61 protein-coding genes, 5 tRNA genes and 4 pseudogenes (1 of these 70 running past the window's edge) are annotated in these 56243 nt (G+C 39.9%); 47 read left to right on the top strand and 23 right to left on the bottom strand.

What is annotated here, in order from left to right:
• Positions 1-145: the 3' end of an FMN-binding protein MioC gene (mioC, locus tag LIX50_RS08790; protein ID WP_048953319.1), read on the top strand. 296 nt of this gene lie to the left of the window's left edge; only the last 145 of its 441 coding nucleotides appear in the window; its start codon lies beyond the left edge, outside the window; the stop codon is at positions 143-145.
• Complete coding sequence (gene dtd, locus LIX50_RS08785; RefSeq protein ID WP_048953318.1) at positions 142-576, top strand: D-aminoacyl-tRNA deacylase; 435 nt, start codon at positions 142-144, stop codon at positions 574-576. Before mioC ends, dtd begins: the two co-directional genes overlap by 4 nt.
• Before the next feature lie 57 nt (positions 577-633).
• On the opposite strand, the gene purT is transcribed toward dtd, so the two are convergent.
• The 5 genes from purT to folD form a co-directional block, all read right to left on the bottom strand.
• Positions 634-1815, bottom strand: a complete 1182-nt coding sequence (gene purT / locus LIX50_RS08780; RefSeq protein WP_048953317.1) for a formate-dependent phosphoribosylglycinamide formyltransferase — start codon at positions 1813-1815, stop codon at positions 634-636.
• An 8-nt stretch (positions 1816-1823) separates the two neighbouring features.
• A complete protein-coding gene (gene luxS, locus LIX50_RS08775; RefSeq protein WP_048953316.1) occupies positions 1824-2327 on the bottom strand; it encodes an S-ribosylhomocysteine lyase in 504 nt (167 codons plus the stop codon).
• A gap of 339 nt (positions 2328-2666) precedes the next feature.
• Positions 2667-3140: a YqaA family protein gene (locus LIX50_RS08770; protein ID WP_048953332.1), complete on the bottom strand. Its 474-nt coding sequence runs from the start codon at positions 3138-3140 to the stop codon at positions 2667-2669.
• Positions 3140-3742, bottom strand: a complete 603-nt coding sequence (locus LIX50_RS08765; RefSeq protein ID WP_048953315.1) for a beta-phosphoglucomutase family hydrolase — start codon at positions 3740-3742, stop codon at positions 3140-3142. The genes LIX50_RS08770 and LIX50_RS08765 overlap by 1 nt, the downstream gene beginning before the upstream one ends.
• A gap of 294 nt (positions 3743-4036) precedes the next feature.
• On the bottom strand, positions 4037-4891 hold the full coding sequence (folD, locus tag LIX50_RS08760; protein WP_048953314.1) for a bifunctional methylenetetrahydrofolate dehydrogenase/methenyltetrahydrofolate cyclohydrolase FolD: 855 nt from the start codon (positions 4889-4891) through the stop codon (positions 4037-4039).
• 177 nt (positions 4892-5068) lie between these two features.
• Here folD and LIX50_RS08755 point away from each other — a divergent pair.
• The 6 genes from LIX50_RS08755 to LIX50_RS08730 all read left to right on the top strand — a co-directional run bounded on the left by LIX50_RS08755 (position 5069) and on the right by LIX50_RS08730 (position 10211).
• Positions 5069-5145 (top strand) — tRNA-Pro (locus tag LIX50_RS08755).
• Between the two features lie 48 nt (positions 5146-5193).
• Positions 5194-5270, top strand: a tRNA-Arg gene (locus LIX50_RS08750).
• Positions 5271-5390: 120 nt separating this feature from the next.
• Positions 5391-8162, top strand: a complete 2772-nt coding sequence (gene rapA / locus LIX50_RS08745) for an RNA polymerase-associated protein RapA (protein WP_048953313.1) — start codon at positions 5391-5393, stop codon at positions 8160-8162.
• Between the two features lie 2 nt (positions 8163-8164).
• Entirely contained in the window at positions 8165-8824 is a 660-nt protein-coding gene (rluA, locus tag LIX50_RS08740; protein ID WP_048953312.1) for a bifunctional tRNA pseudouridine(32) synthase/23S rRNA pseudouridine(746) synthase RluA, read from the top strand.
• A gap of 26 nt (positions 8825-8850) precedes the next feature.
• Positions 8851-9429, top strand: a complete 579-nt coding sequence (locus LIX50_RS08735; protein WP_048953311.1) for a rhomboid family intramembrane serine protease — start codon at positions 8851-8853, stop codon at positions 9427-9429.
• Between the two features lie 29 nt (positions 9430-9458).
• Positions 9459-10211, top strand: a complete 753-nt coding sequence (locus tag LIX50_RS08730; protein WP_048953310.1) for a DeoR/GlpR family transcriptional regulator — start codon at positions 9459-9461, stop codon at positions 10209-10211.
• 56 nt (positions 10212-10267) lie between these two features.
• Here LIX50_RS08730 and nusG read toward each other — a convergent pair whose 3' ends face one another.
• The 5 genes from nusG to tig all read right to left on the bottom strand — a co-directional run bounded on the left by nusG (position 10268) and on the right by tig (position 14639).
• On the bottom strand, positions 10268-10825 hold the full coding sequence (gene nusG, locus LIX50_RS08725; RefSeq protein ID WP_048953309.1) for a transcription termination/antitermination protein NusG: 558 nt from the start codon (positions 10823-10825) through the stop codon (positions 10268-10270).
• A 1-nt stretch (position 10826) separates the two neighbouring features.
• On the bottom strand, positions 10827-11243 hold the full coding sequence (secE, locus tag LIX50_RS08720; protein ID WP_048953308.1) for a preprotein translocase subunit SecE: 417 nt from the start codon (positions 11241-11243) through the stop codon (positions 10827-10829).
• A gap of 139 nt (positions 11244-11382) precedes the next feature.
• Positions 11383-12624, bottom strand: coding sequence for an ATP-dependent protease ATP-binding subunit ClpX (clpX, locus tag LIX50_RS08715; RefSeq protein WP_048953307.1), 1242 nt, complete (start codon positions 12622-12624; stop codon positions 11383-11385).
• Positions 12625-12632: 8 nt separating this feature from the next.
• Entirely contained in the window at positions 12633-13244 is a 612-nt protein-coding gene (gene clpP, locus LIX50_RS08710) for an ATP-dependent Clp endopeptidase proteolytic subunit ClpP (protein ID WP_258182720.1), read from the bottom strand.
• Positions 13245-13340: 96 nt separating this feature from the next.
• Complete coding sequence (gene tig, locus LIX50_RS08705; protein WP_048953306.1) at positions 13341-14639, bottom strand: trigger factor; 1299 nt, start codon at positions 14637-14639, stop codon at positions 13341-13343.
• A gap of 284 nt (positions 14640-14923) precedes the next feature.
• Here tig and LIX50_RS08700 point away from each other — a divergent pair, with 284 nt between their 5' ends.
• From LIX50_RS08700 to LIX50_RS08680, 5 genes are all read left to right on the top strand, one after another.
• Positions 14924-16069 carry a porin gene (locus LIX50_RS08700; protein ID WP_048953331.1) on the top strand — a complete coding sequence of 382 codons (1146 nt, stop codon included), beginning with the start codon at positions 14924-14926 and terminating at the stop codon, positions 16067-16069.
• A 123-nt stretch (positions 16070-16192) separates the two neighbouring features.
• The gene (locus LIX50_RS08695; protein ID WP_048953305.1) at positions 16193-16729 is read left to right on the top strand and encodes a type I DNA topoisomerase; all 537 of its coding nucleotides are present in this window, start codon (positions 16193-16195) and stop codon (positions 16727-16729) included.
• Between the two features lie 15 nt (positions 16730-16744).
• Positions 16745-17296: a Sua5/YciO/YrdC/YwlC family protein gene (locus tag LIX50_RS08690; RefSeq protein WP_048953304.1), complete on the top strand. Its 552-nt coding sequence runs from the start codon at positions 16745-16747 to the stop codon at positions 17294-17296.
• A 3-nt stretch (positions 17297-17299) separates the two neighbouring features.
• Positions 17300-18118, top strand: a complete 819-nt coding sequence (aroE, locus tag LIX50_RS08685; RefSeq protein ID WP_048953303.1) for a shikimate dehydrogenase — start codon at positions 17300-17302, stop codon at positions 18116-18118.
• Complete coding sequence (locus LIX50_RS08680; RefSeq protein WP_226385939.1) at positions 18115-18672, top strand: DNA-3-methyladenine glycosylase I; 558 nt, start codon at positions 18115-18117, stop codon at positions 18670-18672. Before aroE ends, LIX50_RS08680 begins: the two co-directional genes overlap by 4 nt.
• Here LIX50_RS08680 and LIX50_RS08675 read toward each other — a convergent pair.
• Positions 18669-19433, bottom strand: coding sequence for a glycosyltransferase family 2 protein (locus LIX50_RS08675; protein WP_046943006.1), 765 nt, complete (start codon positions 19431-19433; stop codon positions 18669-18671). The two genes, LIX50_RS08680 and LIX50_RS08675, sit on opposite strands and share 4 nt — an antisense overlap.
• A 62-nt stretch (positions 19434-19495) precedes the next feature.
• Here LIX50_RS08675 and waaA point away from each other — a divergent pair, with 62 nt between their 5' ends.
• From waaA to rep, 4 genes are read left to right on the top strand one after another with little or no spacing between them, the layout of a single operon-like run.
• Entirely contained in the window at positions 19496-20779 is a 1284-nt protein-coding gene (waaA, locus tag LIX50_RS08670; RefSeq protein WP_048953301.1) for a lipid IV(A) 3-deoxy-D-manno-octulosonic acid transferase, read from the top strand.
• Positions 20776-21246 (top strand): pantetheine-phosphate adenylyltransferase, encoded by a 471-nt coding sequence (coaD, locus tag LIX50_RS08665; protein WP_048953300.1) that lies wholly within the window; start codon positions 20776-20778, stop codon positions 21244-21246. Before waaA ends, coaD begins: the two co-directional genes overlap by 4 nt.
• Positions 21243-21455, top strand: a complete 213-nt coding sequence (locus tag LIX50_RS08660) for a YceK/YidQ family lipoprotein (RefSeq protein ID WP_048953299.1) — start codon at positions 21243-21245, stop codon at positions 21453-21455. Before coaD ends, LIX50_RS08660 begins: the two co-directional genes overlap by 4 nt.
• A 5-nt stretch (positions 21456-21460) precedes the next feature.
• A complete protein-coding gene (gene rep, locus LIX50_RS08655) occupies positions 21461-23476 on the top strand; it encodes a DNA helicase Rep (RefSeq protein ID WP_048953298.1) in 2016 nt (671 codons plus the stop codon).
• A gap of 112 nt (positions 23477-23588) precedes the next feature.
• On the opposite strand, the gene LIX50_RS08650 is transcribed toward rep, so the two are convergent.
• Positions 23589-24479 (bottom strand): LysR family transcriptional regulator, encoded by an 891-nt coding sequence (locus tag LIX50_RS08650; RefSeq protein ID WP_048953297.1) that lies wholly within the window; start codon positions 24477-24479, stop codon positions 23589-23591.
• A gap of 178 nt (positions 24480-24657) precedes the next feature.
• Between LIX50_RS08650 and LIX50_RS08645 the strand changes: the two genes are divergently transcribed.
• From LIX50_RS08645 to LIX50_RS09565, 4 genes and pseudogenes are all read left to right on the top strand, one after another.
• On the top strand, positions 24658-25236 hold the full coding sequence (locus tag LIX50_RS08645) for an NAD(P)H-dependent oxidoreductase (RefSeq protein ID WP_048953296.1): 579 nt from the start codon (positions 24658-24660) through the stop codon (positions 25234-25236).
• Positions 25236-25418 (top strand): hypothetical protein, encoded by a 183-nt coding sequence (locus tag LIX50_RS08640; protein ID WP_048953295.1) that lies wholly within the window; start codon positions 25236-25238, stop codon positions 25416-25418. The genes LIX50_RS08645 and LIX50_RS08640 overlap by 1 nt, the downstream gene beginning before the upstream one ends.
• A gap of 245 nt (positions 25419-25663) precedes the next feature.
• Entirely contained in the window at positions 25664-25999 is a 336-nt protein-coding gene (locus LIX50_RS08635; protein WP_048953294.1) for a thioredoxin family protein, read from the top strand.
• A gap of 193 nt (positions 26000-26192) precedes the next feature.
• Positions 26193-26539: pseudogene (locus LIX50_RS09565) on the top strand (NADH oxidase); the annotation flags it as partial.
• A gap of 426 nt (positions 26540-26965) precedes the next feature.
• Here LIX50_RS09565 and LIX50_RS08625 read toward each other — a convergent pair.
• Positions 26966-27853, bottom strand: a pseudogene (locus LIX50_RS08625) (LysR substrate-binding domain-containing protein).
• A 110-nt stretch (positions 27854-27963) separates the two neighbouring features.
• Here LIX50_RS08625 and LIX50_RS08620 point away from each other — a divergent pair.
• A complete protein-coding gene (locus tag LIX50_RS08620) occupies positions 27964-28542 on the top strand; it encodes an NAD(P)H-dependent oxidoreductase (RefSeq protein WP_048953293.1) in 579 nt (192 codons plus the stop codon).
• Positions 28543-28719: 177 nt separating this feature from the next.
• Here LIX50_RS08620 and LIX50_RS08615 read toward each other — a convergent pair whose 3' ends face one another.
• Complete coding sequence (locus LIX50_RS08615; RefSeq protein ID WP_048953292.1) at positions 28720-29673, bottom strand: GlxA family transcriptional regulator; 954 nt, start codon at positions 29671-29673, stop codon at positions 28720-28722.
• A 140-nt stretch (positions 29674-29813) separates the two neighbouring features.
• On the opposite strand from LIX50_RS08615, the gene LIX50_RS08610 reads away from it, so the two are divergent.
• The 11 genes and pseudogenes from LIX50_RS08610 (at position 29814) to LIX50_RS08560 (ending at position 37162) form a co-directional block, all read left to right on the top strand.
• The gene (locus LIX50_RS08610) at positions 29814-30686 is read left to right on the top strand and encodes an MBL fold metallo-hydrolase (protein WP_048953291.1); all 873 of its coding nucleotides are present in this window, start codon (positions 29814-29816) and stop codon (positions 30684-30686) included.
• Positions 30687-31018: 332 nt separating this feature from the next.
• A complete protein-coding gene (locus LIX50_RS08605) occupies positions 31019-31345 on the top strand; it encodes an IS3 family transposase (RefSeq protein ID WP_133253120.1) in 327 nt (108 codons plus the stop codon).
• Positions 31346-31738: 393 nt separating this feature from the next.
• The gene (locus tag LIX50_RS08600) at positions 31739-32755 is read left to right on the top strand and encodes a YeiH family protein (protein WP_065244871.1); all 1017 of its coding nucleotides are present in this window, start codon (positions 31739-31741) and stop codon (positions 32753-32755) included.
• 443 nt (positions 32756-33198) lie between these two features.
• Positions 33199-33459, top strand: coding sequence for an AzlD family protein (locus LIX50_RS08595; RefSeq protein ID WP_226385942.1), 261 nt, complete (start codon positions 33199-33201; stop codon positions 33457-33459).
• A 127-nt stretch (positions 33460-33586) separates the two neighbouring features.
• Positions 33587-33934 carry an RNA methyltransferase substrate-binding domain-containing protein gene (locus tag LIX50_RS09610; RefSeq protein ID WP_080351510.1) on the top strand — a complete coding sequence of 116 codons (348 nt, stop codon included), beginning with the start codon at positions 33587-33589 and terminating at the stop codon, positions 33932-33934.
• A gap of 125 nt (positions 33935-34059) precedes the next feature.
• Positions 34060-34590 carry a DUF302 domain-containing protein gene (locus LIX50_RS08585; protein WP_048952635.1) on the top strand — a complete coding sequence of 177 codons (531 nt, stop codon included), beginning with the start codon at positions 34060-34062 and terminating at the stop codon, positions 34588-34590.
• Between the two features lie 100 nt (positions 34591-34690).
• Positions 34691-34885 carry a helix-turn-helix domain-containing protein gene (locus LIX50_RS09605; RefSeq protein WP_204371006.1) on the top strand — a complete coding sequence of 65 codons (195 nt, stop codon included), beginning with the start codon at positions 34691-34693 and terminating at the stop codon, positions 34883-34885.
• A gap of 99 nt (positions 34886-34984) precedes the next feature.
• The gene (locus LIX50_RS09600; RefSeq protein WP_226385941.1) at positions 34985-35113 is read left to right on the top strand and encodes a helix-turn-helix domain-containing protein; all 129 of its coding nucleotides are present in this window, start codon (positions 34985-34987) and stop codon (positions 35111-35113) included.
• 304 nt (positions 35114-35417) lie between these two features.
• Positions 35418-35546, top strand: a pseudogene (locus LIX50_RS08570) (ABC transporter permease); the annotation flags it as partial.
• Positions 35546-36238 carry an ATP-binding cassette domain-containing protein gene (locus LIX50_RS08565; RefSeq protein WP_181153943.1) on the top strand — a complete coding sequence of 231 codons (693 nt, stop codon included), beginning with the start codon at positions 35546-35548 and terminating at the stop codon, positions 36236-36238. The pseudogene LIX50_RS08570 and the gene LIX50_RS08565, both read left to right, overlap by 1 nt.
• 309 nt (positions 36239-36547) lie before the next feature.
• Entirely contained in the window at positions 36548-37162 is a 615-nt protein-coding gene (locus LIX50_RS08560; RefSeq protein WP_003766668.1) for a CadD family cadmium resistance transporter, read from the top strand.
• A gap of 108 nt (positions 37163-37270) precedes the next feature.
• On the opposite strand, the gene LIX50_RS08555 is transcribed toward LIX50_RS08560, so the two are convergent.
• Positions 37271-37489 carry a hypothetical protein gene (locus tag LIX50_RS08555; protein ID WP_046943022.1) on the bottom strand — a complete coding sequence of 73 codons (219 nt, stop codon included), beginning with the start codon at positions 37487-37489 and terminating at the stop codon, positions 37271-37273.
• Between the two features lie 130 nt (positions 37490-37619).
• Here LIX50_RS08555 and LIX50_RS08550 point away from each other — a divergent pair.
• Positions 37620-38483: pseudogene (locus LIX50_RS08550) on the top strand (AraC family transcriptional regulator N-terminal domain-containing protein).
• Positions 38484-38599: 116 nt separating this feature from the next.
• Here LIX50_RS08550 and rimO read toward each other — a convergent pair.
• Complete coding sequence (gene rimO, locus LIX50_RS08545) at positions 38600-39937, bottom strand: 30S ribosomal protein S12 methylthiotransferase RimO (protein ID WP_048953347.1); 1338 nt, start codon at positions 39935-39937, stop codon at positions 38600-38602.
• A gap of 152 nt (positions 39938-40089) precedes the next feature.
• Between rimO and LIX50_RS08540 the strand changes: the two genes are divergently transcribed.
• From LIX50_RS08540 to LIX50_RS08510, 7 genes are all read left to right on the top strand, one after another.
• A complete protein-coding gene (locus LIX50_RS08540; RefSeq protein WP_048953346.1) occupies positions 40090-40806 on the top strand; it encodes an MgtC/SapB family protein in 717 nt (238 codons plus the stop codon).
• Positions 40807-40971: 165 nt separating this feature from the next.
• A complete protein-coding gene (asd, locus tag LIX50_RS08535) occupies positions 40972-42087 on the top strand; it encodes an aspartate-semialdehyde dehydrogenase (protein WP_048953345.1) in 1116 nt (371 codons plus the stop codon).
• A 78-nt stretch (positions 42088-42165) separates the two neighbouring features.
• Positions 42166-43110, top strand: a complete 945-nt coding sequence (locus tag LIX50_RS08530; protein WP_048953344.1) for an alpha/beta fold hydrolase — start codon at positions 42166-42168, stop codon at positions 43108-43110.
• Between the two features lie 115 nt (positions 43111-43225).
• Positions 43226-43320 (top strand) — tRNA-Ser (locus LIX50_RS08525).
• 20 nt (positions 43321-43340) lie between these two features.
• Positions 43341-43417 (top strand) — tRNA-Arg (locus LIX50_RS08520).
• A 56-nt stretch (positions 43418-43473) separates the two neighbouring features.
• Positions 43474-43550 (top strand) — tRNA-Arg (locus LIX50_RS08515).
• A gap of 96 nt (positions 43551-43646) precedes the next feature.
• Entirely contained in the window at positions 43647-43958 is a 312-nt protein-coding gene (locus LIX50_RS08510) for a DUF5389 family protein (RefSeq protein WP_080351552.1), read from the top strand.
• A 40-nt stretch (positions 43959-43998) separates the two neighbouring features.
• Here the strand turns inward: LIX50_RS08510 and glmU are convergent, their stop codons facing one another.
• The 5 genes from glmU to hflD all read right to left on the bottom strand — a co-directional run bounded on the left by glmU (position 43999) and on the right by hflD (position 48726).
• Positions 43999-45369: a bifunctional UDP-N-acetylglucosamine diphosphorylase/glucosamine-1-phosphate N-acetyltransferase GlmU gene (gene glmU / locus LIX50_RS08505; protein WP_048953343.1), complete on the bottom strand. Its 1371-nt coding sequence runs from the start codon at positions 45367-45369 to the stop codon at positions 43999-44001.
• Between the two features lie 157 nt (positions 45370-45526).
• Positions 45527-45898, bottom strand: a complete 372-nt coding sequence (rplL, locus tag LIX50_RS08500; RefSeq protein WP_005626607.1) for a 50S ribosomal protein L7/L12 — start codon at positions 45896-45898, stop codon at positions 45527-45529.
• Positions 45899-45952: 54 nt separating this feature from the next.
• Complete coding sequence (gene rplJ / locus LIX50_RS08495) at positions 45953-46444, bottom strand: 50S ribosomal protein L10 (protein WP_005626605.1); 492 nt, start codon at positions 46442-46444, stop codon at positions 45953-45955.
• A 271-nt stretch (positions 46445-46715) separates the two neighbouring features.
• Positions 46716-48086 carry an adenylosuccinate lyase gene (gene purB, locus LIX50_RS08490; RefSeq protein ID WP_048953342.1) on the bottom strand — a complete coding sequence of 457 codons (1371 nt, stop codon included), beginning with the start codon at positions 48084-48086 and terminating at the stop codon, positions 46716-46718.
• 22 nt (positions 48087-48108) lie between these two features.
• Positions 48109-48726, bottom strand: coding sequence for a high frequency lysogenization protein HflD (gene hflD, locus LIX50_RS08485; protein WP_005638526.1), 618 nt, complete (start codon positions 48724-48726; stop codon positions 48109-48111).
• Positions 48727-48854: 128 nt separating this feature from the next.
• Between hflD and trpS the strand changes: the two genes are divergently transcribed.
• Positions 48855-49859 carry a tryptophan--tRNA ligase gene (gene trpS, locus LIX50_RS08480; RefSeq protein ID WP_048953341.1) on the top strand — a complete coding sequence of 335 codons (1005 nt, stop codon included), beginning with the start codon at positions 48855-48857 and terminating at the stop codon, positions 49857-49859.
• 22 nt (positions 49860-49881) lie between these two features.
• Positions 49882-50172: a YfcZ/YiiS family protein gene (locus LIX50_RS08475; protein WP_048953340.1), complete on the top strand. Its 291-nt coding sequence runs from the start codon at positions 49882-49884 to the stop codon at positions 50170-50172.
• Between the two features lie 48 nt (positions 50173-50220).
• Here the strand turns inward: LIX50_RS08475 and dusA are convergent, their stop codons facing one another.
• Together dusA and LIX50_RS08465 are read right to left on the bottom strand one after the other, a co-directional pair.
• Entirely contained in the window at positions 50221-51210 is a 990-nt protein-coding gene (gene dusA, locus LIX50_RS08470) for a tRNA dihydrouridine(20/20a) synthase DusA (protein ID WP_048953339.1), read from the bottom strand.
• Positions 51211-51212: 2 nt separating this feature from the next.
• Positions 51213-52598 (bottom strand): chloride channel protein, encoded by a 1386-nt coding sequence (locus LIX50_RS08465; protein ID WP_140578714.1) that lies wholly within the window; start codon positions 52596-52598, stop codon positions 51213-51215.
• Between the two features lie 268 nt (positions 52599-52866).
• On the opposite strand from LIX50_RS08465, the gene rpsL reads away from it, so the two are divergent.
• From rpsL to LIX50_RS08445, 4 genes are all read left to right on the top strand, one after another.
• Positions 52867-53241: a 30S ribosomal protein S12 gene (gene rpsL, locus LIX50_RS08460; RefSeq protein WP_005543325.1), complete on the top strand. Its 375-nt coding sequence runs from the start codon at positions 52867-52869 to the stop codon at positions 53239-53241.
• 157 nt (positions 53242-53398) lie between these two features.
• Positions 53399-53869 carry a 30S ribosomal protein S7 gene (rpsG, locus tag LIX50_RS08455; protein ID WP_005626581.1) on the top strand — a complete coding sequence of 157 codons (471 nt, stop codon included), beginning with the start codon at positions 53399-53401 and terminating at the stop codon, positions 53867-53869.
• Positions 53870-53952: 83 nt separating this feature from the next.
• Positions 53953-56055: an elongation factor G gene (gene fusA, locus LIX50_RS08450; RefSeq protein WP_005638535.1), complete on the top strand. Its 2103-nt coding sequence runs from the start codon at positions 53953-53955 to the stop codon at positions 56053-56055.
• Positions 56056-56117: 62 nt separating this feature from the next.
• A partial coding sequence (locus tag LIX50_RS08445; RefSeq protein ID WP_239992769.1) for a GTP-binding protein occupies positions 56118-56243 on the top strand: 126 nt, incomplete at its 3' end.

Raw genomic sequence — 56243 nt, 5'->3', positions numbered from 1 at the left:
TGCAGCGGACAAAGTGGAGCAAACGCTTCAAGAAAAAAGTGCGGTAAAAATTTGCGAGACTTTAAAAATTGATGTTTTAAACGTGGATGATCAAGAAGGCTATGCCGAAGCATGGTTACCGAGCTTTATCGAGGGATTAAAATGATTGCCTTAATTCAGCGTGTGTCTCAAGCAAAAGTTGATGTAAACGGTGAAACAATAGGACAAATTGGCAAAGGTTTACTGGTTTTGCTTGGTGTAGAAAAAGAAGATAACCAAGAGAAAGCGGATAAACTTGCTGAAAAAGTACTTAATTATCGAATTTTCAGTGATGAAAATGACAAAATGAACTTAAATGTTCAACAAGCACAAGGTGAATTACTTATTGTTTCACAATTTACATTAGCTACGGATACACAAAAAGGTTTGCGTCCAAGCTTTTCAAGAGGTGCACCCCCAGCATTGGCTAATGAATTATATGAATACTTTATTCAAAAGTGCGGTGAGAAATTACCTGTTTCAACAGGGCAATTTGCAGCGAATATGCAAGTGAGTTTAACAAACGATGGCCCAGTGACATTTTGGCTTAATATATAAAATCTTCTATAAGATAGACGCAAGCTGAAAGGCTTGCGTCAGTGAGTATGGGAAATATTAGAGTGTAATTTCTAATTTTTGATAAGCTTGATTTACCTTTTCTAGCGCTTTTTCTACGGAAACGTCTCGTGCTAATAACACGCCTAAACGTCGGTGGCCATTAACCTCACCTTTACCAAATAAACGAATATTCGTATGGGGTTCAGCAAGCACTTTATCAATCGCACCAAATTTTACATTCTTTGATTTCCCTTCTACAACAATAGCTTTAGATGCGGATGGACTAATTAAGGTAATCTCTGGAATAGGTAAACCTAAAATGGCTCTTGCGTGTAAGGCAAATTCTGAAAGCTCTTGAGAAATAAGCGTGACCATGCCAGTATCATGTGGGCGTGGTGAGACTTCATTGAAAATGACATTATCTCCACACACAAACATTTCTACACCAAAGATGCCTCGTCCACCTAGTGCACTTGTAATTTTCCCCGCAATCGATTGCGCTTTTTCCAATGCAATATCCGACATCACTTGTGGTTGCCATGATTCCCGATAATCACCTTCTTCTTGGCGATGGCCGATTGGCGCTAAGAAGCTTGTACCATTGATATGACGAACGGTTAAAAGCGTAATTTCATAATCGAATTTTACAAACCCTTCTACAATTATTCTTCCTGCACCAGCACGACCACCTTCTTGTGCATAATCCCATGCTTTTTGAATATCGTCTTTAGATCTTAAAATACTTTGCCCATGACCAGAGGATGACATGATTGGTTTCACGACACAGGGAATACCAATTTTTTCTACCGCATTTTGGAAATCAGTAAAATTATCTACAAATTGGTAAGGCGAGGTGGGTAACTTAAGTTCTTCCGAGGCTAGTCGGCGAATCCCTTCACGATTCATAGTAAGTTGTGTGGCTTTGGCTGTAGGTACCACGTTAAAACCCTCTTGCTCTAATTCTACCAGTGTTGCCGTTGCAATCGCTTCTACTTCTGGCACGATGTAGTCAGGTTTTTCTTGTTTTACAAGTGTTTTTAATGCTTCACCATCCAACATTGAGAGTGTATAGGCACGGTGTGCAACTTGTTGTGCAGGGGCATTTTTATAGCGATCCACTGCAATTACTTCTACGCCTAATCGTTGTAGTTCAATTACTACTTCTTTACCAAGTTCCCCCGATCCCAATAGCATCACTTTTGTTGCATTAGGTGTTAATGCGGTACCAAGCGTTGTCATTATTTCTCCTATTTTAATAATGCATTATCTAATGTTAAATCTTCGTTTTTATTAATACCAACACGACGAGCAATCACATTTTTTGCGATTTCATGTGCTTCTTCTAAAGAGTGCTCTGTATATGTGCCACATTGATAAATATTTAATTCCGGGATTTGGGTTTGATCTTGTACATTTAAAATATCGTGCATTGATGCTAACCAAGCGTTAGCGACTTGTTGTTCGTCTGGTGTGCCGATGAGAGACATATAAAAACCGGTTCGACATCCCATAGGTGAAATATCAATAATTTCAACATCTTCGTTATTTAAGTGGTCACGCATAAAACCTGCAAATAAGTGTTCTAGAGTGTGGATTCCTTTTGGAGGGAGGATTTCTTTATTGGGAATGCAGAAACGTAAGTCAAAAATAGTAATATCATCACCTTTAGGTGTACGCATTGTTTTGGCCACACGCACGGCAGGGGCGTTCATTTTAGTGTGGTCTACTTTAAAACTATCAAGTAATGGCATAAATTTTCCTTATAAATCAGTTAATTAAGAATTATTTGAATGAATGTTCATTTTTTTACAATTTTTTATGAACTTTATAGCAAGGTCCTTGTCCTATAAGACGAGCAACTTGCAGTTGTTTTAATAAAATTGGTTCCTTAGGTTATTTGCCCCACATTTTTGTGGGGCTTTTTTCTTTGTATTTTTTGTTAGATTTTATTTTTTGGAATTTTTTTAATTTATGTGAACTTTTTCCTGATGGGCTTGTCTGATAGAACAAGCAACTTGCAGTTGTTTTAATAAAATTGGTTCCTTAGGTTATTTGCCCCGTATTCTTGCGGGGCTTTTCTTTTGTCCATTTTATAATAAGAAAGGTACACTGAGAAACAATAACGCGACATAACGTACCAGTTTTCCAAGAAAAATAAAAAAACAGCTCGTAATAAAGTTCAATCTAAGCCAGCCCGCTAGGGCGCAAAATAAATCGCCTACTATAGGTAGCCAACTTAATAGTAAGGTGAGTGAACCATAACGTTGAAGTTGCCTCATAACCCATAAAGTGCGGTGATTTTTTGGCCTAAATTGAGGAAGCCAGCGCCCTATTCCATAAGTAGTTAAGCTACCTAGCCCATTACCTAGTGTTGCCATAAAAAGAAGTAAAAAAATATCCGTACTTAGCCAAGTTCCTAACGCTAATTTGGGGATAGCTAATGCAATAAATATTATCTCTGAATTACCTGGTAATACCGTCGCACTTAGAAATGCACTCGCAAACATTAACCATAAGGCATGAGTTTGCCAAAAATCGGAAAGTAATCCTAATAACCATTCCATCATTTTGTGGTTATAATTTGTTGAGTCCGAATATCAAAAACATCCATTCCGGCACTTAAACCTGCTTTTACGCCCAAGTCTGCATCTTCAAAAACAATACAGTTTGTAGGATTAATCTTGATCAGCTCTGCACAGCGTAAAAAAGTTTCTGGATGAGGTTTATGCGCTTTTACATCGTCTGCACTGACAATGGCATTAAAATAAGAGGCAATATTAAGTTTATCTATCAACATATCAATAATTTTTCGATGAGAGCCCGAGCCTAACGCAATCGGTTTTTTCTGATAGAAATGTTTTACAATATCAAATGTGGGAAGCAAGGTGGATTGTGATGGAATGAGCTGATAAGATAAAGCACGTTTTGCTGTAATAACTTCATCAAGGCGCTCAAGTGGCATATTAGCCGATTTCATCATTTCCTCTGCAATGGTTCTTACGGTTGCCCCACCTAGGTTATACATGATTTGACTGTCAAATTCGTAGCCAAATTGTTTTCCCACCATTCTCCATGCTTTTGCGTGAACAGGCATAGTATCAATGAGGGTTCCATCCATATCAAAAATTAATCCTTCATATCGATCGAACATTGCATAATTAAACATTTTTACATCCTTACTTATTTTTAAATTTTTATCATTTTGCTATAAAATTGCGATCTCTTGTTTTATTTTTATAAAGATCGGTAAATTAAAGCACAAATTTTGAACAAATAGAATTCAAATACGATTGCTTCAGCAATTAGAATGTTGGAAAGTTCCTAGGCGAATTAATTAATCGATTATTGAATATTCATACGCTTGTTTTAGATTGCAATGGAATAATATTGTCCCTGACTGATAAGAAATGATTTCATTCACATTGGTGAGCAAGGTTAAAGTTAACCTTGCTTTTGAATTTTATTGCGTTAATGTTTTTTTATAGGCATAAAGTGTATTGCTCATTAACATTGCAACGGTCATTGGCCCAACTCCACCTGGAACAGGGGTAATATATGCCGCTTTTTCAGCTGCTTTGTCAAACTCTACATCGCCTACTAATTTTCCATCTACACGATTAATTCCGACATCAATGACAACCGCACTTTCTTTGATCCAATCGCCAGGAATTAAATTCGGCTTACCCACTGCAACGACAAGTATATCAGCTTGGCGAACATGACTTTCCAAATCTTTAGTGAATCGATGAGTCACAGTGACGGTTGCACCTGCTAATAATAATTCTAAAGACATTGGGCGGCCGACAATATTGGATGCACCTACAATTACCGCGTGTTTGCCATGTAAATCAATGCCTGTTGTTTCTAATAGTTTCATTACACCATAAGGTGTGCAGGCTCGTAATGTTGGAATTCGTTGACACAATCTTCCTACATTATAAGGATGGAAGCCATCCACGTCTTTTTTCGGATCAATATGTTCAATAATAGCTTCTGCATTGATTTGTTGAGGTAAGGGGAGTTGTACTAAGATACCATCAATTGTTTTGTCGTTATTGAGTTTATCGATGAGGGCTAATAATTCGGCTTGTGTAGTTGTTTCTGGTAAATCATAAGATTGGGAAAGTATGCCGATTTCTTCACAGCTTTTACGTTTACTTCCTACATAAATTTGTGATGCAGGATCTGCCCCAACGAGAATGACTGCAAGCCCTGGTGCACGTTTACCTTGAGCAATATAATGTTCAATCTCAGAGGCAACATCAGATTTGATTTTTTTTGAAAGGGTAGTACCAGAGATGATTTGTGCCGTCATTTAGTTGTCCTTTTATATGAAAAGAGAGAAAACGTTTGCTATTCTAACGGACAATGAATTTTTTACAACGGGAAATAGTGACATTTCCTAAATTGAAATAATTTTGAGCAATTAGCTTAAAAAATAAAAAAAGTCATTGACTGGTATCAAAACAAATCTATAATTAATTCAGTTTATCGGCGAGTAGCGCAGCTTGGTAGCGCAACTGGTTTGGGACCAGTGGGTCGTAGGTTCAAATCCTATCTCGCCGACCACTTCTTTTATATTGTCTTGAAATTCTGTAAAAAAGAAATCCTTTGAATGCGCCCTTAGCTCAGCTGGATAGAGCAACGCCCTTCTAAGGCGTGGGTCAAAGGTTCGAATCCTTTAGGGCGTGCCATTTATTTCTTCAATCCGTTTTTTATTCTCTTTTATTCTCTTTTATTAATTTCTTTTGCTATTTAAGCAAGCTACAATACGCCCCCAAATTTTATCAATATAAATCAGAAAGAGAATTATTATGCCCTTTGCTATTGGTCAGCGCTGGTTGAGTGAAAGTGAAAACGCTTTAGGATTAGGTATCATTACCGCATTAGATCAAAGAACTGTCGCGATTTATTTCCCTGCTGCGGATGAAACGCGTATATATGCTGCTGCACAAGCGCCTTTAAGCCGAATTGTATTTAGTAAAGGTGAAACATTATCTCATCAAGCTGGTTGGCAAGGTGAGATTTTAGACGTTCAAAATATGAACGGTTTACTCTTTTATTTAGTTAAAAATCCACAAGGTGAAGATGTCATTGTGCAAGAACGTGATATTTCACCGATTATTTCTTTTAGCCAAGCGAAAGATCGTTTGTTTTCAGCGCAAATTGATCGCAGCAGTCATTTTGCATTGCGTTATCGCACGCTTTGTCATCAGCAAGCACAATTTAAATCGCCATTGCGTGGTTTGCGTGGAACGCGTGCGGGTTTAATTCCTCATCAGCTTCATATTGCAGCTGAAGTCGGTAATCGAGTTAATCCTCGTGTGTTATTGGCGGATGAGGTTGGTTTAGGGAAAACCATTGAAGCTGGAATGATTTTGCAGAATCAACTTTTTGCTGAGAAAGTGCAACGTGTTCTTATTATCGTGCCAGAAACGTTGCAACATCAATGGCTGGTGGAAATGCTTCGTCGTTTTAATTTGCATTTTTCACTTTTTGATGAAGAACGTTGCAACGATTTTGATCTTGATGCCGTTAATCCATTTACAACTGAAAGCTTAATTATCTGTTCGCTGAATTGGTTAGCAACTCATCCAAACCGAGTAGAGCAGGCGCTTGATGCTCAATTTGACTGTTTAATTGTGGATGAGGCACATCACCTCGTGTGGTCAGAATCTTCACCGAGTGTAGCTTATTTATTAGTTGAACAGCTTGCTCGTATTATTCCCTCTGTCTTGTTACTTACTGCAACTCCAGAGCAACTTGGGCAAGAAAGTCATTTTGCTCGTTTGCGCTTACTGGATCCAGAACGTTTCTTTGATTATCAAACCTTTGTGAAAGAGCAGGAACACTATCAACCTGTGGTTAACGCTGTTGAATCTTTGCTGGCAAATAAGGCATTAAGTGCGGTAGAAAAAAATCATATTTCTGATTTGTTGCTTGAACAAGATGTCGAGCCACTTTTTAACGCGATTGCATCAAATAATGATGAAGAACAACAGCGTACCCGTCAGGAACTGATCCAATCCTTAATTGATCGTCACGGCACTGGGCGAATGCTGTTCCGCAATACACGTCAAGGCGTGAAAGGTTTTCCGCACCGTGTTTACCACCAAATTACACTCTCGGAAGAGAATGATAAAATTGATTGGCTGATTGATTTCCTCAAACTCCATCGCGATGAAAAAATTTTTGTGATTTGTCAGACTGCGGCCACGGCGATTCAGTTAGAACAAATTTTACGTGAACGTGAGGCGATTCGTGCCGCAGTGTTCCACGAAAAAATGTCGATTATTGAACGAGATAGAGCCGCAGGGTATTTTGCGGATTTAGAAAACGGCGCACAGGTTTTACTTAGCTCGAGTATTGGGTCGGAAGGGCGTAATTTCCAATTTGCGGCAAATTTAGTGTTATTTGATTTACCGACAAATCCTGATTTATTGGAACAATGTATTGGCCGATTAGATCGTATTGGACAAAAACGTGATGTGCAAATTTATGTGCCTTGTGCGAAAGATTCGCCTCAAAGTCGTTTAGCGCGTTGGTACAATGAGGGACTAAATGCTTTTGAACAAACTTGTCCAATGGGAATGGCATTATTTTTTCAGTTTGCCGATGCGTTGGAAAAAGTGCGGTCAAATTCTACCGCACTTTCAGAGAATGAATTTTCTGAATTATTAAAACAAACTAAAACTGCGCGAGAAAAACTCAAGATTGAGTTAGAAAAAGGTCGGGATCGTTTATTAGAGCTAAATTCTCATGGCGGTGAGCAAGCACAAGCGCTAGCGGATCAAATTGCTGATGAAGATAATTCGCCTGATCTTGTGAATTTTGCTTTAAAATTATTTGATATTATTGGCGTAGAGCAAGAGGATCTTGGGGCTAATAGTATTGTAATTAGTCCAACTGGGACAATGCTTGTGCCCGATTTTCCAGGTTTAAAAGAAGAAGGTGTGACAGTTACCTTTGATCGAGAACTTGCCCTTGCTCGCGAAGAAATGGAATTCTTGACTTGGGATCATCCTATGATTCGTCAAGGTATTGATCTTGTTGCTTCGGGTGATATTGGCAAAGCCGCAATGGCATTGCTTGTAAATAAACAACTGCCAGTAGGAACCTTATTAATTGAATTGATTTACGTGGTGGAAAGCCAATCGCCAAAAGGGTTACAGCTCAATCGTTTCTTGCCGCCAACGCCTATTCGTCTGTTGCTTGATAACAAAGGAAATAACATTGGTGAGCAGGTTGCTTTTGAAACATTGCATAGCAAATTGAAACCACTTGGTAAAAATATTGCTAATCAAATGGTGAAAATGACACGGAATAATATTGAAGCCTTGATTACACGAGGCGATCAGCTTGTAAAATCTTTAGCTGAACCGATTATTGCTGAAGCTAAAAATCAAGCAGATCAACAATTAAGCTCAGAAATTAACCGTTTACAGGCTTTGCGAGCTGTGAATAAAAATATTCGTCAAAGCGAAATTGATATTTTGGAACAACAACGAACACAATCACTAGATGAGCTTTCTAAAGCAAATTGGCGTTTGGATTGCTTGCGTGTTATTGTGACGAACAAGGAATAAAAATGGCATTGATTGAATACAATCCGCCTCTTGAACCTTATTTGGATATTATTTATCAAGATAATCATTTGTGCGTGGTGAACAAACCTAGCGGTTTGCTTTCTGTGCCGGGCAATCAACCACAATATTACGATAGCGCAATGAGTCGAGTGAAAGAAAAATTCGGCTTTTGTGAGCCTGCTCATCGTTTGGATATGGCAACGAGCGGTATTATTGTGTTTGCTTTAAGTAAGGCGGCGGATCGTGAATTAAAACGTCAATTTCGCGAACGTGAACCGAAAAAACATTATCAAGCGATTGTTTGGGGGCATTTGGAGAAAGATTATGGCAAGGTAAATTTGCCGATGATTTGTGATTGGGAAAATCGACCTCGCCAACGTTTGGATTTCGTTTTAGGAAAAAGAGCGGTCACAAAATTCGAAGTTTTAGCACGTTTGCTTAATAACAGTACTCGCGTGAAACTGACACCCGTGACAGGCCGATCTCATCAATTACGATTGCATATGCTAGCTTTAGGGCATCCCATTCTAGGCGATAAATTTTACTCTCATCCTCAGGCTAAAGCTATGTCGCCAAGATTATGCTTGCACGCAGAAGAATTGACGATTACTCACCCCATTACAGGGGAAACAATGACCTTTAATGCGAAGTCCGATTTTTAAATTTGCGTAGAAGTACGAGATCACGAATGAAAAACTTTTTAGCTCAACAAGGAAAAATCACGCTAATTCTCACCGCACTTTGCGCGCTTATTTATATTGCTCAACAGCTGGGGTTTGAAGATGATATTATGTATTTGATGCATTACCCCGCTTATGAAGAGCAAGATAGCGAAGCGTGGCGTTATATTTCACATACATTGGTACATTTATCTAATTTGCATATTTTGTTTAATCTGTCTTGGTTTTTTATTTTCGGTGGAATGATTGAGCGCACTTTTGGTTCGGTCAAATTATTGATGTTGTACGTTGTGGCCTCCGCCGTAACAGGCTATGTGCAAAATTATGTGTCCGGCCCTGCTTTCTTTGGACTTTCTGGGGTTGTATATGCTGTGTTGGGGTATGTATTTATATGCGATAAATTGAATCATCATTTATTTGATCTGCCAGAAGGTTTTTTCACAATGTTATTGGTGGGGATCGCATTAGGTTTTATTAGCCCCTTATTTGGTGTTGAAATGGGAAATGCAGCGCATATATCAGGCCTGGTTGTCGGCTTGATTTGGGGATTTATCGATAGCAAATTACGTAAAAATTCGCTAGAGTAGGTGTGTTCAATTTGGATAAAGGGTTTTCTATGAAGCAGTCGTTACGGCATCAACAAATTATTAAACTGGTGGAACAATCCGGCTATTTAAGCACGGAAGAATTGGTTGCTGCCTTAGATGTTAGCCCTCAAACGATTCGCCGTGATTTGAATATTTTGGCGGAGTTAGATTTAATTCGCCGCCATCACGGTGGTGCGGCATCGCCATCTTCTGCAGAAAATTCTGATTACGTGGATCGTAAGCAATTCTTTTCATTACAAAAAAATAATATTGCACAGGAAGTCGCAAAGTTGATTCCTAACGGCGCATCGTTGTTTATTGATATTGGTACGACGCCTGAGGCTGTCGCCAATGCCTTGCTTGGACACGAAAAACTCAGAATTGTGACGAACAATCTGAATGCCGCTCATCTTTTACGCCAAAATGAAAGTTTTGATATTGTCATGGCAGGCGGATCATTGCGAATGGATGGTGGCATTATTGGCGAAGCTACGGTGAATTTTATTTCTCAATTTCGCCTAGATTTTGGTATTTTAGGGATTAGCGCGATCGATGCAGATGGTTCACTATTGGATTATGATTACCACGAAGTACAAGTAAAACGAGCGATTATTGAAAGTTCACGTCAGACGTTATTAGTGACCGATCACTCTAAATTTACGCGCCAAGCGATTGTTCGATTGGGCGAATTAAGTGATGTAGAATATTTGTTTACGGATAAGGTCCCTAATAGTGTTACCGATTATTTACACGATAAGAAAACAAAATTAGTTTTATGTTAGTTTTATCAGATATGAAGAAAAACCCCGCTTAATTAGCAGGGTTTTTTTATATGTAATTAATGTATTTTTTCTACTTGACTAAATTCAAGTTCAACAGGTGTTGCGCGACCAAAGATAGATACTGAGACTTTTAAGCGACCTTTTTCATAATCTACTTCTTCTACTGTTCCGTTAAAGTCTGCGAATGGACCTTCAGTGACTCGAACTTCTTCACCAGGGTGATACTCATTACGATGGCGTGGTTTATCTGAGCTTTGTTCTAATCGATTTAGAATAGCATCTGCTTCACGTTTAGAAATTGGCGCAGGTTTATCAGGTGTACCGCCAATGAATCCCATGACACGGGGGACACTTTTTACTAAGTGCCAAGTATCATCATTCATTTCCATTTCAACAAGGACATAGCCTGGGAAAAATTTACGTTCGCTTTTACGACGTTTACCTGCAACATTCTCAACGACTTCTTCAGTTGGAACTAACACTTCACCAAATTGGTCTTCCATTTGTTGCTGTTTAATGTATTCACGCAAAGTTAAAGCCACTCGGCTTTCAAAACCAGAAAACGCCTGTAATACATACCAACGTTTTTTTGATACAGTTGTTTCTTCAGTCATTTTAGAATCTCAAATCAGTTAAGAAATTAATTACTGTGACAATAATCGAATCTGTCGCCCAGAAAAATAAGGATGCAATGATTGTTACCCCAATTACGATTAATGTAGTTTGACGCGCTTCTTGGCGACTTGGCCATACCACTTTTTGCGCTTCTATTTTTGAATCTTTAAAGAATGTACGAGCTTTTGTACCTTGATTAGTAATTGCAGCAAATGCAAAAGCAATCACTAATGCAATAACGACACACACTACACGAATAGGTAATGAATATACTTTTTGGAAATAAACATTACCAATTGCAGCTGCCGCAAAAAAGACTGCGACTAAAATCCAAAGAAGGGTATTTAATCCTTTAGATTTATCTTCTACCACCGTCTCTGATACATTTTTCTTTTTATCAACAATTTCAGTTGCCATAAATTGAATCCGTTATTTACTTAGGAAAATAAGAATAAAGTTATAAGAACGTGAGATTGTAGCATTTTCTTTTCTCCTTGCCTATTGAAAATCATCAAGCAAAATAGAAAATATAGGGAAAAACAACCGCACTTTTCTATTAAGAATGATATTCTAATTTTGGAGCAGTATTATCTACGATAGTGCTTTCATCCACGACTACTTTACGTAAATTTTCGATAGATGGTAAATCATACATCGTATCAAGCAATACCGCCTCGACAATAGAACGTAACCCACGCGCGCCTGTTTTTCTTTCAAGCGCTTTCTTCGCCATTGCTTTTAAAGCTTCTGGAGTGAATTCTAATTCCACATTTTCAAGTCCAAATAAAGCTTGATATTGTTTAGTTAAGGCATTTTTAGGCTGTGTAAGAATTTGCACAAGGGCCTCTTCATCTAATTCACTTAGTGGAGAAATCATTGGTAAACGCCCAATAAATTCCGGAATTAAACCAAACTTCATTAAATCATCAGGTTCTACTTGGCGAAATAATTCAGAAAGAGACTTTTCTTCTTCATCCTTTTCTACTTTCGCACTAAAACCGATACTCGTACTTGTTTGTGTACGTTTACTGATAATTTTATCCAATCCCGCAAATGCGCCGCCGCAGATAAAGAGAATTTTTGACGTATCCAATTTCACCATTTCTTGCTGCGGATGTTTACGTCCGCCTTGAGGTGGAATAGACGCTACAGTACCTTCAATGAGTTTTAACAATGCTTGTTGTACACCTTCGCCAGATACATCTCGAGTAATTGATGCGCCTTCCGATTTACGGCTAATTTTATCAATTTCATCAATATAGATAATGCCTTGCTCCGCTTTTTCAGTATTATACTCACAGTTTTGTAAAAGCTTTTGTAAGACATTTTCTACATCTTCACCCACGTAGCCAGCCTCAGTCAATGTTGTCGCGTCAGCCATCGCAAACGGCACATTTAAGCGACGAGCTAATGTTTGAGCAAGCAATGTTTTACCACTACCCGTTGGTCCAATAAGCAAGATATTACTTTTACCGAGCTCAACATCGTTATTTTCATGATTAGTTCGTAAGCGTTTATAATGATTGTAAACTGCGACAGAAAGCACTTTTTTCGCATAATCTTGGCCAATAACATAATCATCTAGATGAGCACGAATTTCGTGAGGAGTTGGTAATTTCTCCTCATTGTCTGCCGCACTTTCGTCTACACTTTCATCATTACTTTCTTCAAGCATTGAATGACAAAGTTCAATACACTCATTACAAATATAGCCGTCTGTACCAGCAATTAATTTATCTACTTCGCCTTTTTCTTTTCCGCAAAAAGAGCAATGTAAATCTTTATCTTTGTCTGACATGTGTTTCCTTAACGTTTAATTAAAACTTCATCAACTAAACCATACGCTTTTGCTTCTTCAGCTGACATAAAGTTATCGCGATCTGTATCTTTCTCAATTCGTTCGATACTTTGCCCAGTATGGAATGCTAGACGATCGTTTAAGGTGTGTTTAATTTTCAAAATTTCTTGTGCATGAATTTGAATATCCGATGCTTGACCTCGGAAACCGCCCAACGGTTGGTGAATCATCACACGCGCATTTGGTAACGCAGCTCGTTTTCCTGCGGTTCCGCCAGCAAGCAAGAATGCGCCCATTGAGCATGCCTGACCGATACAAAGTGTACGAATATCTGGCTTAATAAATTGCATTGTGTCGTAAATAGCCATACCTGCAGTCACAGAACCACCGGGAGAGTTGATATAGATATTGATATCTTTAGTTGGATCTTCAGACTCTAAAAAAAGCAGCTGAGCTACAATGAGATTTGCCATGCGATCTTCCACTTCACCACTAAGGAAGATCACACGCTCTTTTAATAAACGGGAATAAATGTCGTATGAACGCTCGCCACGCGAAGTCTGTTCAACAACCATAGGAATTACACTCATTTTCTTACCTTTTTCTCTAAAATTGCTGATTATTTTACTCTAAATAACCTACAAATAAAAATGCGGTCGCTTTTGTGAAAGAGAGCGACCGCACTTTTATTCAATCATAACGATATTAATTCATCATTATGCCTGTGGATTCATAATTTCATCAAATGAAGAAACTTTTTCAGTAACTTGTGCTTTAGCAAGTACTGCATCCACCGCTTGTTCTTCTAATACTACGTTACGAATATTGTTCATTAACTCTTCGTTTTTACTATAGTATTCAACAACCTCAGCTGGTTGCTCATAAGCTGATGCAATATCTGCAATCATGGCTTTAGCGCGTTCTTCATCAGCTTTTAATTCATTAGATTTAATCACCTCAGAGAATAATAAACCTACTTGAACACGACGAGTTGCTTCCGCTTCAAATAATTCACGTGGTAACTGTGCAGCTTGTTGTGCATTGCCACCAAAACGTTGAGCCGCTTGATTGCGTAATACATTAATTTCTTCTTCTACAGCAGAAGCTGGAACTTCAATTGGATTTTGTTCAATTAACCCATTGATTACTTGTTGTTTAACGCGTGAAACTAATGCATTTTTCAATTCACGTTCCATATTCTTACGAATTTCTACACGTAAATCCGCAACAGATTTAGTATTCGGACCAAACTTAGCAACAAACTCATCTGTTAACTCAGGTAACACCATGTTTTCTACTTTTTTCAAGGTAATTGCAAATTTTGCCGCTTTACCTTTTAAGTTTTCTGCATGGTATTCAGCAGGGAAAGTTACATTAATATCAAATTGCTCACCTGCTTTATGGCCTACGATACCATCTTCAAAACCAGGAATCATACGACCTTGTCCCATAAATAATACGAAGTCAGATGCTTTACCACCTTCAAACTCTTCGCCATCTACAGAACCAACAAAATCAATAGTTACGCGATCATCTGCTTTTGCTGCAGAGTTGGTTTCTGCCCAAGTTGCTTGTTGTTTACGTAACACATCAACCATTTTGTCAATATCAGCTTCTGTGATTTCAACAGTTGGTTTTTCAACTTTAATATTCTCTAAACCTTGTAATTTAACTTCTGGATAAACTTCAAAAGTTGCTGTAAAAACTAGATCTTTACCTTCTTCAAAAGTTTCAATACCAAAAGTTGGACGACCTGCAATATTAATCTTTTCTGCAATCACAGCATCAAAAAAATGACGTGGTAATAAATCGTTTAATACATCTTGACGGATTGATGCACCGAAACGTTGTTCGATAATATGAGCAGGTACATGGCCTTTACGGAAACCATCTACACGAACATTTTTTGATGCACGTTTAAATTCTTCACGAACTGCTTTAGATACAGTTTCAGCTGGAACGGTGATCGCTACACGGCGTTCTAAACCTTGAGTTGTTTCAATATTTAATGACATTTGTTACCTCAATTAATTTGCACTCGGTAAAAATCCACACCGAACACGTTTGTTAAATAAAATAAGACGCCTGATTATAGCGAAAGAAATCTAAGCAGTCGATATGAGACTGATGAAAAGTTGTATTTTAATGGTTTTTTTATACATATTTTTTACGTAATAATTTGATATTGAATTTATAAATCTGCTTGATTATTTCTAATGTGGTGAGTAGACTTGGAAAAGTTCAATATATTTTAAATATATTTATTTTTTAACTCTTAACAAAACAAGGAAAGCAAATGATGAAAAAAACACTTCTCGCTTTAACAGTAGCTGCATTGGCTGCAAGTTCTGCACAAGCTTACAAATTCCAAATTCAAGAAACTGGTACAGATATTGATTTCAATGGCTCTTTACGTGTGAAATGGGAAAGTACCTCTCATACCACAGATACTTATGGTAGTACACCTAGTCAGAAAAAAGATCATATTAATCATGCTGTTTCTAATAATGGTTCACGTTTTGGTTTCAAAGTGAAACAAAAATTAACTGATGATTTCTATGCTTTAGGTCGTGTTGAGTGGCGTTTACGTGGAGAAGCTGATTCTCAACATGATTTTGATCATCTGTATACGCGTATCCTTTATGCAGGTTTTGGTTATAAGCATGCGGAGAAACAATTTAGTGAATTAACTTATGGTAATATGCCAACTATCACTGATGAAGTAAAACGTACAGATTTAGCTAATACTTATAGCTTATCTGATGGTTTATTAGATAGTGCAGCTCGTCGTGCAACTCAATATACTTATACTTCAGAATATGGAAATGGTGATAAAGTAAGAGCAGGTATTTACTACGGTGGAGCTAGCAAACGTGGTGATACTAATCTAGATTTAAAAAATCCTCGTAAAAATGTTTGGGGTGTAGGTTCTATTTACGAGCACAAAATTAATGATATTCAAAGTGTAAGTTTTGGTGCAGGCTTTACGCGTGAAATTTCTGCGAATACAAATGCTAATAATTCATTTGCAACAAATGCTTATTCTTTAGGTGCATCTTATACATTTGTAAATACAACTTATGGTATTGATCTTGAACGTCAAGTTACTAACCATAAAGGTGGTTATGATAACAAAAATACCAAGAATGAAATTCGTACAATTGTTCTTCAAAAATTCAATAACCCATGGACCTATAATAATGATTTAAATGTATATGCGATGTATGCATATAAAACAGATAAGGATCATACAGGTTATCGTACAGAAAAAACTAAAAATCAATTTATGGTGGGAACAGAGTACTACGTATATAAACAAGGTTCCATTAAGGTTAAACCATTTGTTGAATGGCAAGCAACACGAACCAAAACTCAAGAAAATGGTGTAGAAACTAGCAAAGCGCATGATTACAAAACTGTTGTAGGTTTACGTGCTTATTGGTAATCTAGGACTGTCATTGAGTGTGAGCGGGATATTGCAAAATATCCCGCTTTTATTTTATTGAATATTGACGAGAAAGCCGAAGCTTGTAGAATCAATCATATTGGTAAATAAAGTGATCAGTTTATGGTAGAAATACTTTTTCAACGCATAAAGCATGAAGAGCTTTGCCCTCAATGTGGTGCGCCTTTGCAAATTAAACAAGGCAAAAAAGGGCTGTTTTTAGGTTGCTCTGCTTATCCTGAATGTGATTATTTGCGTCCTTTGCAACGATCGGAGCATAAAGTATTAAAAACACTTGATGAAATTTGCCCGAAGTGCGGTAATTTATTGCAGTTGAAACAAGGCAGTTTTGGGATGTTTATTGGTTGTAGCCATTATCCCGAATGCGATTTTGTGGTGCGAGAAGAATCTGAATCTGAGGAAAAAATTACTTGTCCTGAATGTAAAACTGGGCATTTGATTTCTCGTCGGGGTCGCCAAGGAAAAATTTTTTACGGTTGCAATAATTTCCCTAAATGTAAATTTTCTTTGCCTGCCAAGCCTTATGCCGTGCCTTGCCCAACGTGCCATTTTCCACTTTCTTTGTTAAAAAGCGAAGATGGGGAAAAACAAATTTTCCAGTGTGCAAATAAAACTTGCCGTCATATTTTTGAGCAATAAAAGTAAAAGAGTGAAATGAATAGAGAACAAATCGTCGAGGCTCTTCGACAAAATCAAGTAGTTGCTTATCCTACTGAAGCTGTATTTGGCTTGGGCTGTAATCCGCAAAGTGAAAGTGCGGTAAAAAAATTACTTGATTTGAAACAACGTCCAGTGGAAAAAGGGCTGATTTTAGTAGCACCAAGCTTGGGGTTTTTCCGTCCTTTTGTTGATTTTGAGCTGATTAGCGATGAACAGCTTTCTCGCCTGCAAGGTAAATATGAACGTCCAACAACTTGGATTGTGCCCGCCAAATCGACCACCCCGCATTTTATCACGGGCAAATTTGATAGCATCGCGATACGTTTGTGTAATCACCCTTCCGTAAAAGCCTTATGTGAACTCACGGGGTTTGCATTAACTTCGACTAGCGCAAATCTGACTGGTGAGCCACCTTGCCGCATCGCTGATGAAGTGCGGTTACAATTCGGTGCTGATTTTCCTGTATTAGATGAAACTGTGGGCGGCGCACTCAATCCATCCGAAATTCGAGACTTGCGCACAAATCAACTTTTTAGACAGGGATAATTTATGGATCTTTATGCTGTGTGGGGTAATCCGATTGCGCAAAGTAAATCCCCGTTAATTCAAAATAAGTTAGCAGAGCAAACGCATCAAACCATAGAGTACATCGCAAAATTAGGCGATCTTGATGCTTTTGAACAACAGCTTTTGGCATTTTTTGAGGATGGTGCGAAAGGTTGCAATATTACTTCGCCTTTTAAAGAACGAGCCTACCAGCTGGCAGATGAATATAGCCAACGAGCAAAACTGGCGGAAGCCTGTAATACGCTAAAAAAACTCAATGATGGTAAACTTTATGCAGATAACACTGATGGGATCGGTTTGGTGACGGATTTACAACGTTTAAATTGGCTTCATCCAAATCAGCGCGTATTAATTCTGGGAGCAGGCGGAGCAACAAAAGGCGTATTATTGCCACTTTTACAAGCTCAACAAAATATTGTTCTTGCTAACCGCACTTTTTTGAAAGCCAAAGAATTAGCCGAAAGATTTCAGCCTTACGGCAATATTCAAGCCGCCTCAATGGATTCTATTCCGCTACAAACTTATGATTTAGTGATTAATGCCACTTCTGCCGGATTAAGTGGTGGAACCGCTTCAGTTGATGCTGAAATTTTAAAATTGGGCTCGGCTTTTTATGATATGCAATATGCGAAAGGTGCGGACACGCCATTTATTGCATTATGCAAAAGTTTGGGTTTAACCAATGTTAGCGATGGCTTTGGAATGCTGGTCGCGCAAGCTGCACATTCTTTCCATTTATGGCGAGGCGTAATGCCAGATTTTGTCGCGGTTTATGAGCAGCTTAAAAAGGAGATGTTATGATTACTCGATGCCCTTGGGTTAGCGAACAACCTATTTATATTGATTATCATGACAATGAATGGGGTAAGCCTGAATTCGATAGCCAAAAGCTATTTGAAAAAATTTGTCTGGAAGGGCAGCAAGCGGGGCTTTCGTGGATTACGGTTTTGAAAAAACGTGAATCTTACCGTGCAGCCTTTCATCAATTTGATCCGAAAAAAATTGCAAAAATGACCGCACTTGATATTGATGCTTGTATGAAAAATGCAGGATTAATTCGCCATCGAGCCAAGTTAGAGGGCATTGTCAAAAATGCGAAAGCTTATTTGGAGATGGAAAAGTGCGGTGAAAATTTCAGTGATTTTATTTGGTCATTTGTGAATCATAAACCGATCGTCAATGATGTGCCTGATTTGCGAACTGTACCTGTTAAAACAGAAATATCTAAAGCTCTTTCTAAAGCTTTAAAAAAACGTGGTTTCGTCTTTGTTGGCGAAACCACGTGCTATGCGTTTATGCAGTCTATGGGATTGGTGGACGATCATTTAAATGATTGCCCTTGCAAAACTCGCTAGTGTTTATGCTGATCGCGCTCCCATAAATCGGCGTATTTTACAAAGGTTGAATGCGCTGATAACACTGCTAATAAAAATCCTTGTTTGCCATCTAAAAAACCCGCTTTTAACAAATACATCTTCACAAAACAACCGAGCGCATGCGTGATTCCCTGCCAAAGTGTCGCTTTTTTTCCTTTTGCTTGGCGTTGGTCTGCCCACGCTTTTGCATAACCCGCTGATTTCACTAGATAATGATGGATGCTTTTATAAGTGAAATGTTCTAAATCCCCCGTTAATTTTTCTACTTTTGTCCCAGCTGGAAATTCGACTTTTTCATGTACAAGCGAATCGTTATATTGCGCATAGTTTGTGCGGTAGAGGCGAACCACATAATCGGGATACCAGCCTGAATGGCGAATTTCACGCCCAAATACCTCACTCACTCGTGGAATTTCATAAACGGTATTTTCTCGATCATTTTTAACCGCACTTAAGATAGCTTGTTGTAGCTTGGGCGTAACGCGTTCATCTGCATCTAGCCAAAGTACATAATCACTGGTTACATATTGTTGGGCTAATTGGCGTTGTTTACCAAAGCCCGGCCACTGGCTATTTTCATAGAATTTCGCCCCATAACTGAGCGCAATTTCTTTAGTGTTATCTGTGCTGCCTGAATCTAGAATGATAATCTCATCCACCCAATCTTTTACGGTATCTAAACAATTGGCGAGGTCTTGTGCTTCATTTTTTACAATCATCGCTACGCTAATTGTAGGCATATTTTCAATCCTTTTTTTGCTATACTAGCTGAAATTTTTTCAAGTATAACCGAATTTCATTTATGTGGCGTTTTTTTTATACGAGCTTGATGTATCTGATTCAACCGTTAGTGCTGCTCTTTATGTGGCTACGCGGATTTAAGGCACCGAATTACCGAAAAAGGCTTGGTGAGCGTTATGGTTTTTATGCCTCACTGACACCTCCTAAGGCTGGAGGTATCATTATTCATGCGGCATCAGTGGGTGAGGTTATTGCTGCTACACCACTCGTGCAAAAACTCCAACAAAATTACCCGCACTTACCGATTACTTTCACTACGGTCACCCCTACGGGTTCTGATCGTGTCAAAGCGGCTTTTGGCGATAGCGTTTTCCATTGCTATTTGCCTTACGACATACCTTGCGCCATTAATCGTTTTATTGACTTTGTTCAGCCAAAACTTTGTATTGTGATTGAAACAGAACTTTGGCCAAATTTAATTCAACAATTTTATCACCGTGACATTCCTTTTGTGGTGGCAAATGCACGCTTGTCTGCTCGTTCAGCGCGCCGTTATGGAAAAATTAAACCGCATTTGCAAAATATGTTTTCACAAATTGATTTAATTGCACCTCAAGACCACATTAGTAGCAATCGTTATTTGGATTTAGGTTATCGCAAAGATAAATTGAAGGTGACGGGCAATATTAAATATGATCTTTCCATCACTGATGAGTTACGTGAAAAAATTGATGCTTTACGAGCACTTTGGGTAAAAAATCGTCCGATTTGGATTGCGGCGAGCACCCATGAAGGCGAAGAGCAAATTATCTTACAAACACATCGCCAATTATTGGAAAATTACCCGAATTTATTGTTATTGCTCGTTCCTCGTCATCCAGAGCGTTTTAATGTGGTGGCTGATTTACTTAAAAAAGAAAAATTCCAATTTATTCGCCGTTCGACAAATGAGTTATCAAATGAGAATACTCAAGTGATTTTGGGTGATAGTATGGGCGAACTTATGTTGATGTATGGCGTTTCTGATATTGCTTTTGTGGGGGGAAGCCTTGTGAAACATGGTGGACATAATCCGCTTGAACCTCTTGCGTTTAAAATGCCAGTGATTACCGGCAAGCATACTTTCAATTTCCCTGAGATATTCCGAATGCTGGTGGAAGTACAAGGTGTGCTGGAAGTTAATTCAACCGCAGATGCCTTAGAGCGCGCGGTAGAAGCCTTATTAAATTCAAAAGAGGCGAGCGAACGTTTAGGCAATGCTGGCTATGAAGTACTGATGGAAAACCGAGGGGCATTACAGCGTTTGTTAGATTTATTAAAATCTTATTTGGAGCGCAATGTATGACGAGCGTGATTTATCCCGGTACTTTCGACCCGATTACGAACGGTCATTTAGACATTATTGAAAGAAGTGCGGTAATTTTTCCTCGTGTTTTAGTGGCGGTGGCGAATAGCCCAAGCAAGAAACCGCTATTTTCGTTGGATGAACGAGTAGAACTTGTGCGTCAATCTGTTGCACATTTATCCAATGTGGAGGTTTTTGGCTTCTCTGATTTGTTGGCCAATGTGATTAAGCAGCACAATATTTCCTCTATTATTCGCGGCGTACGCACGACAACAGATTTTGAATATGAACTTCAATTGGCGGCATTGAATCGTTTACTAACAAAAGGCGTAGATAGTTTGTTTTTCCCTCCAGCAGAAAAATGGGCGTTTGTTTCTTCCACCATTGTGCGTGAAATTTATTTACATGGCGGAGATGTCGCTGAGCTGGTTCCTGTGTCTGTGTTTAATGCGTTAAAAGCACGATGATAAAAACCTTTATTTTTTTAACCGCATTTATCGTTTTGTCTGGTTGTGGTTCCGTGGTCAAACTTATCGATCCAACAGAAAAATATACTGCCTATGCAGGGGCGGCTTATGATCTTGAAATGGCTCAACAATGGGGATTGCCAATCTTAGATTTGCCCCTCTCATTTTTATTAGACACCGTATTACTGCCCTATGCGTGGGCTCAATAATTCTTATGAAACTCAATTCTCAACAACAACAAGCCGTTGAATATGTGACTGGCCCTTGTCTTGTGCTTGCTGGCGCTGGCTCAGGCAAAACTCGCGTAATCATTAATAAAATTGCCCATTTAATTGGAAAGTGTGGGTATTCTCCGAAACAAATTGCCGCAGTGACTTTCACTAACAAGGCCGCACGCGAGATGAAAGAGCGTGTGGCACATTCTATTGGCAAAGAACAATCCAAAGGCTTGCTTGTTTCCACTTTTCATACGCTCGGTTTTGACATTATTAAGCGTGAATATAAAGCGCTTGGCTTTAAATCGAATATGACTTTGTTTGACGAACATGATCAATTTGCGTTGTTAAAAGAGCTAACCTCTGATGTGTTAAAAGAAGATAAGGATTTATTGCGTGAGTTAATTTCAGTGATCTCTAACTGGAAGAACGATTTGATTTCGCCAAAACAGGCATTTGCGTTGGCGCGTGATGCTAAATATCAAACTTTTGCAAAATGTTATGAGCGTTATGCCACACAAATTCGAGCCTACAATGCCCTTGATTTTGATGATTTGATTATGCTGCCGACGTTGTTGTTTAAGCAAAATGAAGAAGTGCGGTCAAAATGGCAGGCAAAAATTCGTTATTTGTTGGTGGATGAATATCAAGATACCAATACCAGTCAATATGAACTGATTAAACTTTTAGTGGGGGATCGTGCTTGTTTCACTGTGGTGGGCGATGATGACCAATCTATTTATTCGTGGCGTGGCGCACGACCAGAGAATATGGTGCGTTTACGCGATGATTTCCCTCGTTTGCAAGTGATTAAGCTTGAGCAAAATTACCGTTCAACCCAGCGTATTTTGCATTGCGCTAATATCTTGATTGATAACAATGAGCATGTGTTTGATAAGAAACTTTTTTCAACTATTGGAGAAGGGGAGAAATTGCTTGTTATCGAAGCAAAAAATGAAGAACACGAAGCAGAACGGATTGTCGCCGAACTGATCGCCCATCGTTTTAGTCGTAAAACCAAATATAAAGATTATGCGATTTTGTATCGAGGCAATCATCAATCCCGATTGCTCGAAAAAGTACTGATGCAAAACCGTATTCCTTACAAAATTTCGGGCGGTACTTCTTTTTTCTCTCGTGCAGAAATCAAAGATATGATGGCGTATTTGCGCTTGGTGGTGAATCAAGATGATGACGCCGCATTCCTGCGTATTGTGAATACACCGAAACGTGAAATTGGCACCGCAACGTTACAAAAACTTGGTGAGTTGGCTCAAGAAAAACACATCAGTTTGTTTGAGGCTATTTTTGAGTTTGAACTTATTCAACGCATCACGCCAAAAGCCTATGATTCATTGCAAAAATTTGGTCGATGGATTGTCGAACTTAATGATGAAATTCAACGTTCTGAACCAGAACGTGCGCTACGTTCTATGTTATCTACAATTCATTATGAAGAATATTTGTACGAATACGCAACAAGCCCTAAAGCCGCAGAAATGCAAAGTAAGAATGTCGCCACACTATTTGACTGGGTTGCAGATATGTTAAAAGGCGATGAAACCAATGAGCCGATGAACCTTAATCAAGTAGTAACTCGCCTGACATTACGCGATATGTTGGAGCGAGGCGAAGATGATGACGAGAGCGATCAAGTTCAACTGATGACATTGCACGCCTCTAAGGGATTAGAATTTCCTTATGTTTATTTGATCGGTATGGAAGAGGGCATTTTGCCCCACCAAACTAGCATTGATGAAGACAACGTGGAAGAAGAACGCCGTTTGGCTTATGTAGGGATCACAAGAGCACAAAAAGAACTCACCTTTTCCTTGTGTCGAGAACGCCGTCAATATGGTGAATTAGTTCGCCCAGAACCGAGCCGATTTTTAGCTGAATTACCTAATGATGATGTGTTATGGGAACGTGATAAACCAAAACTAACCACCGAGCAAAAACAAGAAAAAACACAAAACCAACTTGATAGATTGAGGGCGATTTTGAAAGGAGGTTAGAAAATCTGGCTTGGAATGAAAAGACAAGAGTAGGACATAATCTGCACCTCAAATTAGGTGTCCAGGTTTTGGGATGCAGATCACTTTCGTATAAAAAAGGCCGTCTGAAATTTCAGACGGCCTTTACTTTTAACGCATCCACAATCAGCTTAAACACATTGGAATGTCCGCGGCGGCTGGGGTAATAGAGGTAAAGCGGTTCGTAAGTCATCGCATACTCAGGCAACAGCTCGACCAGGTGCCCCGAATTGAGAGCATCCGCTACGCTCATGTGTGCTATCCACGCAATTCCAAGGCCGTCTGAAACGGCTTGCTGACGCAGATGATTGTTGATGGAAAACTGCGATTTTGGCGTGAACGTAATCAGCTCTTTTTTGTATTTGAATTCCCACTGCATCTCCGTGCCGTGTTCAGCAGAGAGTTTTATGCCGATAAGGCGGTGTTGTTGCAGATCATCAATATTTTTCGGTGAACTGTGTTGAGCCAAATAATCGGGCGAGGCAACCAATACCATTTTGAGCGGTGCGGAAATTGGCACCGCAATCATCTCTTTCGCTACCTTGTTACCTAACCGAACGCCCATATCAAATCCCTCTTTCACAATGTCCGCCCAACGGTCGTCCACCACGATTTCCAAGCGGATTTTCGGGTATTGGTTCAAAATCGGCTTTAATTTCGGGTATAACACCGCTTCCGCCGCCAGCGTCGGAGCATTGATACGAATCAGCCCCGATGGTGTATTCAAAAAGTCATTTAACGCATCGACTTCGTGGTTAATAGCTTGATAAAGCGGAGAAAGTTGGTCGAAAAGCTGCTGTCCGGCTTCGGTCAGCGATACATTGCGCGTAGTGCGGTTGAACAGGCGCAAATTTAGCCGCGTTTCTAAATTTTTCATGCTGTGGCTCAACGCCGAAGAAGAAATCCCCAAAAGTTGCCCCGCTTTCACAAAACTCTGTGTTTGCGCCAACGTCAAAAAATAATTCAGTTCGTTAAAGTTCTGCATTTTCTCTTTAAACTCTCTTTTATTAGTGAATTTAATTCATTACATAATAAAGCTAAACCCTATTTATCTCAATAAAAACAAATTATAAAATGACTGCACTTTCATGAGAGTAAACAGAAGACAATATCCGTAAACATCACATCCTTTTTTTATAAATTATTTATTCTAGGAGTTAAAAATGAACATTTTATTATTAAACGGTGGTAAAGATTTCGGCCATTCGCATGGTGAGTTAAACCACACGCTTCACAAAAAAGCAAAAGAAGTTTTGACCGAACTTGGACACAATGTAAAAGAAACTGTGATTGATGCTGGCTATGATGTTGAGGCAGAAATCGAAAAATTCTTGTGGATGGATGCTGTGATTTGGCAAATGCCCAGTTGGTGGATGCATGAACCTTGGACAGTGAAAAAATACATAGATGAAGTATTTATCGCCGGACACGGAAAACTTTATCAACATGACGGCCGCCATCGTGTCAGTCCGACCGAAGGATTTGGCACAGGTGGTTTGCTGCATGGCAAAAAACACATGCTTTCGGTTACTTGGAATGCGCCGATTGAAGCATTCACCCGTGAAGGCGACTTTTTTGAAGGAAAAGGCGTGGATGACTTGTACATGCACTTTCATAAACTCAACGAATTCCTCGGTATGAGCCGTTTACCGACATTTATGTGTAACGATGTAATTAAAAATCCGCAAGTGGAAAAATACATAGCAGACTACCAAGCACACTTGGAAAAAGTGTTTGGTTAATGATAAAACATCAACTTGAAGCGGTGGGCTTTTGCCCACCATTTTGTCAGTCGCTAATTGGTACGAAATATGGCAAATCCGTGGCGCAAGTGATTACCCGCTGGCTGGTGGAACGCGACATCATCGTGTTGGCAAAATCCAACCAAACCCGAACGCATAGCGGAAAACCTGAATGTCTTTGATTTTGCTCTCAGCGATGAAGACAAAGTCGAAATTGCCAAACTGGACGGCACGTTCGCTGTCATCGTCAATCACGACACTGTGGATAATTTGAAACGCATCGCTTCATGGAAAACGGGTGCGTAAGTGTAGCGATAGTAGTAGAGAAAATCTAAACGACTCAAACCGTTTTCTTGTTTTCATTTCGTTAAAAGCCCCTTTTCTGGACAACTAGAAACGTGCTGAATCGCTCAAAGGAGTACATGACATGCAACAACTGCACACTCTGAAAGACATCGAACAGGCCATCGCCACACACCCTTTAGTATCACTGTACATCAAAGCCCCAATCTGCGGCGTTTGTACAGTCGTGGCCGCCCAGCTTGAGTCAGCTTTGGCGGAGGAAGGAAATGTGTATGCCGTAAAAGCCGATATTGCTGAAATACCCGAAATGGCCGGACGTTTCCACGTGCTGACCGCACCTGCATGGCTGCTGTTTTATCAAGGCAAGGAAGTTGAACGGATGGCTCGCTTCATCCCTCAGGCACAAATGAAGCAGACATTGGCAAAATGGACAAAAGTAGCAGAAAGCAGGCATCAGTAACCGGTCTATCAATGTTTCAGACGGCTGCGGTCTTGATAATGATGCAAGTGGTCAAGTTTTTAAGATGATTTGCAAAACACTTAAAATTTTGACCGCTCTTTTTACGAAAAGGCCGTCTGAAACGGCTTGCAGACTGAGATAATGATTGATGAAACGCTGTGATTTGTACACTAAAACCATCTTTTGAAAATTCCCTTTGATTATTACCGGCGGCTTCCGTTCACAAAGCGCCATGGAAGATGCCTTATCCAGCGGCCATTTGGATTTGGTCGGCGTCACTCGCCCGTTTGCTTTGGTGCCCGATTTTGCAAACCAAATGCAAAACGGCACTTACCAAACCGTGCAAACCGACCGCATCCAAACAGGCGTGGTGTTTGTGATAAAAAAGCGGGCGCAATGTTGGAAATGAATTGGTATATGACGCAAATGGACTTGATTGGGCAAGGCAAGCAGCCCAATCCTAAATTGTCGGCGTGGAAAGTATTGCTGAAAACCTTGTGGGAAAACGGCAAAGCGGGTTTAAGTACTGGAAGATCTTGATAGGGTAAGCGGTCTAATTGTGAATTGAATTTGTAAAAACATCTAAAAATCTGACCGTACTTTAAAATCAAAAGATCTAAATATCCTCAATTTGAAATTGCTTACGCCCGCGATTCGGTGAAATTTTATGTTTTTTCAAGAAGTGCTGACGCAAGGTGGTATCGCTATGAAATCCACTTTGTTATGCAATATTAGTAATAGATAAATCTGTGCTTTCAAAAAGCTCTCTTGCTCGCTGTAGCTTTGCTTCAATTAACCATTTAACCATTGATCTAATGACATTCCAGTTGCTTTGCAAAAATGTTGGGTGAAAGTGCTACGGCTCATTTATAAATGTTCTGCAAGACTATCAGTCGAATGAAGTGCGGTCAGGTTTTAAAGTATTTTTGCAAATTGATTTTAAAATTTGATGTTTATGAATTTTAATTATCCCCTCAGCTTTTCTGCTAAAAAGTCTAAAAACACACGTAGGCGAAGGTTGACAGCTTTATCACTGTAATAAACAGCGTTGAAAGGGAGCGTTTCATCGGTGATGTGATTAGAAAGTAGGGGAATTAATTTTCCTTCAGCGATGTCATTGTCTACCAAAAAATCTGATAAGCAAGCGATACCACAACCTGAAAGGCACAATGACCGTAAGATTTCACCGCTGCTGGCGGTAAAGTGAGGTGAGATTTTATAGGGATTTCCTTGAGCATCTAAAACCGCCCATGTATTTAGACAACTAGGTTCAGTGAAGCCTAAACATTGATGGTTGGCTAGATCTTCAGTTGATTGTGGTGTGCCGTGTTTTGCCAAGTATTCTAGATTGGCGACTACGCGGAAGTAGCTATCAAACAGATGACGAGCACGTAACCCAGAATCATTCAATTCTCCAGCTCGTAAGGCAATATCGACCTTGCGTTCTATCAGATTGATATAGCCTTCGGAAGAAACTAGCGAAAGCTGGATATGTGGATAGTGTTCGTTGAATTTCGCTGCCAGTGGCATAAGCAGACGTAACACCATTGGCATAGCAGAATCTACTCATAATACGCCTTGTGGAACTTCGTGCACAGCCAACATTTCGGCTTCTGCCGCGGCCATTTCTTGTAGAATTTTCTGTACGCGACAAAAATATTGTAAGCCTTCTTCTGTTAGTCTTAGCTGTCTCGTGGTACGGTTGATTAGGTTCACACCCAATTTTTCTTCTAGCCTTTTCACCACACGACTTACCGCAGAATTTGCCATCGCTAGCTGCTTGGCTGCTCGGCTGAAACTGCCATTTTAGACTACTTGTACAAATACCGTTAATTCTTCAGAAGTTGTTTTCATTTTATTATTCTTTTTAACGCAAAAGAGTTTTTTTTATTTTTGTACTTTTTAAGTATAAAGTAAAACAGCATAATAAAGTCCTCTTTGGATTATTGTTTTAGGAGCAAAAGATGAATATTTTATTATTAGATGGTGGTAAAAATTTCGGACATTCGCATGGTGAGTTAAACCACACACTTCACAAAAAAGCGAAAGAAGTTTTGACCGCACTTGGACACAATGTAAAAGAAACTGTGATCGATGCTGGCTATGATGTTGAAGCAGAAATCGAAAAATTCTTGTGGATGGATGCCGTGATTTGGCAGATGCCAGGCTGGTGGATGCACGAACCTTGGACAGTGAAAAAATACATAGACGAAGTATTAACCGCTGGACACGGCAAGCTTTACCACAGTGATGGCCGTCATCGTGTCAATCCGACAGAAGGTTACGGCACAGGTGGCTTGTTGCAAGGCAAAAAACACATGCTTTCGCTTACTTGGAATGCGCCGATTGAAGCGTTCACCCGTGAAGGCGATTTCTTCGAAGGCAAAGGCGTAGATGCTGTGTACATGCCTTTCCACAAACTTAACGAGTTCATCGGCTTAACCCGTCTGCCAACATTCTTATGTAACGATGTGATTAAAAATCCACAAGTAGAACAATACTTAGCAGACTACCAAGCACATTTGGAAAAAGTGTTCGGATAATTACAAAATATTAGTTTAGAAGGTGAGCATTTTAGCTCACCTTTTTTATTTTTATCTAATCAAATTTCCTAACGGGGAGAGGGAAGAGGAATAGACTGGCTTTATATCAAACAAGCGGTCTAATTTTGAATTTGTAAAAACATCTAAAAATCTGACCGCACTTTAAAATAAAAAGATTTAAATATCCTCAATTTGAAACTGCTTACGCCAGCGATTCGGTGAAATTTTATGTTTCTTCAAGAAGTGCTGACGCAAGGCGGTATCACTATGAAATCCACTTTGTTCTGCAATGTCAGTAATAGATAAATCTGTGCTTTCCAAAAGCTCTCTTGCTCGCTGTAGCCTTGCTTCAATTAACCATTGATTTAATGACATTCCGGTTGCTTTGCGAAAATGTCGGGTGAAAGTGCTACGGCTCATTGACAAACGTTCTGCAAGACTATCAGTCGAATGAAGTGCGGTCAGATTTTCATTTAAATAAGCAAGCAACGCATTGATATTATGATTAGGTGTGGAACGAGAAATAGGTCGTTCGATAAATTGTGCTTGTCCGCCTTCACGATGAGGGGGGATAACCAGTATTCGGGCAATATGATTGGCAATTTTTACACCATATAATTTACGGACAATGGAAAGGCAACAATCCATGGAAGCTGCCGTTCCTGCTGAGGTAATCAGTCGATCTTGTTCTAAATAAATAGGATTTAAATCCCATTTCACCTGCGGAAAGCGACTAGTAAAATCACTATCTCCTAGCCAATGTGTAGTTGCTTTTTTGCCGTTAAGTAAACCACTGCACGCTAACACATAGGCACCATAACATAAACCCACTACTGTCGCACCACGTTGATACGCTTGCCGTAATGCTGTTAATAAAGCCTCACTCGGCATTACTTGAGTATCATGCCATCCAGTCATCACAACAATATCGGCATTATCCAACCATTCTAAACCTCCATCTAAATGTATGTGAAATAGCGAGTTTGTCAGGTTGTCCGAATCGCTAACGATTTTACAGTCAAATAACGGCTTGCCGTTTAAATCCGACATAGAAAAAACGGAATATGCCATCGCAAAATGAATGGGCATCATTTGTTCATACACAATCAAAGCAACTGTGGGTGTATTCATTTTATTCTCCTACTTTGATATGAGCATAACACAGAAATGACCCGATTATTACGTTTATTGATTTTTTATCCATTTTTACGCAATCTTGTTCTCACTATAATATGTTTATTCATTCAATAACGTATAGAAAAGGAAAAACAATGAACTTAAAAACCTTAATTAGCACTACAGCATTGGCTATTAGCGCAAATACTTTCGCCGTAGATCTTGCCTCTAAAAACACTGATAGCTACCAACATATCCGCAATGCTACTGGTCGCCTGAACTACGCAGGGAAAACTTTTTTAATTGACCCGATGCTTGCTGAAAAAGGACGTTATGCAGGCTTTGAAGGAACATTAAATAGCCATTTGCGTAATCCACTTGTGGAATTGCCGATGAAAGCAGAAGATACTTTTAAAGATGTTGATGCCATTATTTTAACTCATACACATGAAGATCATTGGGATGAGGTTGCACAAAAAATTTTACCTAAATCCATCAAAATTTTTGTGCAACATGAACGGGATGGCGACTTACTCAAAGCGCAAGGTTTTACTAACATAACCAGTTTATCGCTAGAAAAACCGGTGGAGTTCGAAGGTATTATTTTAAATAAAACCGGCGGTTCTCACGGCACAACGGAAATGTACGCTGTACCACAATTAGCCGAGATTTTAGATGAGGCGATGGGCGTAACATTCCAAGCGAAAGACCATCCAACGGTTTATTTGGTTGGTGACACAGTTTGGACTGCCGAAGTAAACAAAGCCATTAATCGTTATAAACCTGATGTAATGATTATGAACACAGGTGATGCGCGTACCTTAGCTTTTCCGAATGATGGCATTATTATGGGGTTACAAGATGTTGCTCATGCTCGTAACATGCTACCAAATACAAAACTTATCACGGTGCACATGGATGCAGTAAATCATATGTCTGTTTACCGTAAGGATTTACGCCAATTTGTCCAAGCAAATAAGCTTGAAAATGTAGCAATTCCAGAAGATGGTGAAACAGTGAAGTTTTAAAAACAAGTGGTTGAGTTCTTAGGATAATTCACAAAAAACACCTAAAAATTTAACCGCACTTCGTTATATAAAAGCCGTCTGAATTTTCAGACGGCCTTTGATTATAGCCAGGCAAAGTCAGGCTATAAAAACCATACGCTATGCGTATGGAGACAAATAGCTTAAGCGATGAACAGAAAAAAATCCTCGCTATATAATGAACAAGGCTGACAACCAAAATTCAACATATAGGAGGATTATTTACCCCTCGTAGCGTGCATCTTGATGCACGACCGAATCACGCACGGAACGTTATTTAACCCTTTCGGGCATTCACGATTTCGTGCAACAAGTTGCACGCTACAATTCTTAAACCGACAGAATGCCCGATTATTCACAGCGACCAAGGTGTATTGTATGGCACGGCGGAATGGGTAAAGATGTTGGAGGGTAAAGCGGTGCAAAGTATGAGTCGCCGAGGAAATTGCTACGATAATGCGGTGATTGAAAGTTTTTTTGCGATACTAAAATCAGAGTGCTTTTACTCTCGGACTTATCATTCAATTGCTGAATTACAGGCTGAAATTGAAGAATATTTAGTGTATTACAACCAAAAACGAATTAAACTTGCTTTCAAAGGGTTGAGCCCGGTGCAATACCGAGCTCAATATTTAAGTTAACTAACCTGTCTAACTTTTGGGGGGCAGATCAAAGTGCGGTCAAAACCACGATTAATAATTTGATTGATTTCCTTTTGAACCCTATTAAACATTCAATATCCTAGCCATTTTTACTAATATGCCTTACAATTTGGCACATAATTTATTACAATGCATTTGTTATGTTACGTCTAAATCTGAGATTTTTATATTTTCTGCTCTGCATAAGCTAAAGTGTAGAATTACAGGCTGCGCCAAGTATTCCAACATTTTTAACTGAAAATGGCTTAACTTATTGCACCCACGCTTCAGGTTTTTCATTTAATCCACAAACTGATGTTACTCGTCGCTTAGTCGAAAGCTATTTTGGCAAAATTTTAGATGAAACCGCTTGACTCACTAAGGAAAGGAAAAATGAACACTCGTCCCTTTTATTTCGGACTTATATTTATTGCGATTATCGCTATACTTGCTAACTATTTAGGAAACACTGATTTTTCCCATCATTATCATATCAGTGCTTTAATTATTGCCATCTTGCTGGGAATGGCAATCGGCAATACCATTTATCCGCAATTTTCAACACAAGTGGAAAAAGGCGTGTTATTTGCGAAAGGCACGCTTCTTCGCACTGGCATTGTGTTGTATGGTTTCCGCCTCACTTTTGGCGATATTGCCGATGTAGGATTAAATGCTGTTGTCACTGATGCGATTATGCTAATTTCAACCTTCTTTTTTACCGCACTTTTAGGCATTCGTTATCTAAAAATGGATAAACAATTAGTTTATCTCACTGGGGCTGGATGTAGTATTTGTGGTGCGGCAGCGGTTATGGCGGCAGAGCCTGTTACCAAAGCAGAATCTCATAAAGTTTCAGTAGCGATTGCCGTAGTGGTCATTTTCGGGACGCTTGCTATTTTTACTTACCCCTTTTTCTACACTTGGTCACAACATTTAATTAATGCTCATCAATTCGGTATTTATGTTGGCTCTAGCGTGCATGAGGTGGCTCAAGTTTATGCGATTGGGGAAAATATTGATCCTATCGTGGCAAATACTGCCGTCATTTCCAAAATGATCCGAGTGATGATGCTCGCCCCATTTTTATTAATGCTTTCTTGGTTATTAACACGTAGTAATGGAGTATCAGAAAATACATCACACAAAATTACAATTCCTTGGTTTGCTGTACTTTTTATTGGTGTTGCGATTTTTAATTCTTTTGATTTATTACCAAAAGAACTTGTAAACTTATTAGTTGAAATCGATTCTTTCTTATTAATTTCAGCGATGGCTGCGCTCGGCTTAACTACACAAGCAAGCGCAATCAAGAAAGCAGGATTAAAACCTCTGATTTTAGGAATACTAATTTATTTATGGCTAGTGGTTGGTGGATTTTTAGTGAATTATGGAATATCAAAATTAATATAAAATTCACTTAAGATTGACCGCACTTTGATCTGCACCCCAAAACCTGGACCCCACGATAGCGCGCGTTTCCTAACGCGTGCCTGAAAATCAATTTCGTTTGATTCAGATTTTTACTATTTTCATGAATAACTTCAATTTGCTTATTTTTTAGATAGATAAAACTACGCGTCAGAAGGGGGGGCTATCTGGGGAGCCGTTGGTAAAGCCAACGTTCAGAATCCTTTTGATTTTATGACCGCACTTTTTTGTCATTAGAAGAAAATGAAGAACTTAAACAGGTAATCACTTTATCGCCAAATATCACTTTTCCGGTAAACTTTATTCGTGAGCTTGCCTCGGGATTTTGCTAACTCCGAAACCACAATAGATTGTAATGGCACAAGCGAGGACGCTTGCGCTATCAGGGGGAAAGAATGAAGGATTTGCTCTCTTGGTAGTCGTTCCTGCTGTTTGCCGGCATGCTGGCGGTAACGTATTCCACCCGCCTTATTGGTTTTTTCGCCTTGCGCAACCGTACCTTAAGCCGCCGCGCACAAATCGTGATGGAAGCTGCGCCGGGTTGCATGTTGATTTACGTCATCGCGCCTTATTTCGTGTCCAACAAACCGCACGAATTGATTGCCATTGCACTGACCGTGCTTGCCGCAAGCAGGTTTTCCATGTTGGTTACCGTGTTGATCGGCGTCGGCAGTTCTGGGCTGTAGGGGTATTTGATGCGGTAGTCGACTGCGTTTTCGTGATACCGGTTACACTTGTTTTCAGACGACCTTTCTCTTTCAGACGACCTTATCTTGTTATAATGTCGTCTGAAATTTTTTATAAAGCAAAATCATGGCAAACCAAAGACTCATCTACGGCTTCCACGCCGTCAACGCCCGCCTGTGGCAAAACCCGAAATCGATTACCGAACTCTACGTCCAAGAAGGCAAAAACGATGCCCGCACGCGCGACGTGTTGGATAAAGCGGCAAACGAAAACGTGCGCGTATACTTTGTCATCGCCGTCGCCATCACTACCCGTTGCGAAAGCTGCATCAGCGTACATGCCGCCGCAGCCGCCAAAGCGGGCGCGACTGAAAGCGAAATCGCCGGCGCGCTGGCAACCGCTATCGCCCTGAACGCAGGCGCAGCCTACACTTACGCCCTGCGCGCATTGGAAGCGGTTGATGCGCAGCGTTGATTTTGTCTCAAAGGGTCGTCTGAAAACCACTCCCGTTTCAGACGACCCTTTTGCTGACGGGCATTGCTTTTTGCCGCCGAACCGTTTAGATTGATGTCTTTATTCAACCGTTTGGAGAAACAACCATGAAAAAATTACTGACTGCTGCGCTGACTGCCGCCGCACTCGTCCTTCCTGCCGCCGTATCCTATGCCGCGCCCGCTGCTAAAGCCGCCAGCGCTTCACATAGCGGCGATGCCGCCCGACAAACCGATTCCCGACAAAGTTCAGCCATGAATCAAACCCATACCGCCGTCAGCAAATACAGCTTCGACGATACCGTCCGCCGTTTGGAAACCGCCGTTAAAGAAAAAGGCATGACCGTGTTCGCCGTCATCGACCACCAAGCCGCAGCGCGACAAAGTGGTTTGGACATGCAGCCCGCGAAAGTCATCGTTTTCGGCACGCCCAAAGCCGGCACACCGCTGATGCAAAAAGACCCCGCCTTCGCCCTGCAACTGCCGTTGCGCGTCCTCGTTACCGAAGCTGACGGCGCAGTCCAAGTCGTATTCAACGATACGCGCGCGCTGGTGTCGGGCAGCAAAATAGAGTTCGCCGAAGTGGAAAACACACTCGCCAATGCGGAAAAGCTCATCCGTAAAACGGTAACGGAATAAGGTTCGCCCAAATCCGAAGGTCGTCTGAAAACCTGAGCAAACCCTGAACTGCACCCCAAAAGTTGGACATCCCCTCCAACTCACAAGGTGCAGTTTTTTTATGAGCAAATATACATTACACTTCAAATACCAAGCCGTACTCCACTACCTGCATATACGCAGCCAACAGCGTACCGCAGATCATTACGGCATCTCCCGAACCCACCTGCGACGATGGATACGCGCCTATCAAGAAGGCGGCATCGGCGCACTCGAACATCCCCACGATAGCGCGCGTTTCCTAACGCGTGCCTGAAAATCAATTTCGTTTGATTCAGATTTTTACTATTTTCATGAATAACTTCAATTTGCTTATTTTTTAGATAGATAAAACTACGCGTCAGAAGGAGGGGCTATCTGGGGAGCCGTTGGCANCGGCATCTCCCGAACCCACCTGCGACGATGGATACGCGCCTATCAAGAAGGCGGCATCGGCGCACTCGAACATCCCCACGATAGCGCGCGTTTCCTAACGCGTGCCTGAAAATCAATTTCGTTTGATTCAGATTTTTACTATTTTCATGAATAACTTCAATTTGCTTATTTTTTAGATAGATAAAACTACGCGTCAGAAGGAGGGGCTATCTGGGGAGCCGTTGGCAAAGCCAACGTTCAGAATCCTTTTGATTTTATAACCGCACTTTTTTGTCATTAGAAGAAAATTGAAGAACTTAAACAGGTAATCACTTTATCGCCAAATATCACTTTTCCGGTAAACTTTATTCGTGAGCTTGCCTCGGAATTTTGCTAACTCCGAAACCACAATAGATTGTAATGGCACAAGCGAGGACGCTTGCGCTATCAGGGGGACTTCGACGGTGATGGCTTATGTGGTGTTGGTTATCGTGTTTGTGTCACTGTTTGAATACCTGATTACCAAGCCTTTGGAAATTTTGTTTATGCCGTGGAGAAGGTGATGCTCTGTCTTGAAAACGTGCGTTTTGAAATTCTCCGTGACCCCATCGTGCACGATTTCAGTTTGAACCTGCAACATGGCGAAGTGAAAGCTTTGTTCGGGCCGAGCGGCTGTGGCAAGACGACGGTTTTGCGTTTGATTGCGGGCTTGGAAACGCCGAAATCGGGCACGATACGCAATACTTTCCGCAAAACGGGTTTTCTGTTTCAGGAAAACCGCCTGCCGGAAAACTTGACCGCGATGCAGAATATCGCTATTTTTATGGACAAACCCGATGAAGGCGAAATCATCGCGCTGGCGGCGAAAGTCGGGCTGACTGCGGGCGATTTGAACAAATATCCGACCGAATTGTCCGGCGGCATGGCGAAACGGGTAGCATTTTTGCGCCTGCTGCTGTGCGGCTGCGACCTTGCCTTGCTGGACGAGCCGTTCGTCGGTTTGGACCGCGATTTGCGCGATATTTTGGTCGCCATGCTGGTGGAAAAAATCGAGCGGCAGGGCATGGCGTGTATGCTGGTAACGCACGACCGCTTCGAAGCCGCATGCCTGAGCCATGAAATAATGCTGCTTTCCACTAAGGGCATGAACGTGCAAAATGTGATTACCCTGCCTACGCCGCTGTCCGAACGCGATTCGGCTTTTGAAGAAGCCGTGGTGGCAAGAGAGTTTCAGGGGATTCATTATTATGAGTGATAGGAATTTAAATTTCTGACAAACCTTGCGGTTCGTTGCCCTCTCCCTACCCCTCTCCCACGGGGAAAGGGGATCAGGTTTCTCAAAATCAGAGAACCGTAGAATTGGGAATCAGATGTCAGGTAAACCTGAAAATGTTCAGGCTCGACAGCCCAATTCCCTCTCCCCCTGGGAGAGGGCTAGGGAGAGGGTAAGCAAGCCGCAGGCTTGCCTCTTTAGCGAAAGATACGAATCTGTTATCCGAACGCGATTCGGTTTTTGAAAAAGCCGTGGTGCCAAGGGGGCAGGGGATTCATTATGAGGTGCTTTATGTTTTCGACTGTGATTACTGCTGCTGTTTTATATATTGCTACAGCAGTAGATTTGTTGGTAATACTATTAATATTTTTTGCTAGAGCAAATACTAGAAAAGAATATCGAGATATTTATATCGGACAATATTTAGGTTCTGTAATTTTAATATTAGTTAGTTTATTTCTAGCTTTTGTTTTGAATTATGTTCCGGAAAAATGGGTGTTGGGTTTATTAGGTTTAATACCGATTTACTTAGGTATTAAAGTTGCTATTTACGACGATTGTGAGGGCGAAAAAAGAGCTAAAAAAGAATTGGATGAAAAAGGGTTGTCAAAATTAGTCGGTATTGTTGCTTTGGTTACAGTTGCTAGTTGTGGTGCAGATAATATTGGACTTTTTGTTCCTTACTTTGTGACTTTAGATCTTGTCGACTTATTAGTTACTCTTCTTGTATTTTTAATATTGATTTTTGTTTTAGTATATACAGCACAAAGATTGGCTAATATTTCAGGTGTTGGTGAAATTGTAGAGAAGTTTAGTCGTTGGATAATGGCTGTTATTTATATTGGTTTAGGGTTATTTATTATTATTGAAAATAATACAATTCAAACAATAATATCAATAATATGAATGATACGGGCATTTGAGTATCTGACAAACCTTCAGCTTGCTTCTTCAATACAAGATACAACCCTGTCCGCCCAATAAATCCATATCTGAAAGCATCTTCATGCAGAATTAAGCCAAACCATGAATAAGTTTTTCACCCACCCCATGCGGCCGTTTTTCGTCGGTGCGGCGGTGCTTGCCATACTCGGCGCGTTGGTGTTTTTCATCAGCTCCGGTGCCGTCATTTTGAAATGAAACCAAATCAAAGCCGATTGAACCGTCGTCCACTTGGGTACGACCATCACGTCCGCCGGTTGCTGTTGCTGAAGTTTTGTAGAAAATTTTCATAATGTTTTCCTCAGTTTAATATTGGTTAATATGTTTTGGCGTACCGCCGTTGAAAGTGAGTTCATTATATTGGACGGCAATATGAAGTGTTATATATTTATCCAAATTACTTGCCTATTTCTACAAGATTATGTTTTCAACTGAAACGATAGAACGCTTATTAAAAGTTATTCCACATAACGAAACCTATTCATCTCCAATTAAAGGCTTGGTGATTCGCCATGCCGATCAGCCGTTTTGCTATGAAGGTATTATTCAAGAACCAAGCATTTGCATCGTGTTAAGTGGCGAACGTGAAATACAACTAGGTGAACAATGCTATTGATTTGACAATCAACACTTTATGTTCTGCCCAGTCAATGTACCGATGCGTGGTGAGACTAAATATGCAGAGCCGCAAAAGCCGTTTTTAGTGATTTCGATGAAAATTGATATTGAGAGCGTTAGCAAGATTTTATTAGCAAATCCAAACCTTGCAGATGATGTTCAAAAGGGCGACGAAGGTTTTGCACAATGGCATCTAGATGAATCTCTCAAAAATGCTGTTGAACGTCTATTTCTATTGCACGAAAATCCAAAAGATATTGAATTTCTTGCACCACTTATCTAACAAGAAATCTACTATCGGTTGCTTACTGGTGAGCAAGGATATAAACTTAAAGCGATGGTAAGCATTGGATCTCATACGCAAAAAATTGCCCAATCCACCCACTATCTACAACAGCATTTCAGTGAAACCATTACCGTGGAAACCTTGGCAAATCTGAGCGGCATGTCATTATCTGGTTTTCACAGCCATTTTAAGAAGATAACCAGCCTTTCACCGCTGCAATATCAAAAATCCTTACGTCTAATGGAAGCCAGACGACTGATCTCACAAGAAGGGAGAGGCATTACCGAGGCAGCTTACCAAGTCGGCTACGAATCGCCTAGCCAATTCAGCCGTGAATACAAACGCTATTTCGGGCATGCGCCAAAGGGGGATATTAAATAGATGAGGCTTAAAGATAGGTTCAAAAACACTTAAAAATTTGACCGCTCTTAGTCATAAAAAATCCATCTTCAATACGAAGATGGATTTTTTGTTTATTTCGTTGAGATTGTTATTATTTAACAACTTCCCCACAAATCATATTCATCAGAATTTGTGATGGTTACTTTAATCACGTCACCGACTTTTACATTCATTCCGCTTAAATTATCTACATAAACTAACCCGTCAACTTCAGGGGCATCTGCTTTGGAGCGGCCAATAATGCCGTCTTCGTCAATTTCATCCACTAATACATCAAGAGTTTTACCGATTTTTTGTTTTAAACGGTTTGCAGAAATTTCCTGTTGTAATTGCATAAAACGATGGAAACGTTCTTCTTTCACATCTTCTGGTACTTGGTCAGCCATCTCTGTTGCAGGTGCGCCTTCAACGGGGCTGAATTTGAAACAGCCTACGCGATCAAGTTGAGCTTCTTTTAAGAAATCGAGCAATAATTGGAAATCTTCTTCTGTTTCACCAGGGAAACCGACAATAAAGGTGGAGCGCAATGTTAAATCTGGGCAAATTTCACGCCATTGTTTAATGCGTTCTAAAGTGCGGTCAATACTGCCCGGTCTTTTCATTGCTTTTAAGATTTTCGGGCTGGCGTGTTGTAATGGAATGTCTAAATACGGCAAGAGCGTGCCGTCAGCCATTAATGGAATTAAATCATCCACATGCGGATAGGGATACACATAATGTAAGCGAACCCAAATGCGAAGTTTGCCAAGCTGTTTACAAAGCGTCATTAAATCATTTTTAATTGGCATGCCATTCCAGAAAGCCGTTTTTACTCCGCCCTCTTGGCGTTTTAAATCCATGGAATAAGCGGAAGTATCTTGCGATACCACAAGTAATTCTTTTACGCCTGCTTCGGCCAAACGTTTTGCTTCGTCTAAAACTTGCGTAATAGAACGGCTTTCTAAATCACCACGCATAGATGGAATAATACAGAACGTACAACGGTGATCACAGCCTTCAGAGATTTTCAAATAGGCATAATGTTTTGGTGTGAGTTTTACGCCTTGTTTTGGTACTAAGCTGGTGTAAGGGCTATGTGTTGGTTTTGGCACGTATTTGTGAACTTGCGCCATCACTGTTTCATAACTATGTGGGCCGCTGACTTCCAAAACTTTAGGATGCACTTCACGAATTTGGTCTTCTTTTGCCCCCAAACAGCCAGTTACAATGACGCGTCCATTTTCTTCCAATGCTTCGCCAATGGCTTCGAGTGATTCCTGCACGGCACTATCAATAAAGCCACAAGTGTTCACAATCACTAAATCAACATTTTCATAGCTTGGCACAATATTGTAACCATCGGTGCGTAGTTCCGTTAAGATTCGTTCAGAATCTACTAAGTTTTTTGGGCAACCAAGGCTTACAAAGCCAATGCTTGGGGTTGAATTTTGCATAAAAATAACCGTTCTTTCGCTCTATAAAATTTCAAACGCAAGATTTTACTCAATTTTCGCAAGAAAGGCGATAAATTAAAGGCTTGGAAGGGTAAAGATTTTAAGCTAAGTGATGTAGAATAGACGATTATGTCGTACTCATTTTTATCATTATGGAAAATTCATCTTTACTTTTAACCGCACTTTTCGATCCTTATCACTTAATTATTTTTAGCAAAATGCTATTGGCGATGGTGCTTGGCAGTGTTATTGGCTTAGAGCGTGAGCTTAAGCGCAAACCTGTGGGTGTAAAAACTTGCGCCATTATTGCCGTCACCACTTGTGTGCTAACCATTGTTTCGATTCAAGCCGCAGAGCATTATGCGCAAGTTTCAGAAAATATTCGTACGGATCCGATGCGTCTTGCGGCTCAAGTGATTAGCGGCATCGGTTTTTTAGGTGCAGGAGTGATTTTGCATAAGAAAAATGATGCGATTTCAGGTTTAACCACTGCGGCGATTATTTGGGCTTCTGCGGGGATCGGTATTGCCGCTGGTGCGGGCTTCGTGTTTGATGCGGTCATTGCGACGGTGATGATTTTGGTGTCTATTCGATTAAGTCCGTTGGTACAACGTTGGGTTCATCGTAAATCACAACGTCGTCGGACAAAATTCAATATTCTTGTCAATAGTGCAGAAAGTATTGGAAAAGTCACCCAATTGTTAGTAAACAATCAGTATCGTATTGAACATATACAGGTGAAAGATCAAAGTAGTGGTGAAGTGCGGCTACAAATTCGCTGTTTTTCCATTGATTCCACAATGTTGAAAGATGCGTATGCATTGTTGAAAGCGGAAGAAGGTGTGATAAGTGTCGAAGTAGATAACTAGAAAAAGAGCGGTCAAATTAAATTTTCTTTTAAATTGACTGCTCTTTTTTATTTCTTATTTAATTTCTTTCGCAAAATGTAAATTTCCATGAAAAATACTTGATTTTGCTAACGCTATCTTGTAATTAATAATTCTATTTAAACACAACGAACTAAGGAAACAATAATGAAAAATGTAGGCTTTATCGGCTGGCGCGGAATGGTGGGTTCCGTATTAATGGATCGTATGTTGCAGGAAAATGATTTTGCGAATCTTAATCCCGTATTTTTTACAACTTCACAAGCAGGTCAAAAAGCCCCTGTATTTGGTGGCAAGGATGCAGGCGAACTTAAAAATGCATTCGATATTGAAGAACTGAAAAAATTAGACATTATCGTGACTTGCCAAGGAGGCGATTACACCAATGAAGTCTATCCAAAATTAAAAGCAACAGGTTGGGACGGTTATTGGGTTGATGCCGCTTCTGCACTACGCATGAAAGATGACGCAATTATCGTGCTTGATCCGGTAAATCAACATGTGATTTCTGAAGGGTTGAAAAAAGGCATTAAAACTTTCGTGGGCGGGAACTGTACCGTAAGCTTAATGCTTATGGCTATCGGCGGTCTATTTGAAAAAGATTTGGTGGAATGGATTTCTGTGGCAACTTACCAAGCGGCTTCAGGTGCTGGCGCAAAAAATATGCGTGAATTACTTTCACAAATGGGTTTATTAGAAAAATCCGTAAGCGCAGAATTAGCCGATCCGGCCTCTTCTATTTTAGACATTGAACGTAAAGTCACCGCTGAAATGCGCGCTGACAGCTTCCCAACAGAAAACTTTGGTGCCGCATTAGGTGGCAGCTTAATCCCTTGGATTGACAAACTTCTTCCAGAAACCGGACAAACTAAAGAAGAATGGAAGGGTTATGCAGAAACCAACAAAATTTTAGGTTTAAGCGACAATCCAATTCCTGTGGATGGTTTATGTGTGCGTATTGGTGCATTACGTTGCCATAGCCAAGCATTCACTATTAAACTGAAAAAAGACTTACCATTAGAAGAAATCGAACAAATTATTGCATCACATAATGAATGGGTGAAAGTGATTCCAAACGACAAAGAAAGTACATTGCGTGAATTAACGCCAGCTAAAGTAACGGGTACATTAAGCGTACCGGTTGGTCGTTTACGTAAATTGGCAATGGGACCAGAATACTTGGCTGCCTTTACTGTGGGTGACCAATTATTATGGGGGGCAGCAGAGCCAGTTCGCCGTATCTTAAAACAATTGGTTGCATAATTGGCAGAGTGCGTGAAGTAAAATCTCACGCACTTTTTCTTTCTTTTGTATGCGTTGATGTATCCCATCTAAAAACTTATGAATCGAGAATCCTACTTTACTCAATTTGTCTTTACCAAACTGTTACCTTTTTTTAATCAATTTTCAACGCAATATTTCACTGGCAAAAATAATGTTCAAATCGCTTATCGTCATTTAATCCACGCAAAAAGTGCGGATAGAAAATTGATGATTTTAGTGAATGGTCGTGCTGAAAATATGTTGAAATGGTCAGAGCCAGCTTATGATTTTTATCATCAAGGCTATGATGTGTTGCTATTTGATCACCGTGGTCAAGGCTATTCAACCCATTTGTTGAAGGATTCTGAAAAAGGGCATTTAGACGAATTTCGTTTCTATGTCGATGATATGGCGAAAATCATCGAAAAAGTAACCGCACTTTTCAGCTATTCAACGCAGCATTTGCTTGCTCATTCAATGGGCGCATTGATTGCAACCTATTATTTGGCTAATTATGATCATCGCATTAATAAAGCCGTGCTTTCTTCGCCTTTTTACGGTATTCCTTTAAAACACCCTATTAGAGATGAACTGATTATTGCCCTAATGAATATGTTAGGGCAGAGCGAGCGTTATGTTTTTGGTAAAGGGGCTTATCAACAAGCCCACTTGGAATACAATGAACTAAGTTTCTGTAAAAACAGAATGAAATGGATGAATCGTGTTAATCGTAAGAATCCAGCAATTCATCTTGGCGGACCAACGTTCCGTTGGGTACATTTGTGTTTGAATGCCATTAAACGTTTGCCGAAAGTTATTCCTAAGATTGAAATTCCAATCCTAATTTTACAAGCCGAAAAAGAAAAAATAGTAGATAACAAAAATCTTGAAAAATTAACCGCACTTTTTCCGAATGCTCAGTGTAAAGTTGTATTGAACGCGAAACATGAGGTGTTATTTGAGCAAGATGAATTAAGACGGGAAACAATATCTAAGATTTTAGTATTTTTGAATGATGAGTAGATTTTTATTCAAGAATATATTTAATGTGTAGATAAAATATTCAAACAGGTACGTTTTTCAAAAAATGGTTTGACATATTTTCTAAAAAACGTATTATACCGCTCACACCGATCGTGGTGAGATGGCCGAGCAGGCTGAAGGCGCTCCCCTGCTAAGGGAGTATGGGGTTAAAAAGCTCCATCGAGGGTTCGAATCCCTCTCTCACCGCCATTGTTTGTTTTATTTATTCTGCACCCGTAGCTCAGCTGGATAGAGTACTCGGCTACGAACCGAGCGGTCAGAGGTTCGAATCCTCTCGGGTGCGCCATTTTAAAACGGCTCTATCTTATTAAATTGGTTATGAATAATTAAAGCATCATCTACGCACCCGTAGCTCAGCTGGATAGAGTACTCGGCTACGAACCGAGCGGTCAAAGGTTCGAATCCTTTCGGGTGCGCCATTTCATTTTATTCAAGTCTATTGATTTCTACTTACTTTCTAATAATCACAGTATTTGTTATATTGTAATTATCTATTATTTGTAAAATTTTAAATTATGACAAGACAATCTTTGCCTCGTGGTTTTAGTTTATTTTCCTGGGGATTAGCTATTTTTTGTGCCCCTGTATTGTTATGTCCGATGGCTCTGTTGCTTTCAACTACATTTGATAAAAATCCTAGCTTGGAAACTTGGCAAGTTAATTTATTCTCAATATTTTTTTGGATTTATCCTATTATTCTTGCGGTAGTAGCTCGAATTTTATATTGTCTACATCATAGAAAGCCAAAATTGGCTTTTAAATTATTGGTATTAAGTGCGGTCATTTTTTATATAGCTTTAATTACGATTTGTAAAATCGGTTTATAAAAAAATCCTGCGATAAAACGTAGGATTTTTTTATGCTATTTTATTTTTTCTTTGTTGGTCGTTGCCAATCTTGAATATGGCGTTGAGGAACTCGTGTAATCACTAATTCATTTTCACTTACATCGCGTGTAATTGTTGTCCCAGCACCAATAGTTGCACCATTTGCGACTTTTACTGGCGCGACTAATTGTGTATCCGATCCCACAAACACATCATCACCGATGATCGTTTTAAATTTATTTGCGCCATCGTAGTTACAGGTGATGACACCCGCACCAATATTACAATTTGAGCCAATTTCTGAATCGCCAACATAGGTCAGGTGATTTACTTTAGAACCTTTACCAACGGTAGATTTTTTAATTTCTACAAAGTTACCGACATGCGTTTCAGCTGCAAGTTCTGCACCTGGGCGTAAACGAGAAAATGGACCAATTGCGGCTTTTTCTCCCACCGCAGAATCCTCTAGCACTGAATAGGGTTTTATTTCTACATCATTGCCAATAACAACATTTTTTAATACGCAACCTGCGCCAATTTTTACGCGATCGCCGAGTTTAACACTACCTTCGATAATAACATTAACGTCGATTTCCACATCTTTTCCATGCTCTAATGTTCCACGCAGGTCAAAGCGAACAGGATCGTAGATCATTACGCCTTCAAGTAGTAATTTGGAGGCTTGTTTATTTTGGAAATAACGTTCAAGTGCGGCTAATTGTAAGCGATTATTTGCACCTTCAACTTCCATGATATCTGTTGCTTGTACCGCAACAACTTGGCAATTATCCTGGTTTGCAAGAGCAATAAGATCCGTTAAGTAATATTCGCCTTGAGCATTATTATTGCCTACACGAGCTAGCCATTTTTTGAAACTTGCACCATCAGATACCATAACGCCAGTATTTACTTCTTTAATATTTAGTTGATCAGCATTTGCATCTTTTTGTTCTACAATTGCTACAACATTCCCATTTTCACGAATAATTCGTCCATAGCCTGTTGGGTTATCTAAATTTACGGTAAGCAATGCAATGCCATTTTCTGGTTTTGCTTTAATTAATTTTTCTAGTGTTTCTTTAGTTATTAATGGTGCATCGCCGTAAAGTACAACAATATTTTCGTTATCTTTAAAGAAAGGTGCCGCTTGTTGAACTGCATGTGCAGTACCAAGTTGTTCTGTTTGTAATACCCAATTTACTTGTTCATTTGCAAGATGGGTACGCATTAAGTCCCCACCGTGACCATAGATTAAATGAATATTTTCTGCGCCTAATTGATGAGCAGTATCAATTACATGTTTTACCATTGGTTTACCAGCGATTGTATGTAGAACTTTAGGTAAATCGGAATACATACGCGTTCCTTTTCCGGCTGCTAAAATTACCGCACTTAATGCTTTTGTAGTCATAGATTTTCTCTTTATTTATCAATAATAATAGGAGATATTTTATCGTAGAAAGGAGAAGATGATAAGTTTTTAAATTAAGGAAGTTGTGGCTTTATAGATAGGAAAAACCGATGGTTTCCCATCGGTTTTCTGAATTTTAAAGTGGTTAAAAGAGAAATTATTTAACTTCTACTTGTGCACCAGCTTCTTCTAATTCTTTCTTAAGTGCTTCAGCTTCTTCTTTAGAAACACCTTCTTTTAATGCTGCTGGAGCAGATTCAACTAAATCTTTAGCTTCTTTTAAGCCTAAACCAGTTGCACCACGTACTGCTTTGATTACTGCTACTTTGTTAGCACCAGCTGCTGCAAGAATTACGTCGAATTCAGTTTTTTCTTCTGCTGCCGCTGCGCCGCCTGCTGCTGGAGCTGCTGCTACTGCTGCCGCTGCTGAAACACCGAATTTTTCTTCCATCGCTGCGATTAATTCAACGATTTCAGTTACAGTTTTTGAAGCAATCGCTTCAATGATTTGTTCGTTAGTTAATGACATAACAATCAATTCCTAAAATAAATAAAGTTAGATGAAGTAAGAAACGCTTAATGATTAAGCTGCTTCTTGTAATTTGTCGCGTAATGCCGCGAAGGTGCGAGCAAGTTTGCCTGCTGCAGCTTCTTTCATTGTGCCCATTAAACGTGCAATCGCTTCTTCGTAAGTTGGTAATGTTGCCAAGAATTCAACATCTTGGATTTTACCTTCAAAGGCTGCACCTTTAATTTCAAACTTATCGTTTGCTTTAGCAAACTCTTTGAACAAACGAGCAGCTGCGCCCGGGTGTTCGTTAGAGAACGCGATAAGTGTTGGACCTACAAACGTATCTTTTAAGCATTCGTAATCTGTGCCTTCAACTGCGCGACGTAATAAAGTATTACGAACTACACGCATTGTAACGCCAGCTTCACGTGCTGATTTACGTAATTCAGTCATTTTCTCAACAGTTACACCGCGTGAATCCGCGATTACTGCTGAAAGTGCACCTTTGGCTGCTTCATTTACTTCAGCAACAATTGCTTGTTTGTCTTGAAGATTTAATGCCATTGGCTTTTAGCTCCTGAATACACTCCGATTACTCGGAATTAATTTACCTAATCCTAAGACTAGGATGACTTCGGCGCCCAGAAGCAAGAAAAATTCTTATTCTGTTCACCATCTACGTAGGATAATTAAGATTACTCCCCTACGGTCTTGGATGGGGCTTGAATAGGTCAAGCACCAACCAGAAATTTGTTAGATTGACTAACACAGGCGCAAGATTATAGAGAAAAGCTATGTTCTTGTAAAGGATATTGTTGGAAAAAGAGCCAAATTCCTATGATAGCTTCTCTACTAATTCCACTGCAGCCCCAATATAAGTAGCGGGTGTTAATTTTTGTAAACGTAATTTTTCTTCTTGTGGAATATCCAACTTATCAATAAATTCACGCATAGCCTGTTCTGTCACTCGTTTACCTCGCGTTAATTCTTTTAATTTTTCGTAAGGTTTTTCTATTCCATAGCGACGCATTACGGTTTGAATTGGTTCAGCCAAAACTTCCCAGTTTTGATTGAGTTCTTCTAATAAGTGCGGTTGATTTACTTCAAGTTTACTAATGCCTTTGCGAGTTGAAGCATAAGCGATCAAACAATAACCTAATCCTACGCCTAAATTACGTAATACGGTTGAATCTGTTAAGTCACGCTGCCAGCGAGAAATTGGTAACTTTTGACCTAAGTGGGTCATCACTGCATTGGCTAATCCCAGATTGCCCTCTGAGTTTTCAAAATCAATTGGATTGACTTTATGTGGCATGGTAGAAGAACCAATTTCGCCTGCAATAGTTCGTTGTTTGAAGTGATTTAATGCAATGTACCCCCATAAATCCCGATCAAAATCAATGATAATGGTATTAAAGCGTACTACAGCATCAAAAAATTCAGCGATGTAATCGTGCGGCTCAATTTGCGTGGTATAAGGATTCCATTGAATACCTAATGAAGTGACAAATTCTTCGCTGAATTTATGCCAATCAATATTAGGATATGCCGATAAATGCGCATTGTAGTTACCTACCGCGCCATTGATTTTACCTAAGATTTCCGCGTTTTGGAGTTGTTTAAATTGACGTTTTAGACGGTAAACGACATTCGCCATTTCTTTGCCCACTGTGCTTGGTGAAGCTGGTTGGCCATGTGTGCGAGAAAGTAATGGAATCGTTTTATATTCTTCTGCAAGACGAGTGATTTCATCAATCAGTTTTTTCCATTCTGGTAAAATCACTTCGTCACGAGCGGTGCTTAACATTAACGCGTGAGAGAGGTTGTTAATATCTTCTGAGGTGCAAGCGAAGTGAATAAATTCGGACACGTTCACTAGTTCCAGTTTATTTTGAATTTTCTCTTTCAGAAAATACTCAACGGCTTTCATATCGTGATTAGTTGTGCGCTCAATTTCTTTAATACGCGCAGCATCTGTCTCATTAAAATTAGCCATAATTCCATCTAAAAAAGCATTTGCTTGCGTAGAAAATGGCGGTACTTCGGTAATGTCTGCCGTTGAAGCTAATTTTTGTAACCAACGAACTTCCACAGCTACACGGAATTTCATTAACCCGAATTCGCTAAAAATAGCGCGTAATGGAGTTACTTTATCTTGATAACGACCATCAAGAGGGGAAAGTGCGGTCAGTGTAGAGAGTTGCATAAATGTTTGCTCCAGAATTGTATTAATAAATAGAAGAATAAATCTGTTTTGCGGTGGCAAGTAATTTTCTGCGAAAAAATAAAATTTGCCATTTTGTTCCACCCATTTGTTTCCACAGCACGGCAGAGCGAATGCCTGCAAGTAAAACTGCACGAATTTTATTTTGCACGAGTTCTTGTCGCAAATAATCAGGCGAGCCTAGTATGTGAATTTTTTTGCCCAATGGGCTAATAACGTCGCTGTAAATGTTTGCCATAATAGATAACATTGTTTCACTATCGCGAGCGTAATGAATTTCTTGTTCTTTTAGGCGAGAAATTCGATTGCCCAATGTTTGTTTGGCATCGGGATTTTTCGATAATTTTCCTTCTAATGCCAAAAGGCTTAACCAATAGCGAGTTAAATTTTGATCGCCTTGTGCATTGAGCTGGTGAATTAAGGTTTCTAGACCTAATTTTAAATGACGAACTTCGCCACCAAAAACATCTTCGATTCGTTGTGGTTGGGTAATGAAAAGGCTATTAAGTGCGGTTAAAAATGTATCTGAATCTGCTCGACTTTCTGTTGCAAGTTGATGAACCAATTTTGCTGATTGGCACACGCCAGCAAGGGCAAGAACAATATCGTGGTAGTTTTTCATTAGAAAATATTAGGAAAACGTTTTCGTTAAATATAGCATTTTTAACCTAGCTTTTGAACTCGAACATTAAAAAAGCCTAGAGTTTCTGGTATGATGTGCGAACAGTTTTAAGGTATTAAGGATTGATTATGGCAAAACCAATTGTTTTTAGTGGCGTGCAGCCTTCTGGTGAATTAACTATCGGAAATTATTTGGGCGCGTTGCGCAACTGGGTGAAGATGCAAGAAGATTATGAATGTATTTTCTGCGTAGTTGATTTACATGCAATCACTGTTCGTCAAGATCCTGTTGCCCTTCGCAAAGCAACGCTTGATGTGCTTGCACTTTATTTAGCGTGCGGAATTGATCCAAATAAAAGTACTATTTTTGTTCAATCTCATGTTCCAGAACACACGCAATTAAGCTGGGTGTTAAACTGCTACACCTATTTCGGTGAAATGAGCCGAATGACCCAATTTAAAGATAAATCAGCGCGTTATGCAGAAAATATTAACGTAGGTTTGTTTGATTATCCTGTGTTAATGGCGGCGGATATTTTACTTTATCAAGCAAAAAGCGTGCCTGTTGGCGATGACCAAAAACAACACTTAGAAATTACGCGTGATATTGCAAACCGCTTTAATGCGCTCTATGGCAATATTTTCACCATTCCTGAAATTTTCATTGGAAAAGCAGGGGCGCGTATTATGTCATTGCAAGATCCTGAAAAGAAAATGTCAAAATCAGATGATAACCGCAACAACGTGGTGACACTTTTGGAAGATCCAAAATCTGTAGCGAAGAAAATTAAACGTGCCGTAACAGATTCAGATGAGCCGCCTGTTGTTCGTTATGACGTGCAAAATAAAGCGGGGGTATCCAATCTTTTAGATATTCTTTCTGCGGTTACGGATAAGCCAATTGCTGAGCTTGAAAAAGAATTTGAAGGTAAAATGTACGGACATTTAAAAACAGCAGTAGCGGATGAAGTATCAACTTTACTTGCTGGTTTACAAGAACGTTTCCATCAATATCGTAATGATGAAGCTTTATTAGATAATATCTTACGACAAGGAGCGGAAAAAGCGCGTGCAAAAGCGCAAGAAACCTTGGTAAAAGTGTATGAAGCAGTAGGTTTTGTTGCTGCAAAATAATCTGAATAAAAGGGATAATATTATGGCGATTCAAACTGAAAAACCGATTGAATGTGTAGGTTGTAACACATTTGATATGAAATCACTTTTCGATAATCGTGATTGTAGTCAGGTTATTGAATATGTTTATGACAGTGAAGAACAAGCGCAAGAAGCGCTCGCATTTTTTACTCAGAAAGCGCGTGATGTAGAAAGTGAACCTTGTGAAATTCAATCTGAAATTACAAAAGTGGATGATGGCTATTTATTAAGGGCAGATTTCACTTTCTGTTGCCAAGCTGAATTGGTGATTTTTCAAATGCGTATTGCGTAAGAAAAATCGCTGAAAAATAAGCCGCACTTTTGCGGCTTATTTTGTTTTTTATGATTCGTTTTCTACAAAGCTTAAGGCGGTTTCAACTACTTCAACTCCTGCACCTTGTTTAAACGCATTTTCACTTAAATAGCGTCGCCATTGACGAGCACCTTTGCAATTTTGGAATGCGCCTAACATATGGCGGACGATATGATTAAGGTGTATGCCTTGGCTAAGTTGTTGTTCAATATAAGGAAGCATTGACTGTACTGCTTCATGAGCGGTAACAATTGGTGCGTTAGGATCAAATAAGGCTTGGTCAATTTGCCCAAGTAAACTTGGATTTTGATAGGCCTCTCGCCCAACCATCACGCCGTCTACATATTGCAAATGTTGCTTCATTTCTTCAATGGTTTTTATGCCACCATTAATTGCGATAGTTAGATGTGGAAAATCACGTTTTAGTTGATACACCCGAGCATAATCTAATGGCGGAATTTCTCGATTTTCTTTCGGGCTTAATCCTGAAAGCCAAGCTTTTCGTGCGTGGATAATAAACTCTTGGCAACCTTTTCCTTGAACCTTTTCAATAAAATCACATAAAAATTCATAGCTGTCTAATTCATCAATGCCAATACGCGTTTTCACCGTGACTGGAATTTTGACCGCACTTTGCATTTGTTCTACACAGTCTGCCACCAAATCTGCTTTTGCCATTAAGCAAGCACCAAACATTCCATTTTGTACGCGATCAGAAGGGCATCCTACATTAAGATTAATTTCGTGATAGTCTCGTTCCTCAGCAAGTTTTGCGCAATATTTTAGTTGTTCAGGATCGCTTCCTCCCAGCTGTAACGCAACGGGATTTTCTTGTAAATCAAAATCCAAGTGATCGTATTTGGCATAGATAATCGCAGGTGCGGTGACCATTTCAGTGTAAAGTAATGCATGTTTTGAAAATTGGCGATGAAAATAACGACAATGGCGTGTTGTCCAATCTAACATTGGCGCAACAGAAAAACGGCCGCGGTAAAAGTGCGGTAGATTTTGAGGCATTTTTATTTCTCTTGTTCGGTTTTGCTGCGTAATTCTTCGGCTTGGCGAGCTTGCATTTGCTGGCGAAAACGGCCTGCAGCAAAGTGGTAAAATGGTTTTGGACTAAATTGGCGCGAGATTATGGATGCAATAATGCTGGAAATCAAGAGCCAAATGAGAACGGGTTGTGCACCTGTCATTTCCATTACAACAACACTGGCGGTAACTGGAGATTGTGTGCCGCCAGCTAAAAACGCCGCCATACATAAAATTACTAAAAAACGTTGATCGACCATACCGCCACTGAGATCCCAAAGCATTGCGCCAATGCCCGCTCCTGTTGTTAGTGATGGGGTAAAGATACCACCGGCAATACCATTCCAATAAGTGGCCACCGTTGCCAAAAGTTTAAGGATGCCAATTTCGGGATCTATGGACTGCCCTTCTAAAGCGTGTGCAACAACCTCATAGCCAGTACCATAAGTTTGTCCGTGAGTGTAACTGCCGAGTGCGGCAAGCACTAAACCCAATAATAAAGCAATATAAATAGGATGTTGGCGAACCCAGCCTCGCCATTTATCAGGTGATAATCCTGCGAGACCTTTTGCTAATAATCGTCCAAATATGCCACCTAGAATGCCACAAACCACCCCACAAATTGCAAGACAAAGATAGAGATAAGAAACAGATGTTGCCCCTTGATAGCTTGGAAAATAAGGGCTGTTTCCTTGAATCGCGACAAGAATAAAACCTGCGGCTAATACGCCCATCAATACACGTCGTTCCCAACGTAACATTACGCCACGTCCAAGTTCTTCAATCGCAAATATCACGCCAGCCAAAGGTGCATTAAAGGCTGCTGCAAGCCCACCTGCTGCACCTGTAGCAAGTAATTCATTGGTGCTTAATCCTCTAAATGCTAAATTATGTTTTCTACAATAATTTCCCCACGCAAGCATAACAGCTGCGCCAACTTGTACCGATGGTCCTTCACGTCCAACAGATGCGCCAATAAGCATTGCTAGAAAGGTAAGAGGAATTTTCCAAATAGTTTGGCTGAATCCAACTAATTTGGTTTTATAGCTACTATGAGGAAGATTAATTGATGCAATGACTTGCGGAATACCGCTTCCTCCAACATATGGAGTATATTTTTTTGTAAACCAAGTCAGGCAAGCCATGCCTAGGGGTAAAACAAACCAAACTGCAATAGGATATTTAGATGACCAGTGAGCGTTTAATTCTAGGCCAAGATCAGATAATTTCGCAAAGCAAAATGAAAAGAGTGAGACAAATGTCGCACCTATAATTAGGCAGATAAATTCTAAACTTTTGTGGGAAATTCTGTGTGTTTGGCGTAGTTTTTTATGGAAGAAATAGCGTAAGTGAAATTGGAGCGAGCGTAACATAATCATTATAATTTAATACTAATTAAGTAGAAATTATAAAACTGTCATTTCGCTGGGGCAATTGGTTTGGCATTTTGAATAAAAAAGTGCGGTGAATTTGGGAAGCGTTTTTGTACGCAACGAAAGATCCTTTCACGGATCTTTGGCACTGTTTAATTATTGACAATAAACCTCAGAACGATTAAAATTCGCCGTCTATTTCTGTATGGAAGTAGATTTTTTGAACAACATTCTATTATTGAATAACATTTAAACTGGAGCTTTTTTAATGGCAACTATCAACCAGCTAGTACGCAAACCGCGTGTGAAAAAGGTTGTAAAAAGCAACGTTCCTGCATTAGAGGCTTGCCCGCAGAAACGTGGTGTATGTACTCGTGTATATACTACAACTCCTAAAAAACCAAACTCAGCGTTACGTAAAGTATGTCGTATCCGCTTAACTAACGGTTTTGAAGTAACTTCTTATATCGGTGGTGAAGGTCACAACCTTCAAGAGCACAGTGTTGTATTAATCCGTGGTGGTCGTGTTAAAGACTTACCGGGTGTGCGTTACCACACAGTACGCGGTGCATTAGACTGCGCAGGCGTTAAAGATCGTAAACAAGGTCGTTCTAAATACGGCGTTAAACGTCCTAAAGCTTAATGGTTCTCCGTTAAGTAAGGCCAAACGTCTAAATTAGCAAAACAATTTAAACCATAAACTCCAGTCAAAAAGCGCTTTGCGCTGCAAATTTTCTCAATGAGAAATATTGCTGATGGGTTTTGGATATCCTGAAGATTAAAATACGGAGAAATTCGCAATGCCACGTCGTCGTAGTGTTGAAGCACGCAAGATTCTTCCAGATCCGAAGTTCGGTTCAGAATTACTTGCAAAATTTATTAATGTAATCATGGTAGACGGTAAAAAATCCGTTGCTGAATCAATCGTTTATGGTGCTTTAGAAACTTTAGCACAACGCACAGGTAAAGAGCCTTTAGAAGCGTTTGAAGTTGCACTTGAAAACGTACGTCCAACTGTTGAGGTTAAATCTCGTCGTGTTGGTGGTTCTACTTACCAAGTACCAGTTGAAGTGCGCCCTGTACGTCGTAACGCATTAGGTATGCGTTGGATCGTTGAAGCAGCACGTAAACGTGGTGATAAATCAATGGCTTTACGCCTTGCAAACGAATTATCTGATGCTTCAGATAATAAAGGTGCAGCAGTGAAAAAACGTGAAGATGTTCACCGCATGGCTGAAGCTAACAAAGCATTTGCTCACTACCGTTGGTAATAAGTTTTTGAATTTAAAGGGCTTCATCATTGATGAAGCCTTACCCTTATATAAACTGATATTAAATAAACAAGGTTATAATAATGGCTCGTACAACCCCTATTGAAAGATATCGTAATATCGGTATCAGTGCGCATATTGATGCGGGTAAAACCACTACTACTGAGCGTATCTTATTCTATACTGGTGTTAGCCACAAAATCGGTGAAGTGCACGATGGTGCCGCAACGATGGACTGGATGGAACAAGAACAAGAGCGTGGTATTACCATTACCTCTGCGGCAACAACTGCATTCTGGTCTGGTATGTCACAACAGTTCCAACAACACCGCATCAACGTTATCGATACTCCAGGACACGTAGACTTTACTGTTGAAGTAGAACGTTCTATGCGTGTTCTTGATGGTGCGGTAATGGTTTACTGTGCGGTTGGTGGTGTTCAACCACAATCTGAAACTGTATGGCGTCAAGCTAACAAATATCAAGTGCCACGTATTGCGTTCGTAAACAAGATGGACCGTACTGGTGCAAATTTCTTACGCGTAGTTGAGCAATTGAAAACTCGTTTAGGTGCTAACGCAGTTCCTCTTCAACTTCCAATTGGTGCAGAAGATAACTTCACCGGTGTTGTTGACTTGATCAAAATGAAAGCGATTAACTGGAATGAAGCAGATCAAGGTATGACATTTACCTATGAAGATGTGCCTGCAAATATGCAAGCAGACTGTGAAGAATGGCGTCAAAACCTTGTAGAAGCAGCAGCTGAAGCGTCTGAGGAATTAATGGAGAAATACTTAGGCGGTGAAGACTTAACTGAAGAAGAAATTAAGTCTGCATTACGTCAGCGTGTATTAGCAAGTGAAATTATCTTAGTAACCTGTGGTTCTGCATTCAAAAACAAAGGTGTTCAAGCTATGCTAGATGCCGTTGTTGAATATTTACCAGCGCCAACAGATATTCCAGCTATTAAAGGTATCAATCCAGATGAAACTGAAGGCGAACGTCATGCAAGTGATGAAGAACCATTCTCTTCATTAGCATTTAAAATTGCAACTGACCCGTTTGTAGGTAACTTAACCTTCTTCCGTGTATATTCTGGTGTTATTAATTCTGGTGACACAGTATTAAACTCTGTACGTCAAAAACGCGAACGTTTTGGTCGTATCGTACAGATGCACGCTAACAAACGTGAAGAAATTAAAGAAGTTCGTGCAGGTGACATTGCAGCTGCTATCGGCTTAAAAGATGTAACTACTGGTGATACATTATGTGCAATTGAAGCACCAATCATCCTTGAGCGTATGGAATTCCCAGAGCCAGTAATCTCTGTTGCGGTAGAACCAAAAACTAAAGCTGACCAAGAAAAAATGGGCTTAGCATTAGGTCGTTTAGCACAAGAAGACCCTTCATTCCGTGTTCACACTGATGAAGAATCTGGTGAAACCATTATTTCTGGTATGGGTGAGTTACACTTAGATATCATCGTTGACCGTATGAAACGTGAGTTTAAAGTGGAAGCTAACATCGGTAAACCACAAGTATCTTATCGTGAAACTATCCGCACTCGTGTTAATGATGTAGAAGGTAAACATGCAAAACAATCTGGTGGTCGTGGTCAATATGGTCACGTTGTTATTGACTTATATCCATTAGATCCAGAAGGCCCAGGTTACGAATTCGTAAATGAAATCAAAGGTGGTGTAATCCCTGGTGAATACATTCCTGCGGTTGATAAAGGTATCCAAGAACAGCTTAAATCTGGTCCATTAGCTGGTTACCCAGTAGTTGATCTTGGTGTACGTTTACACTTCGGTTCATACCATGATGTGGACTCATCTGAGTTAGCGTTTAAACTTGCTGCATCTTTAGCATTTAAAGCAGCATTCGCAAAAGCAAACCCAGTATTACTTGAGCCGATTATGAAAGTTGAAGTTGAAACTCCACCTGAATATGTTGGTGATGTAATTGGTGACTTAAGCCGTCGTCGTGCTATGGTGAACGGTCAAGAAGCGAATGAGTTCGTTGTTAAGATCGATGCTGAGGTTCCACTTTCAGAAATGTTCGGTTATGCAACAGACTTACGTTCACAAACTCAAGGTCGTGCATCATACTCAATGGAACCGTTAAAATATGCTGAAGCGCCAACAAGTGTTGCTGCTGCAGTAATTGAAGCGCGTAAAAAATAATTTTTGTAAACCAGCGGTATAAAACATGATTTTTATACCGCACTTCTTAGGAAACATTAGCAATGTCTAAAGAAAAATTTGAACGTACAAAACCGCACGTAAACGTGGGTACAATCGGCCACGTTGACCACGGTAAAACAACTTTAACAGCAGCAATCACAACCGTATTATCTAAACACTACGGTGGT

Source organism: Haemophilus sp. Marseille-P9675 (genome assembly GCF_916862695.1).
In the GTDB taxonomy this organism is placed as follows: Bacteria; Pseudomonadota; Gammaproteobacteria; order Enterobacterales; family Pasteurellaceae; genus Haemophilus; species Haemophilus haemolyticus_K.
Note: the sequence above shows the minus strand (reverse complement) of the source record. Positions and strands in the feature narration are given on the sequence as shown.

Excerpts from the sequence above, each read along its gene's own strand:
- LIX50_RS08735 (WP_048953311.1), top strand. The coding sequence starts at position 8,851 with ATGAAAAACTTTTTAGCTCAACAAGGAAAAATCACGCTAATTCTCACC.
- LIX50_RS08680 (WP_226385939.1), top strand. The coding sequence starts at position 18,115 with ATGATTACTCGATGCCCTTGGGTTAGCGAACAACCTATTTATATTGAT.
- rapA (WP_048953313.1), top strand. The coding sequence starts at position 5,391 with ATGCCCTTTGCTATTGGTCAGCGCTGGTTGAGTGAAAGTGAAAACGCT.
- LIX50_RS08675 (WP_046943006.1), bottom strand. The coding sequence starts at position 19,433 with ATGCCTACAATTAGCGTAGCGATGATTGTAAAAAATGAAGCACAAGAC.
- rimO (WP_048953347.1), bottom strand. The coding sequence starts at position 39,937 with ATGCAAAATTCAACCCCAAGCATTGGCTTTGTAAGCCTTGGTTGCCCA.
- folD (WP_048953314.1), bottom strand. The coding sequence starts at position 4,891 with ATGACGGCACAAATCATCTCTGGTACTACCCTTTCAAAAAAAATCAAA.
- aroE (WP_048953303.1), top strand. The coding sequence starts at position 17,300 with ATGGATCTTTATGCTGTGTGGGGTAATCCGATTGCGCAAAGTAAATCC.
- trpS (WP_048953341.1), top strand. The coding sequence starts at position 48,855 with ATGGCAAAACCAATTGTTTTTAGTGGCGTGCAGCCTTCTGGTGAATTA.
- LIX50_RS08555 (WP_046943022.1), bottom strand. The coding sequence starts at position 37,489 with ATGAAAATTTTCTACAAAACTTCAGCAACAGCAACCGGCGGACGTGAT.
- LIX50_RS08650 (WP_048953297.1), bottom strand. The coding sequence starts at position 24,479 with ATGCAGAACTTTAACGAACTGAATTATTTTTTGACGTTGGCGCAAACA.
- coaD (WP_048953300.1), top strand. The coding sequence starts at position 20,776 with ATGACGAGCGTGATTTATCCCGGTACTTTCGACCCGATTACGAACGGT.
- fusA (WP_005638535.1), top strand. The coding sequence starts at position 53,953 with ATGGCTCGTACAACCCCTATTGAAAGATATCGTAATATCGGTATCAGT.
- rpsG (WP_005626581.1), top strand. The coding sequence starts at position 53,399 with ATGCCACGTCGTCGTAGTGTTGAAGCACGCAAGATTCTTCCAGATCCG.
- luxS (WP_048953316.1), bottom strand. The coding sequence starts at position 2,327 with ATGCCATTACTTGATAGTTTTAAAGTAGACCACACTAAAATGAACGCC.
- LIX50_RS08560 (WP_003766668.1), top strand. The coding sequence starts at position 36,548 with ATGTTTTCGACTGTGATTACTGCTGCTGTTTTATATATTGCTACAGCA.
- LIX50_RS08510 (WP_080351552.1), top strand. The coding sequence starts at position 43,647 with ATGACAAGACAATCTTTGCCTCGTGGTTTTAGTTTATTTTCCTGGGGA.
- LIX50_RS08695 (WP_048953305.1), top strand. The coding sequence starts at position 16,193 with ATGGTAGAAATACTTTTTCAACGCATAAAGCATGAAGAGCTTTGCCCT.
- LIX50_RS08700 (WP_048953331.1), top strand. The coding sequence starts at position 14,924 with ATGAAAAAAACACTTCTCGCTTTAACAGTAGCTGCATTGGCTGCAAGT.
- LIX50_RS08540 (WP_048953346.1), top strand. The coding sequence starts at position 40,090 with ATGGAAAATTCATCTTTACTTTTAACCGCACTTTTCGATCCTTATCAC.
- LIX50_RS08620 (WP_048953293.1), top strand. The coding sequence starts at position 27,964 with ATGAATATTTTATTATTAGATGGTGGTAAAAATTTCGGACATTCGCAT.
- LIX50_RS08615 (WP_048953292.1), bottom strand. The coding sequence starts at position 29,673 with ATGAATACACCCACAGTTGCTTTGATTGTGTATGAACAAATGATGCCC.
- LIX50_RS08770 (WP_048953332.1), bottom strand. The coding sequence starts at position 3,140 with ATGGAATGGTTATTAGGATTACTTTCCGATTTTTGGCAAACTCATGCC.
- rplJ (WP_005626605.1), bottom strand. The coding sequence starts at position 46,444 with ATGGCATTAAATCTTCAAGACAAACAAGCAATTGTTGCTGAAGTAAAT.
- purT (WP_048953317.1), bottom strand. The coding sequence starts at position 1,815 with ATGACAACGCTTGGTACCGCATTAACACCTAATGCAACAAAAGTGATG.
- LIX50_RS08465 (WP_140578714.1), bottom strand. The coding sequence starts at position 52,598 with ATGTTACGCTCGCTCCAATTTCACTTACGCTATTTCTTCCATAAAAAA.
- glmU (WP_048953343.1), bottom strand. The coding sequence starts at position 45,369 with ATGACTACAAAAGCATTAAGTGCGGTAATTTTAGCAGCCGGAAAAGGA.
- secE (WP_048953308.1), bottom strand. The coding sequence starts at position 11,243 with ATGGCAACTGAAATTGTTGATAAAAAGAAAAATGTATCAGAGACGGTG.
- rpsL (WP_005543325.1), top strand. The coding sequence starts at position 52,867 with ATGGCAACTATCAACCAGCTAGTACGCAAACCGCGTGTGAAAAAGGTT.
- tig (WP_048953306.1), bottom strand. The coding sequence starts at position 14,639 with ATGTCATTAAATATTGAAACAACTCAAGGTTTAGAACGCCGTGTAGCG.
- purB (WP_048953342.1), bottom strand. The coding sequence starts at position 48,086 with ATGCAACTCTCTACACTGACCGCACTTTCCCCTCTTGATGGTCGTTAT.
- waaA (WP_048953301.1), top strand. The coding sequence starts at position 19,496 with ATGTGGCGTTTTTTTTATACGAGCTTGATGTATCTGATTCAACCGTTA.
- LIX50_RS09610 (WP_080351510.1), top strand. The coding sequence starts at position 33,587 with ATGGCAAACCAAAGACTCATCTACGGCTTCCACGCCGTCAACGCCCGC.
- LIX50_RS09605 (WP_204371006.1), top strand. The coding sequence starts at position 34,691 with ATGAGCAAATATACATTACACTTCAAATACCAAGCCGTACTCCACTAC.
- LIX50_RS08585 (WP_048952635.1), top strand. The coding sequence starts at position 34,060 with ATGAAAAAATTACTGACTGCTGCGCTGACTGCCGCCGCACTCGTCCTT.
- LIX50_RS08600 (WP_065244871.1), top strand. The coding sequence starts at position 31,739 with ATGAACACTCGTCCCTTTTATTTCGGACTTATATTTATTGCGATTATC.
- LIX50_RS08690 (WP_048953304.1), top strand. The coding sequence starts at position 16,745 with ATGAATAGAGAACAAATCGTCGAGGCTCTTCGACAAAATCAAGTAGTT.
- LIX50_RS08660 (WP_048953299.1), top strand. The coding sequence starts at position 21,243 with ATGATAAAAACCTTTATTTTTTTAACCGCATTTATCGTTTTGTCTGGT.
- clpX (WP_048953307.1), bottom strand. The coding sequence starts at position 12,624 with ATGTCAGACAAAGATAAAGATTTACATTGCTCTTTTTGCGGAAAAGAA.
- LIX50_RS08645 (WP_048953296.1), top strand. The coding sequence starts at position 24,658 with ATGAACATTTTATTATTAAACGGTGGTAAAGATTTCGGCCATTCGCAT.
- LIX50_RS08565 (WP_181153943.1), top strand. The coding sequence starts at position 35,546 with ATGCTCTGTCTTGAAAACGTGCGTTTTGAAATTCTCCGTGACCCCATC.
- rplL (WP_005626607.1), bottom strand. The coding sequence starts at position 45,898 with ATGTCATTAACTAACGAACAAATCATTGAAGCGATTGCTTCAAAAACT.
- LIX50_RS08610 (WP_048953291.1), top strand. The coding sequence starts at position 29,814 with ATGAACTTAAAAACCTTAATTAGCACTACAGCATTGGCTATTAGCGCA.
- rep (WP_048953298.1), top strand. The coding sequence starts at position 21,461 with ATGAAACTCAATTCTCAACAACAACAAGCCGTTGAATATGTGACTGGC.
- asd (WP_048953345.1), top strand. The coding sequence starts at position 40,972 with ATGAAAAATGTAGGCTTTATCGGCTGGCGCGGAATGGTGGGTTCCGTA.
- rluA (WP_048953312.1), top strand. The coding sequence starts at position 8,165 with ATGGCATTGATTGAATACAATCCGCCTCTTGAACCTTATTTGGATATT.
- nusG (WP_048953309.1), bottom strand. The coding sequence starts at position 10,825 with ATGACTGAAGAAACAACTGTATCAAAAAAACGTTGGTATGTATTACAG.
- LIX50_RS08765 (WP_048953315.1), bottom strand. The coding sequence starts at position 3,742 with ATGTTTAATTATGCAATGTTCGATCGATATGAAGGATTAATTTTTGAT.
- dusA (WP_048953339.1), bottom strand. The coding sequence starts at position 51,210 with ATGCCTCAAAATCTACCGCACTTTTACCGCGGCCGTTTTTCTGTTGCG.
- LIX50_RS08475 (WP_048953340.1), top strand. The coding sequence starts at position 49,882 with ATGGCGATTCAAACTGAAAAACCGATTGAATGTGTAGGTTGTAACACA.
- LIX50_RS08530 (WP_048953344.1), top strand. The coding sequence starts at position 42,166 with ATGAATCGAGAATCCTACTTTACTCAATTTGTCTTTACCAAACTGTTA.
- dtd (WP_048953318.1), top strand. The coding sequence starts at position 142 with ATGATTGCCTTAATTCAGCGTGTGTCTCAAGCAAAAGTTGATGTAAAC.
- LIX50_RS08640 (WP_048953295.1), top strand. The coding sequence starts at position 25,236 with ATGATAAAACATCAACTTGAAGCGGTGGGCTTTTGCCCACCATTTTGT.
- LIX50_RS08635 (WP_048953294.1), top strand. The coding sequence starts at position 25,664 with ATGCAACAACTGCACACTCTGAAAGACATCGAACAGGCCATCGCCACA.
- hflD (WP_005638526.1), bottom strand. The coding sequence starts at position 48,726 with ATGAAAAACTACCACGATATTGTTCTTGCCCTTGCTGGCGTGTGCCAA.
- LIX50_RS08730 (WP_048953310.1), top strand. The coding sequence starts at position 9,459 with ATGAAGCAGTCGTTACGGCATCAACAAATTATTAAACTGGTGGAACAA.